The sequence below is a fragment of the Pseudomonas sp. FG35 genome (genome assembly GCF_057809295.1).
Genome location: NZ_JBMDJR010000006.1, coordinates 226159 through 283829, shown reverse-complemented (window position 1 = coordinate 283829; position 57671 = coordinate 226159). Strand labels below are relative to the sequence as shown.

50 protein-coding genes and 1 pseudogene (2 of these 51 only partly in view) are annotated in these 57671 nt (G+C 61.6%); 19 read left to right on the top strand and 32 right to left on the bottom strand.

What is annotated here, in order from left to right; all coding sequences use genetic code 11:
* From ACODTD_RS14680 to ACODTD_RS14670, 3 genes are all read right to left on the bottom strand, one after another.
* Positions 1-509 carry the 5' portion of a phasin family protein gene (locus tag ACODTD_RS14680; RefSeq protein WP_221615516.1) on the bottom strand. Its footprint begins 370 nt before the window's first position, so only the first 509 of its 879 coding nucleotides appear in the window; the start codon lies at positions 507-509; its stop codon lies off the left edge, out of view.
* 10 nt (positions 510-519) lie between these two features.
* Positions 520-942: a phasin family protein gene (locus ACODTD_RS14675; RefSeq protein WP_007952416.1), complete on the bottom strand. Its 423-nt coding sequence runs from the start codon at positions 940-942 to the stop codon at positions 520-522.
* A 161-nt stretch (positions 943-1103) separates the two neighbouring features.
* Entirely contained in the window at positions 1104-1379 is a 276-nt protein-coding gene (locus ACODTD_RS14670; RefSeq protein WP_011332064.1) for a polyhydroxyalkanoic acid system family protein, read from the bottom strand.
* Between the two features lie 165 nt (positions 1380-1544).
* Between ACODTD_RS14670 and ubiE the strand changes: the two genes are divergently transcribed.
* From ubiE to ACODTD_RS14615, 11 genes and pseudogenes are all read left to right on the top strand, one after another.
* A complete protein-coding gene (ubiE, locus tag ACODTD_RS14665; RefSeq protein WP_007952418.1) occupies positions 1545-2315 on the top strand; it encodes a bifunctional demethylmenaquinone methyltransferase/2-methoxy-6-polyprenyl-1,4-benzoquinol methylase UbiE in 771 nt (256 codons plus the stop codon).
* Complete coding sequence (locus ACODTD_RS14660; protein ID WP_007952419.1) at positions 2315-2938, top strand: ubiquinone biosynthesis accessory factor UbiJ; 624 nt, start codon at positions 2315-2317, stop codon at positions 2936-2938. Before ubiE ends, ACODTD_RS14660 begins: the two co-directional genes overlap by 1 nt.
* A complete protein-coding gene (gene ubiB, locus ACODTD_RS14655; RefSeq protein ID WP_221615517.1) occupies positions 2935-4539 on the top strand; it encodes a ubiquinone biosynthesis regulatory protein kinase UbiB in 1605 nt (534 codons plus the stop codon). Before ACODTD_RS14660 ends, ubiB begins: the two co-directional genes overlap by 4 nt.
* A gap of 80 nt (positions 4540-4619) precedes the next feature.
* The gene (gene hisI, locus ACODTD_RS14650; RefSeq protein WP_007909357.1) at positions 4620-5021 is read left to right on the top strand and encodes a phosphoribosyl-AMP cyclohydrolase; all 402 of its coding nucleotides are present in this window, start codon (positions 4620-4622) and stop codon (positions 5019-5021) included.
* Positions 5014-5346 carry a phosphoribosyl-ATP diphosphatase gene (locus tag ACODTD_RS14645; protein ID WP_007952422.1) on the top strand — a complete coding sequence of 111 codons (333 nt, stop codon included), beginning with the start codon at positions 5014-5016 and terminating at the stop codon, positions 5344-5346. The genes hisI and ACODTD_RS14645 overlap by 8 nt, the downstream gene beginning before the upstream one ends.
* Before the next feature lie 25 nt (positions 5347-5371).
* On the top strand, positions 5372-5650 hold the full coding sequence (locus ACODTD_RS14640; protein WP_007952423.1) for a twin-arginine translocase TatA/TatE family subunit: 279 nt from the start codon (positions 5372-5374) through the stop codon (positions 5648-5650).
* Positions 5651-5660: 10 nt separating this feature from the next.
* On the top strand, positions 5661-6107 hold the full coding sequence (gene tatB, locus ACODTD_RS14635) for a Sec-independent protein translocase protein TatB (protein ID WP_011332062.1): 447 nt from the start codon (positions 5661-5663) through the stop codon (positions 6105-6107).
* A 256-nt stretch (positions 6108-6363) separates the two neighbouring features.
* A complete protein-coding gene (gene tatC / locus ACODTD_RS14630) occupies positions 6364-7158 on the top strand; it encodes a twin-arginine translocase subunit TatC (protein WP_011332061.1) in 795 nt (264 codons plus the stop codon).
* Positions 7155-7862 carry a 16S rRNA (uracil(1498)-N(3))-methyltransferase gene (locus ACODTD_RS14625; RefSeq protein WP_201817064.1) on the top strand — a complete coding sequence of 236 codons (708 nt, stop codon included), beginning with the start codon at positions 7155-7157 and terminating at the stop codon, positions 7860-7862. Before tatC ends, ACODTD_RS14625 begins: the two co-directional genes overlap by 4 nt.
* A gap of 92 nt (positions 7863-7954) precedes the next feature.
* Positions 7955-9016 (top strand): annotated as a pseudogene (locus tag ACODTD_RS14620) (methyl-accepting chemotaxis protein); the annotation flags it as partial.
* On the top strand, positions 8999-9871 hold the full coding sequence (locus ACODTD_RS14615) for a methyl-accepting chemotaxis protein (protein ID WP_371850981.1): 873 nt from the start codon (positions 8999-9001) through the stop codon (positions 9869-9871). The pseudogene ACODTD_RS14620 and the gene ACODTD_RS14615, both read left to right, overlap by 18 nt.
* A gap of 54 nt (positions 9872-9925) precedes the next feature.
* On the opposite strand, the gene ACODTD_RS14610 is transcribed toward ACODTD_RS14615, so the two are convergent.
* From ACODTD_RS14610 to hutC, 20 genes are all read right to left on the bottom strand, one after another.
* Positions 9926-10660: an amino acid ABC transporter ATP-binding protein gene (locus ACODTD_RS14610; RefSeq protein ID WP_064592877.1), complete on the bottom strand. Its 735-nt coding sequence runs from the start codon at positions 10658-10660 to the stop codon at positions 9926-9928.
* On the bottom strand, positions 10653-11612 hold the full coding sequence (locus ACODTD_RS14605; protein ID WP_489104963.1) for an amino acid ABC transporter permease: 960 nt from the start codon (positions 11610-11612) through the stop codon (positions 10653-10655). The genes ACODTD_RS14610 and ACODTD_RS14605 overlap by 8 nt, the downstream gene beginning before the upstream one ends.
* A 149-nt stretch (positions 11613-11761) precedes the next feature.
* Positions 11762-12559 carry a transporter substrate-binding domain-containing protein gene (locus ACODTD_RS14600; protein WP_011332057.1) on the bottom strand — a complete coding sequence of 266 codons (798 nt, stop codon included), beginning with the start codon at positions 12557-12559 and terminating at the stop codon, positions 11762-11764.
* Positions 12560-12805: 246 nt separating this feature from the next.
* Positions 12806-15376 (bottom strand): glucans biosynthesis glucosyltransferase MdoH, encoded by a 2571-nt coding sequence (gene mdoH / locus ACODTD_RS14595; RefSeq protein WP_011332056.1) that lies wholly within the window; start codon positions 15374-15376, stop codon positions 12806-12808.
* The gene (locus tag ACODTD_RS14590; RefSeq protein WP_011332055.1) at positions 15369-17183 is read right to left on the bottom strand and encodes a glucan biosynthesis protein G; all 1815 of its coding nucleotides are present in this window, start codon (positions 17181-17183) and stop codon (positions 15369-15371) included. Before ACODTD_RS14590 ends, mdoH begins: the two co-directional genes overlap by 8 nt.
* A gap of 321 nt (positions 17184-17504) precedes the next feature.
* Positions 17505-17942, bottom strand: a complete 438-nt coding sequence (gene dtd / locus ACODTD_RS14585; RefSeq protein ID WP_011332054.1) for a D-aminoacyl-tRNA deacylase — start codon at positions 17940-17942, stop codon at positions 17505-17507.
* Positions 17939-18910, bottom strand: coding sequence for a prolyl aminopeptidase (gene pip / locus ACODTD_RS14580; protein WP_007952436.1), 972 nt, complete (start codon positions 18908-18910; stop codon positions 17939-17941). Before pip ends, dtd begins: the two co-directional genes overlap by 4 nt.
* 104 nt (positions 18911-19014) lie before the next feature.
* On the bottom strand, positions 19015-19932 hold the full coding sequence (locus ACODTD_RS14575) for an alpha/beta hydrolase (RefSeq protein WP_221615519.1): 918 nt from the start codon (positions 19930-19932) through the stop codon (positions 19015-19017).
* On the bottom strand, positions 19932-20879 hold the full coding sequence (locus tag ACODTD_RS14570; protein WP_221615520.1) for a choline ABC transporter substrate-binding protein: 948 nt from the start codon (positions 20877-20879) through the stop codon (positions 19932-19934). Before ACODTD_RS14570 ends, ACODTD_RS14575 begins: the two co-directional genes overlap by 1 nt.
* Positions 20880-21069: 190 nt before the next feature.
* On the bottom strand, positions 21070-21870 hold the full coding sequence (hutG, locus tag ACODTD_RS14565) for an N-formylglutamate deformylase (RefSeq protein ID WP_285357276.1): 801 nt from the start codon (positions 21868-21870) through the stop codon (positions 21070-21072).
* 10 nt (positions 21871-21880) lie between these two features.
* Entirely contained in the window at positions 21881-23086 is a 1206-nt protein-coding gene (gene hutI / locus ACODTD_RS14560) for an imidazolonepropionase (RefSeq protein WP_221615522.1), read from the bottom strand.
* 59 nt (positions 23087-23145) lie between these two features.
* Positions 23146-24678: a histidine ammonia-lyase gene (gene hutH, locus ACODTD_RS14555; protein ID WP_221615523.1), complete on the bottom strand. Its 1533-nt coding sequence runs from the start codon at positions 24676-24678 to the stop codon at positions 23146-23148.
* Between the two features lie 117 nt (positions 24679-24795).
* Complete coding sequence (hutH, locus tag ACODTD_RS14550; protein WP_201817056.1) at positions 24796-26319, bottom strand: histidine ammonia-lyase; 1524 nt, start codon at positions 26317-26319, stop codon at positions 24796-24798.
* A 134-nt stretch (positions 26320-26453) separates the two neighbouring features.
* Positions 26454-27284 (bottom strand): quaternary amine ABC transporter ATP-binding protein, encoded by an 831-nt coding sequence (locus ACODTD_RS14545; protein ID WP_011332047.1) that lies wholly within the window; start codon positions 27282-27284, stop codon positions 26454-26456.
* Entirely contained in the window at positions 27281-28132 is an 852-nt protein-coding gene (locus ACODTD_RS14540; protein ID WP_007952475.1) for an ABC transporter permease, read from the bottom strand. The genes ACODTD_RS14545 and ACODTD_RS14540 overlap by 4 nt, the downstream gene beginning before the upstream one ends.
* Positions 28133-28216: 84 nt before the next feature.
* A complete protein-coding gene (locus ACODTD_RS14535; protein ID WP_011332046.1) occupies positions 28217-29185 on the bottom strand; it encodes an ABC transporter substrate-binding protein in 969 nt (322 codons plus the stop codon).
* A gap of 70 nt (positions 29186-29255) precedes the next feature.
* Positions 29256-30728: a purine-cytosine permease family protein gene (locus tag ACODTD_RS14530; RefSeq protein WP_489104962.1), complete on the bottom strand. Its 1473-nt coding sequence runs from the start codon at positions 30726-30728 to the stop codon at positions 29256-29258.
* Between the two features lie 74 nt (positions 30729-30802).
* Positions 30803-32485, bottom strand: coding sequence for a urocanate hydratase (gene hutU / locus ACODTD_RS14525; protein ID WP_011332044.1), 1683 nt, complete (start codon positions 32483-32485; stop codon positions 30803-30805).
* A gap of 421 nt (positions 32486-32906) precedes the next feature.
* A complete protein-coding gene (locus ACODTD_RS14520) occupies positions 32907-33476 on the bottom strand; it encodes a HutD/Ves family protein (RefSeq protein ID WP_011332043.1) in 570 nt (189 codons plus the stop codon).
* Positions 33473-34183: a histidine utilization transcriptional repressor HutC gene (gene hutC, locus ACODTD_RS14515; protein ID WP_170928949.1), complete on the bottom strand. Its 711-nt coding sequence runs from the start codon at positions 34181-34183 to the stop codon at positions 33473-33475. The genes ACODTD_RS14520 and hutC overlap by 4 nt, the downstream gene beginning before the upstream one ends.
* A 146-nt stretch (positions 34184-34329) precedes the next feature.
* Here hutC and ACODTD_RS14510 point away from each other — a divergent pair, with 146 nt between their 5' ends.
* Positions 34330-35694, top strand: a complete 1365-nt coding sequence (locus tag ACODTD_RS14510) for a formimidoylglutamate deiminase (RefSeq protein ID WP_011332041.1) — start codon at positions 34330-34332, stop codon at positions 35692-35694.
* 137 nt (positions 35695-35831) lie between these two features.
* On the opposite strand, the gene ACODTD_RS14505 is transcribed toward ACODTD_RS14510, so the two are convergent.
* Both ACODTD_RS14505 and ACODTD_RS14500 read right to left on the bottom strand, forming a co-directional pair.
* Positions 35832-36401, bottom strand: a complete 570-nt coding sequence (locus ACODTD_RS14505; protein WP_108559160.1) for a lipocalin family protein — start codon at positions 36399-36401, stop codon at positions 35832-35834.
* A 31-nt stretch (positions 36402-36432) separates the two neighbouring features.
* Positions 36433-36687: a hypothetical protein gene (locus ACODTD_RS14500; protein ID WP_007952486.1), complete on the bottom strand. Its 255-nt coding sequence runs from the start codon at positions 36685-36687 to the stop codon at positions 36433-36435.
* Between the two features lie 282 nt (positions 36688-36969).
* Here ACODTD_RS14500 and ACODTD_RS14495 point away from each other — a divergent pair, with 282 nt between their 5' ends.
* The gene (locus ACODTD_RS14495) at positions 36970-38862 is read left to right on the top strand and encodes a methyl-accepting chemotaxis protein (protein WP_201817876.1); all 1893 of its coding nucleotides are present in this window, start codon (positions 36970-36972) and stop codon (positions 38860-38862) included.
* A 203-nt stretch (positions 38863-39065) separates the two neighbouring features.
* Here the strand turns inward: ACODTD_RS14495 and ACODTD_RS14490 are convergent, their stop codons facing one another.
* The 5 genes from ACODTD_RS14490 to ACODTD_RS14470 form a co-directional block, all read right to left on the bottom strand.
* Complete coding sequence (locus ACODTD_RS14490; protein WP_011332038.1) at positions 39066-39668, bottom strand: DUF924 family protein; 603 nt, start codon at positions 39666-39668, stop codon at positions 39066-39068.
* A 3-nt stretch (positions 39669-39671) separates the two neighbouring features.
* Entirely contained in the window at positions 39672-40682 is a 1011-nt protein-coding gene (locus ACODTD_RS14485) for a class 1 fructose-bisphosphatase (protein ID WP_007952492.1), read from the bottom strand.
* Between the two features lie 195 nt (positions 40683-40877).
* A complete protein-coding gene (locus ACODTD_RS14480) occupies positions 40878-42242 on the bottom strand; it encodes a DUF3999 domain-containing protein (protein ID WP_011332037.1) in 1365 nt (454 codons plus the stop codon).
* The gene (locus ACODTD_RS14475) at positions 42239-45835 is read right to left on the bottom strand and encodes a DUF2339 domain-containing protein (RefSeq protein ID WP_489104961.1); all 3597 of its coding nucleotides are present in this window, start codon (positions 45833-45835) and stop codon (positions 42239-42241) included. The genes ACODTD_RS14480 and ACODTD_RS14475 overlap by 4 nt, the downstream gene beginning before the upstream one ends.
* Positions 45836-45937: 102 nt before the next feature.
* Complete coding sequence (locus ACODTD_RS14470; protein ID WP_489104960.1) at positions 45938-48388, bottom strand: glycogen/starch/alpha-glucan phosphorylase; 2451 nt, start codon at positions 48386-48388, stop codon at positions 45938-45940.
* A 258-nt stretch (positions 48389-48646) separates the two neighbouring features.
* On the opposite strand from ACODTD_RS14470, the gene ACODTD_RS14465 reads away from it, so the two are divergent.
* Positions 48647-49084 carry a YkgJ family cysteine cluster protein gene (locus ACODTD_RS14465; protein WP_007952500.1) on the top strand — a complete coding sequence of 146 codons (438 nt, stop codon included), beginning with the start codon at positions 48647-48649 and terminating at the stop codon, positions 49082-49084.
* 300 nt (positions 49085-49384) lie between these two features.
* Here ACODTD_RS14465 and typA read toward each other — a convergent pair whose 3' ends face one another.
* Both typA and thiI read right to left on the bottom strand, forming a co-directional pair.
* Positions 49385-51205: a translational GTPase TypA gene (typA, locus tag ACODTD_RS14460; RefSeq protein WP_007952502.1), complete on the bottom strand. Its 1821-nt coding sequence runs from the start codon at positions 51203-51205 to the stop codon at positions 49385-49387.
* A gap of 139 nt (positions 51206-51344) precedes the next feature.
* Positions 51345-52799 (bottom strand): tRNA uracil 4-sulfurtransferase ThiI, encoded by a 1455-nt coding sequence (thiI, locus tag ACODTD_RS14455; protein WP_011332034.1) that lies wholly within the window; start codon positions 52797-52799, stop codon positions 51345-51347.
* Positions 52800-53126: 327 nt separating this feature from the next.
* Here thiI and glnA point away from each other — a divergent pair, with 327 nt between their 5' ends.
* From glnA to glnL, 5 genes are all read left to right on the top strand, one after another.
* Entirely contained in the window at positions 53127-54533 is a 1407-nt protein-coding gene (gene glnA / locus ACODTD_RS14450; RefSeq protein WP_011332032.1) for a glutamate--ammonia ligase, read from the top strand.
* Between the two features lie 74 nt (positions 54534-54607).
* Positions 54608-55951 carry a toxin-antitoxin system YwqK family antitoxin gene (locus ACODTD_RS14445; RefSeq protein WP_489104959.1) on the top strand — a complete coding sequence of 448 codons (1344 nt, stop codon included), beginning with the start codon at positions 54608-54610 and terminating at the stop codon, positions 55949-55951.
* Between the two features lie 99 nt (positions 55952-56050).
* Positions 56051-56560 (top strand): DUF4124 domain-containing protein, encoded by a 510-nt coding sequence (locus tag ACODTD_RS14440; protein ID WP_011332030.1) that lies wholly within the window; start codon positions 56051-56053, stop codon positions 56558-56560.
* Positions 56557-57180 carry a DUF4124 domain-containing protein gene (locus ACODTD_RS14435; RefSeq protein ID WP_011332029.1) on the top strand — a complete coding sequence of 208 codons (624 nt, stop codon included), beginning with the start codon at positions 56557-56559 and terminating at the stop codon, positions 57178-57180. Before ACODTD_RS14440 ends, ACODTD_RS14435 begins: the two co-directional genes overlap by 4 nt.
* A gap of 230 nt (positions 57181-57410) precedes the next feature.
* Positions 57411-57671 carry the 5' end (the start) of a nitrogen regulation protein NR(II) gene (glnL, locus tag ACODTD_RS14430; RefSeq protein ID WP_007952516.1) on the top strand. 825 nt of this gene lie beyond the right edge of the window, so 261 of the gene's 1086 nt are visible here — the first part of the coding sequence; its start codon is at positions 57411-57413; the stop codon falls past the right edge of the window.

Below are 57671 nucleotides of genomic sequence, written 5' to 3'. Positions count from 1 at the left end.
TTTGCGGCCGGTTTGGCGGCGGCTTTAGCCAGTGGCTTGGCTGCGGTTTTGGCCGCAGGCTTGGCTGCTGCGGTTTTGGCCGCGACAGGCTGAGCTTTCAGGCCGGTGAGTTTTTCGATCTGCCTGGTCAGGGTATCGACCTTTTTGTGCAGATCCTTCACCTCGTTGCGGCTCGGTACGCCCAGGCGCGAAATCGCACTGTTCAGGCGCTTGTCGAAAGCCCCTTCCAGCTGATCCCAGGTGCCCAGCGCGCGATCTTTCACGCCGCTGATGCGCGATTTTGCCGAGCTTGCAGAATCCTTGGCAGCATCGACTTTCTTGCCGACTGCAGCCTTGGTGAGCTTCTCGGCTTTCTCGCCGTCTTTGACCAATGTATCGAAGAGCTTGCTGCCGTCAGTGTCGATCTTCGAGTACACGCCTAAACCAGCCAGCCAGATCTTGCGGGAATAGTCTTCGACTTTTCCGATCCACGAGCTGCCTTCTTTATCGGTGTTCTTTTTACCAGCCATCCCGTTCTCCTTAAGATTTACGCGCGACGCGTTCGAGCAATGCCGTCAGCTCATCGAGCTTAGCAGAGAGTGCCTCAACGTCATGTTTAGACGGAATGCCGATACGATTCAAGGCACTGGCGACACGTGTGTCGAAGGCCTTCTCGACCTTGTCCAGCTGAACTTCGACCCGGCCTTTGAAAGAGCTGACTTCGCTCTTGGCTTCATCGATCTCGGCGTTGGCTGCTTCGAGTTTTTCGGTGACGGCTTTTTTGCCTTTCTTTTCAACAGTTTGACCAGCCTTGATCAACTCCTGAAAGTACTCGCTGCCCTCCTGACCGACCTTGGTGTAGGCCCCCAGGCCTGCCAGCCAGATCTTGCGGGCATAGGATTTGACGTCGCTCAGAGCGGAAGTCGAAGCGTCGATTTTTTTCTTCAAAATGACTTTGGCCATGGTGCACCTCACGCGCAGAAGGTTTGAGGAACTGCCCTGACGAGTGTCGGGCTCAGGCACAAAGTAGGGAGAAAAATTAGAAACGGCACCCTAACAACTGACATAAAAGGCAGGTGCACGAGAAAAAAACGGGGAGCCCAAAGCTCCCCGTTTTGTCCTGATCAGACCAGCGCTTTATCCAGCGCCTTTTCGATCTCGGCTTTGATCATGCCGCTCATGGCCGACATCATCAGGCCCAGTTCGACGTCGACCCGGATCGAATCCTCGGCCACATGCACCGCGCCCTTCACGCCCGAACGCTTGAGGTTCAGGACATCGCCCGACCACTGCGGCTCCAGGCCATATTGATCGGAGAGTTTCTGCGCCAGTTTTTCGGCTTTCTCGCGGGCCGCTTCCTTGCCCAGGCTGTGGGCACGCTCAACACTGATATGGGCCATTGAATGACTCCTGCTTTTTGAATGGGGCTATGAATGCCTGCAACGAATCTTGACCGCCACTGCGGCAAATCGTCCCGAAGGTTGCCCATCTTACCTTTAGCCATTCCAAGACAAAGCATGGCTTGGGGATTAGAATGTCGCGCATTCTCTTTTGGTGACAGCGATATGACTGATCAGCGCAAAGGCAGCGATGCCGAACCCACCACTCACTTCGGCTTCAAAAACGTTCCGGAAAGCCAGAAAGCGGAAAAAGTCGCTGAGGTGTTCCACTCCGTGGCCGCCAAGTACGACCTGATGAACGACCTTCTGTCGGGCGGCATGCACCGTCTGTGGAAGCGTTTCGCGATCGAACTGTCGGGCGTACGCGCCGGCAACCGCGTGCTGGACATCGCCGGCGGTACGGGTGACCTGACCAAGAAATTCTCGCACCTGGTCGGCCCGACCGGTCAGGTGGTGCTAGCCGATATCAACGAATCCATGCTCAAGGTCGGCCGTGACCGCCTGCTGGATGTCGGCGTGTCGGGCAATGTCGAGTTCGTCCAGGCCGACGCTGAAAAGCTGCCGTTCCCGGACAACCATTTCGACTGCGTGACCATCGCCTTCGGCCTGCGCAACGTGACGCACAAGGAAGACGCCCTGCGCTCGATGCTGCGCGTCCTCAAGCCGGGCGGCCGCCTGCTGGTGCTGGAATTCTCCAAGCCGACCAACGCGCTGATGTCCAAGGCCTACGACGCCTACTCGTTCGCCTTCATGCCGTTGATGGGCAAACTGATCACCAACGACTCGGAAAGCTATCGCTACCTGGCCGAATCGATCCGCATGCACCCGAATCAGGAAACCCTGAAGTCGATGATGGTCGACGCCGGTTTCGATCGCGTGACCTATCACAACATGACCGCAGGCATCGTCGCCCTGCACCGCGGTATCAAACCCTGATGCTGCTGACCGGGCTGCTCGCCAGCGTCGAACTCGGCCTGAACCGCGTGCTGCGTCTCGACAGCACGGCGCTGCCGCGACTGGCGCACCTGACCGGCAAAGTGATTGCCGTGGATTGCCGCAGCCCGGCGCTGCAACTGTTCATTCTGCCGAGCGACGAAGGCCTGATGCTGGCGTCCCACTGGGAAACCGGCGTCGACTGCACCCTGCGCGCCCCGGCCTCGAGTCTGGTGAAACTGGCCCTGAGCAAGGACAAGACGGCGGTGCTGCACGCGCCGGAAGTCGAACTCGACGGCGACAGCGGCGTGCTGCTGGAGCTGGCGGGCGTGCTGCAGGACCTGGAGCTGGACTGGGAGTACGAACTCTCGCGCTGGCTGGGACCTGTCGCCACGCAACTGGTCGGCGGCCACCTGCGCAGCCGCGCCCGCTGGTATCAACAAGGATTTGCCAGCCTCAACCAGAACCTCGCCGAATACCTGGCCGAAGAATCGCGCACCCTCGTCGGGCAGCGCGAAGCCGAAGCCCGCTTCAGCGAACTGGACCGGATCAAACTCGATCTGGAACGTCTCGAGGCGCGCTTCGAGCGCCTTTCCCGATCCCTCGACCCAAGCGATAACGCATGAAGCTGCTCGCCGTCCGCCGTCTGTTGCGCATCCAGCGCGTCGTGATCCGCTACCGCCTCGATGACCTGCTGTTCGATCTGCCGTTGCCGTGGTTCCTGCTGGCGCTGCGCTACGTCCTGCCGTGGCGCTGGTTCCCGCGCAAGCCGCTGGACCTGAGCCGTGGCGCACGCCTGCGCCTGGCCTTGCAGGACCTGGGGCCGATCTTCATCAAGTTCGGGCAGATCCTTTCGACCCGCCGCGACCTGCTGCCGGAAGACATCGCCGATGAGCTGATGCGGTTGCAGGACCGCGTGCCGCCGTTCGATTCGCAGCTGTCGGTCAAACTGATCGAAGAGCAACTGGGCAAGAAGATCAGCGAAGTGTTCAGCCGCTTCGACGTCGAACCGCTGGCCTCGGCCTCGGTGGCGCAGGTGCACGCCGCGCAACTGAAGACCGGCGAAGAAGTGGTGGTCAAGGTGATCCGCCCGGGTCTGAAACCGATCATCGCCCAGGATCTGGCGTGGCTGTTCATCCTCGCCCGCGCCGCCGAAAAAGTCTCCGCCGACGCCCGTCTGCTGCACCCGGTGGACGTGGTCAGCGACTACGAAAAAACCATCTACGACGAACTCGACCTGTTGCGCGAGGCGGCCAACGCCAGCCAGTTGAAGCGCAACTTCGAAGGCTCGCCGCTGTTGTATGTGCCGCAAGTCTATTGGGACTGGTGCCGGCCGAAAGTGCTGGTGATGGAGCGCATCTACGGGATTCAGGTGACCGATCTGGCGACCCTCGCCGACCAGCGCACCGACATGAAGATGCTCGCCGAGCGCGGCGTGGAGATCTTCTTCACCCAGGTGTTCCGCGACAGTTTCTTCCACGCCGACATGCACCCGGGCAACATCTTCGTCAGCACCGTCAACCCGTGGAGCCCGCAGTACATCGCGATCGACTGCGGCATCGTCGGCAGCCTGACCCCGGAAGACCAGGACTATCTGGCGCGCAACCTGTTCGCCTTCTTCAAGCGCGACTACCGCCGCGTGGCGCAATTGCACATCGATTCGGGCTGGGTGCCGGCGGAAACCAAGCTCAACGAATTCGAAGCGGCGATCCGTACCGTGTGCGAGCCGATCTTCGAAAAACCATTAAAAGATATTTCATTTGGCCAGGTGCTGATGCGCCTGTTCCAGACCGCGCGCCGCTTCAACATGGAAGTGCAGCCGCAACTCGTATTGCTGCAAAAGACGTTGCTGAACATCGAAGGCCTGGGCCGTCAGCTGTACCCGGACCTCGATCTGTGGAATACCGCACAGCCGTTCCTCGAGCGCTGGATGCGCGAGCGCGTCAGCCCGAAAGCCTTGATCGGCAACGTCCAGAGCCAGTTCGAACAACTGCCGCACCTGGCCAACATGGCCCGCGACCTGCTCGAACGCATGTCCCAGCCCCACGCCAACGACCCGCCACCGCCGTGGAAAAAACGCAAGGACGACTGGTTCCTGCGCCTGCTCGGCAGCGCCCATCTGGCGGGCGGTACGATCCTCGCCGCCGGGGGCCCGTTGCACGAACTGGGGCATTGGCCCGCCGGGATCATGGTGGCAGTCGGCTTGTATCTGGTCGTTCGCCGATAGCCAGTTCCGTGATCGGCTGGCACACTGTTTCAACGCCTGAACCCGACTATTTAAGTGTGGGTTCGCTGTCGGAGTCGAAGATGAAAAACTGGCTGGACGAGATCAAGTGGGACGCCGATGGCCTGGTGCCGGCGATTGCCCAGGATCACAAGACCGGACGCGTATTGATGATGGCCTGGATGAACCGCGAAGCCCTGGAGCTGACCGCGGCGGAAAACCGTGCCATCTATTGGTCACGTTCCCGTGGCAAGCTGTGGCGCAAGGGCGAAGAGTCCGGCCACGTACAGACGCTGCATGAAATGCGTCTGGACTGCGACGCCGACGTCATCATCCTGATGGTCGAGCAGATCGGCGACATTGCTTGCCATACCGGCCGTCAAAGCTGCTTCTACCGCGTCTTCGAAAACGGCGACTGGAAAACGGTCGACCCGGTCCTGAAAGACCCGCACGCTATTTACTCCGCAGGACACAAACATGAGTGACACCCTGACCCGCCTCGCTCAGGTGCTGGAAGAGCGCAAGGGCGCTGCTGCCGACAGTTCGTATGTGGCTAGTCTGTATCACAAGGGCTTGAACAAGATTCTGGAAAAGGTCGGCGAAGAATCGGTCGAAACGATCATCGCCGCCAAGGACGCCGCCGTCAGCGGCGACTGCAGCGACGTGATCTACGAGACCGCCGACCTGTGGTTCCACAGCATGGTCATGCTTGCCCAGTTGGGGCAGCATCCGCAGGCGGTGCTGGATGAACTGGATCGCCGTTTCGGCCTGTCCGGACACGTCGAGAAAGCCTCGCGCCCGTCCGCCTGAACAACTTCAAAAGAGGAACAGCAACATGGGCATTTTTGACTGGAAACACTGGATCGTCATCCTGGTGGTCGTGGTACTGGTGTTCGGTACCAAGAAACTGAAGAACCTCGGCACCGACGTTGGCGAGTCGATCAAGGGCTTCCGTAAAGCCATGAACGACGACGAAAAACCGGCCGATCCGACCGTCACGCCTGCGCAACCGGTACCGCCGGTACAGCCGCAAGCCACCGCTCAGGCCAACCCGCCGCACACCATCGATGTGCAGGCGCAGAAAGTCGAAGAGCCGATCCGCAAAGACGTGTGAGCACTGACTAATGTTTGGTATCAGCTTCTCTGAACTGCTGCTCGTCGGCCTCGTCGCCCTGCTGGTGCTGGGCCCCGAGCGTCTGCCGGGCGCTGCACGCACCGCCGGCCTGTGGGTCGGACGGCTGAAGCGCAGCTTCAACGCGATCAAACAGGAAGTTGAGCGTGAAATCGGTGCCGACGAAATCCGTCGGCAACTGCACAACGAGCACATCCTGTCACTGGAACAGGAGGCGCGGAAGATTTTCACGCCGGTTCAGCAGGAGCCGACGCCGGTCGAGCACGTGGGTGAGCAGACGATTCACAGCCCTGCCGCTCCAACGCCAGCGGCACCTGCTGTAGCGCCAACCGAATCAGCGCCTGTCGTCGCGCCAGCCTCGGTTGAACACGTAGCCCAAACCGCCGCGCCGACCACACCAGCGCCAAACGACACCACTCAGCCGCCGCGAGCCCCATGACAAGGGCCTGTCATCGGTCATTTCCTGTGTCGCGTTGTCGCCTGAAAGCGGGCCAGGCAAGGCGTAGTCCGCAGGGAATGTGTTTTACCTTTCCAAGGACTACAACGCAGCCTGGCCCGCTTTCAGGCACAACCCGAAGGGCCGGCCTGTATTTGCGCAGGGCTGCGTTACTCGTTGCTTATTTGAAACGCCAAACTACGCGCCTCGCGCCTTGCCCTGCGCAAATACGGGCTCGGCGCGACACAGGAAATGACCGATGACAGGCCCTAGCCTCCCCGAAAACGACCAGCACATGCCGCTGGTTTCGCACCTCACCGAGTTGCGCACCCGCCTGCTGCGTTGCGTGGCGGCGATCTTCATCATCTTCGCCGGGCTGTTTGCCTTCACCCAGCAGATCTACACCTTCGTCTCGACGCCGCTGCGCGAATACCTGCCGGCCGGCGCGACGATGATCGCCACCGACGTGTCGTCGCCGTTCCTGACGCCGCTGAAACTGACGATGATGGTCTCACTGTTCCTGGCGATTCCGGTGATCCTGCATCAGATCTGGGGCTTCATCGCACCGGGTCTGTACAAGCACGAGAAGCGTGTCGCAGTGCCGTTGCTGATCTCCAGCATCCTGCTGTTCTACACCGGCATGGCGTTCGCCTACTTCTTCGTGTTCCCGCTGATCTTCAAGTTCTTCGCCTCGGCCACCCCGGCCGGCGTGGAAATGATGACCGACATCACCAGTTACCTCGATTTCGTCATGACGCTGTTCTTCGCCTTCGGCGTGGCGTTCGAAATCCCGGTGGCCGTGGTGCTGCTGGTGTGGATCGGCGTGGTCGACGTCAAATACCTGAAGAAGATCCGTCCGTACGTGATCATCGGCTGCTTCGTGGTCGGCATGATCCTGACCCCGCCGGACATCTTCTCCCAGACCCTGCTGGCCGTGCCGATGTGGATGCTGTTCGAAGTCGGCATCCTCTTCGGCAGTCTGGTCAGCAAGCGCGAGCGCCCGGAAGAAACCGCCGACGATCACAACGACCAGCCGCCAGCGACTCAGCCATGAACCTGCTGCTGCTCGAAGAGGCCGACTTCATTGCGGCCGACCGCGTCGTGCTGCGTGATCGGCGCCTGACCCACATGCAGGAAGTCCACCGTTCGGAAGTCGGCGACAGCCTGCGGGTCGGGCGCATTGGCGGGCTGATGGGCTCGGCCGAGCTTTTGCGCCTTGACGCGGGCGAAGCCGAGCTGCGAGTCAACCTCGATCAACCGCCACCGGCCAAACTGCCGCTGACCCTGGTGCTCGCCCTGCCCCGCCCGAAGATGCTGCGCCGGGTGTTCCAGACCGTGGCGACCATGGGCGTGTCGAAGGTGATTCTGGTCAACAGCTACCGGGTCGAGAAAAGCTTCTGGCAGACGCCGTTCCTCGAACCGGACGCCATCCGCGAACAACTGATCCTCGGCCTCGAACAGGCTCGGGATACGGTGCTGCCGGAGATCATCATCGAGAAGCGCTTCAAGCCGTTCGTCGAAGATCGCCTGCCGGCCATCACCGACGGCACCCTCGGTCTGGTCGGCCATCCGGGCAATTTCCCGCCCTGCCCCCGCGCCCTGAACGAACCGGTGACCCTGGCGATCGGCCCCGAGGGTGGCTGGATTCCCTACGAAATCGATCTGCTGGCCAAGGCCGGGCTGCAACCGGTGCAGCTTGGCGAGCGAATCCTGCGGGTCGAAACCGCCGTCACCGCGCTGCTGGCCCGGCTGTTCTGAAGTCTTCGCCAGACAAAAGGCGTTACAGATTGCCATCATCTGGCCGATACCCTCTCCATAAGTCCAATTAGTGGTCCGAGGGGAGTCGTCGCATGTACCGTTGGTTAGCCGAGAGTCTTGGAAACGTCAGCGTCAAACGTAAGCTTGGAATCGGTTTCGGCCTGGTGCTGCTGCTGACCCTGTTGATCACCTTCACCGGCTGGACCGGCATGAGCGGGATCATCAGCCGGGGTGACAAGCTCGGGTTCATCTCCAGCCTCAACGAGCTGACCAAAGACCTGCGCCTGGCACGCCTGGACTATGAAGCCCGCCGTGGCGAACAGGGCCCTGGCGCGGTCAACGACCTGCTCGGCAAGCTCGACAGCGGCCTGCAAAGCGCGCGCGGCATGATCGAGCAACCGTCCGACGTGGCCATGATCGACCAGCAACTCGCGGCGGTCGCCGAGTACAAACGCGCCTTTGCCGACATGACCCAGGCCACCGTGCAGCGTGAAGACGCCCGCAGCAAACTCGGCGCCAGCGCCGATAACGCCGTGGCCAAGGTCAGCGAAGTCGAGAAATCCCTGCTGCAAGGCGACAGCGTTGCGCAATTCAACAGCGTGATCGAGCTGAGCAAACTGCTGCAGCAGGCGCGCTATCAGGTGCGCGGCTACACCTACAGCGGCAAGGCCGAAGCCGAACAACCGGCGCTGGATGCCATCGCCGCCGCCCTGAACAATCTGGAAAGCCTGCCGAGCAAACTGCCCGAGCAACACATCGCCAACCTGCAACAGGCCACCGAATCGCTGAAGGCTTATCGCGCCGCCGTCAGCCAGTTCCGCGACTCCCAGGTGAACAACGCGAAGGCCATGGCGCGAATGACCGCTCAGGGCGACATCCTGCTCGACGTCAGCAAGAAACTTACCGAATCTCAGACCATCGTCCGCGACACCGATGCCGCGCACGCCAAAAACATGCTGATGATCGCCACCCTGCTGGCCCTGGCCTTCGGTCTGCTGGCGGCCTGGGCGATCACCCGGCAGATCATCATTCCGCTGGAGCAAACCCTGAAAGTCGCCGAGCGCGTGGCCGCCGGTGACCTGACCCACAATCTGGTATCCCTGCGCCGCGATGAACTTGGTCAACTGCAACGCTCGATGCAGAGCATGACTCAGGGCCTGCGCGAATTGATCGGCGGCATCAGCGACGGCGTGACCCAGATCGCCAGCGCCGCCGAAGAATTGTCCGCCGTGACCGAGCAGACCAGCGCCGGGGTCAACAATCAGAAAATCGAGACCGACCAGGTCGCCACCGCCATGAACGAAATGGCCGCCACCGTGCAGGAAGTCGCGCGCAACGCCGAGGAAGCTTCGGAAGCCGCGGTCGCTGCTGATCAGCAGGCCCGTGAAGGCGACAAGGTGGTTGGCGAGGCGATCGCCCAGATCGAACGTCTGGCTGCCGAAGTCGGCCACTCCACCGAGGCCATGGGCGAGCTCAAGCGCGAGAGCGACAAGATCGGCAGCGTGCTCGACGTGATCAAGTCCGTGGCTCAGCAAACCAACCTGCTGGCCCTCAACGCCGCCATCGAGGCCGCCCGTGCCGGTGAAGCCGGACGTGGTTTTGCGGTGGTCGCCGACGAAGTTCGCAGCCTCGCCCAGCGCACCCAGAAGTCCACCGAAGAGATCGAAGAGCTGATCGTCGGACTGCAGAACGGCACCCAGCAAGTGGCAACGATCATGGACAACAGCCGCACCCTGACCGACAGCAGCGTCGAGCTGACCCGGCGTGCCGGTGGTTCGCTGGAAAGCATCACCCGCACCGTTTCGGCGATTCAGGCGATGAACCAGCAGATCGCTGCGGCGGCCGAGCAGCAGAGCGCTGTGGCTGAAGAGATCAACCGCAGCGTGCTGAACGTGCGGGATGTCTCGGACCAGACCTCGGCGGCCAGTGAAGAGACAGCGGCCTCCAGCGTCGAGCTGGCGCGTTTGGGCACTCACCTGCAAACACTGGTGGGCCGGTTCAAGGTGTAAACCGCGCACACAAAAAAATCGCAGCCATTGGCTGCGATTTTTTTTGTCCTGCGTTTAGAGGACTTGCCGCAGGAACGCCTGGGCTCGCGGATCCTTCGGTGCGTCGAAGAACTCGGCCGGCGAGGCGTCTTCCAGCAGTTTGCCGTGATCGAAGAACAGCACCCGATCCGCCACTTCCCGGGCAAAACCCATTTCGTGGGTCACGCAGACCATGGTCATGCCTTCCACGGCCAGGTTCTTCATGACGTCCAGCACTTCGCCGACCATTTCCGGATCGAGGGCCGAGGTCGGCTCGTCGAACAGCATGACCTTGGGGTCCATCGCCAGCGCCCGGGCAATTGCCACGCGCTGCTGCTGACCGCCGGACAGGCGCGACGGATATTCGCGGGCCTTCTGGGCGATGCCGACCTTCTCCAGCAATGCCAGAGCCTTGGCCTCGCTTTCCTTCTGGCCGCGCTTGCGCACGACTTTCTGCGCCAGGCACAGGTTCTCCAGCACGGTCATGTGCGGGAACAGATTGAAATGCTGGAACACCATGCCGACTTCGCGGCGGTAGGCGTTGACGTCGGTTTTCGGGTCGGCCAGTTGCAGGCCGTCGATGCTCACCGAGCCGGAATCGAATTCTTCCAGACCATTGAGGCAACGCAGGAACGTCGACTTGCCGGAACCGGACGGGCCGATCACCACCAGCACTTCGCCCTTGGCCACGGAGGTGCTGACGTTATCCACCGCGCGCACCACTTGCCCACGGGTGTCGAAGACTTTTACCAGATCGCGGACTTCAATCACTTTGCGCGAGCCTCCGCTCAAGCCGGCTGGCGATTTTCGACAGCGGCAGGTTGATCAACAGGTACAGGCCGGCGACGCAGAACAGGATCTCGAACGGCGAGAACGACGTGGTGATGACTTCACGACCGCTTTTCAGCAGCTCGGTGATGGCGATCACCGACACCAGCGAAGTGTCTTTGACCAGACTGATGAACTGCCCGGCCAGCGGCGGCAGCACGCGCTTGAACGCCTGCGGCAGCACCACGTGGCGCATCGACTGGCCGGCACTCAGCCCCAGCGAACGGGCCGCTTCGTTCTGGCCGCGGGCAATCGACTGCACACCGGAACGGATGATTTCCGCCACGTAGGCACCGGTGAACAGCGACAGCGCGGCGATCCCGGCGAACTCCCGGGACAGGTTCATCACCGTGCCGATGAAGAAATAGAAAATGAAGATCTGCACCAGCAGCGGCGTGCCGCGCACCAGTTCGACATAGATGGTCGACAGGTCGCGCAGGGTCGGGTTGCTCGACAGCCGGCACAGCCCGGTGGCCAGACCGATCAGCAAGCCCAGCACGCCGGACACCACCGACAGCCAAAGCGTGGTCCACAGGCCCCACAACAGCGGGCCCGCCGCCCAATGCCGGGTCACGCCCACGACGTCGCCTTCGGCCACATCGTCGCCCTGAGCGAATTGCAGGCTGTTTTCGTCGACGGTCAGGTGCTGCTCGTCACCGGCATCGTTGCGCAGGGTGACCTGCGCGCTGCCACCTTTGCGCACCAGTTCGCTGACGGTGGAAATGTCGGTCGCGCGCCGGGTTTCCTCGGCCTGATAGGCGAAGTACTGCGGCACGCGGTTCCAGCGCCATTCGTAGGACATCAGCGACGTGGCGTAATACAGCGCGCCGGCCAGGCCGACCAGCACCAGCACGGTCAGGACGTGCCAGGGCCATTGGGCTTTTTTCTGTTTCATGGGTTTAGCGAAATCCGAAAGTTATGTCGCCGGGGAGGCCGCCTTCGCGGGCAAGTCGAATCGTCGCACCGCCGCTCCCACAGGGAACGCATTCCAATGTGGGAGCGGGCTTGCTCGCGAATGGGGCGACTCGGTCTATCTGACCGGGCTTATTCCATGTCCTTGAGCCACTCGGTGCTCTTGAACCACTTGTCATGGATGCGATCGTAGGTGCCGTCTTCGTGGATCTGGTGCAGGAAGTTGTTGATGAAGTTGAGGCTGTCGTAGTCACCCTTCTTCAGACCGAAGGCCAGTGGCTCGTAGGTGAACGGCTTGTCGAGGAACACCAGTTTGCCGGCGCCGACCTTGTTCACGGCAACGACGTTGTACGGCGCGTCGTAGATGAAGGCGTCAGCCTTGCCGTTGACCACGTCGAGCACGGCTTCCTGCTCGTTGTCGTAGCCGTGGTACTTGGCTTTGGAGATCAGCTTCTTGGCGACCATCTCGCCGGTGGTGCCGAGCTTGGAGGTGATGCGGTAGTCGGCGGTGTTCAGGTCTTTATAGGACTTGATGGTGCCTTCCAGCTCTTTACGGATCAGCAGAGTCTGGCCGACCACGATGAACGGTTCGCTGAAATTCAGGCGCAGGTTGCGTTCCTGGGTCAGGGTCATGCCGCTGCCGATCATGTCGAACTTGTCGGTCATCAGCGCCGGGATGATCCCGTCGTAACCGGTGGAGACCAGCTCCAGCTTGACGCCCATGGCCTTGGTCATGGCTTTGAGGATGTCGACTTCGAAACCGATGATTTCGCCGCGCTTGTTGGTCATTTCGAACGGCATGTAGGTCGGATCCATACCGACTTTCAACGAGCCGCGCTTGACCGCGTCGTCGATTGCGCCGGCCTGCGCCGCATTGACTGCAACCAGTGCCGTGACGCCGACCAGCAGCATCGACAGATACTTCTTCATCTTCAAGTCCCCAAAACCATTGCGTTTGCGGCGCGAAAACCGACAGAAATGGACAAGATTGTCCGGGTGCGCCAATTCGGGGACGGATGCTAACGCACTCGTCCGTTTGCACAAGGTTTTTTGATCGGTTGGTGCCGGATGGGACGCAGAGCGTCGCGGGCTGCATTCCCCCGCAGAGCGTGGGAACGAGTGATCCGTGACGCTAATCGGCAGGCAAAAAAAACCCCGCTTTCGCGGGGTTCTTCATCAGGCCGGTTGCGCCTGCAAGCTCACCGGCTTGAGCGGCAGCAGCGGCGCGTGGGGATCGGCTTTCACCGAGGCCCGCCAGGCGTCCAGCCACTCGGCGTGACCTTCGGCCCACACCTGCTCGTGCAGACGGGCCAGGGCCACCGGATCGCTCAGCAGTTGCAGGCGATCATGGTTGTTCAGCCCGGCCGGGCCGACCTTGATCGCGTGACGCACGCGTTCCTGACGCAGCCATTCGATCGGCTCGGCCTGACCGTGACGCGAGGTCGCCAGCGAGCACGCCAGGGCGTTCTGCTGCGGATCGACCACGGCGCGGACAAAGCCGTCGTTCAGCGCGTGCCAGCGGTTTTCGTGGGTGTACTGATCGGTGGCCAGCAACGCCTGTGGCGGATTGTATTCCTCGGGAATGAGGAACAGGCTCTCGTCACGGGACTTCAGGCCCAGGCCCACACGGCTGGAAATCACCGACACCGGAATCGACAGCATCAGCGAACCGACGATCGGCACCAGCCACCACAGGAAGCTCGGGTTCAACCAGATCACCAGCAGCGCCCAGAAGAAGCCCAGCAGGGTCTGCGGACCGTGACGCTTGACCGCTTCGCTCCACGGCGTGGAGTCGTCGTCACGCTGCGGCGAGTTCCACGTCGCGGCCCAGCCGAGGAACGCGGCCAGAACGAAACGGGTGTGGAAAATCATCCGCACCGGCGCCAGCAGCATGGAGAACAGCATCTCCAGCAGCATCGACAGGGTCACCTTGAACTTGCCGCCGAACTCTTTCGCGCCCTTGGCCCAGATCAGGATGATGCTCAACAGCTTCGGCAGGAACAGCAGCACGATGGTCGTCGAGAACAGCGCGATCGCCTTGTCCGGGTGCCATTGCGGCCACAGCGGATAGAGTTGACGCGGTTCGAGGAAGTACTGCGGCTCCATCAGCGTGTTCACCGCCAGCAGCGCGGTCGACAACACCAGGAAGAAGAACCACAACGGCGCCGACAGGTAAGACATCACGCCGGTCAGGAACACCGCACGGTGCACCGGGTGCATGCCTTTTACCAGGAACAGACGGAAGTTCATCAGGTTACCGTGGCACCAGCGACGGTCACGCTTGAGCTCGTCGAGCAGGTTCGGCGGCAGTTCTTCGTAGCTGCCCGGCAGATCGTAGGCAATCCACACGCCCCAGCCGGCACGGCGCATCAGCGCCGCTTCAACGAAGTCGTGAGAGAGGATCGCACCGGAGAACGCACCCTTGCCCGGCAACGGCGCCAGGGCGCAGTGGTCGATGAACGGCTTCATGCGGATGATCGCGTTGTGACCCCAGTAGTGGGATTCACCCAACTGCCAGAAGTGCAGACCGGCCGTGAACAGCGGACCGTACACGCGAGTGGCGAACTGCTGCATGCGTGCATACAGCGTGTCCATGCCCGAAGCGCGCGGCGCGGTCTGAATGATGCCGGCGTCTGGAGTGGCCTCCATCAGGCGTACCAGACTGGTCAGGCATTCGCCGCTCATGACCGAGTCGGCGTCGAGTACGACCATGTACTTGTAGTCGCCGCCCCAGCGACGGCAGAAGTCGTCGAGGTTGCCGCTCTTGCGTTTGACGCGACGGCGACGGCGGCGATAGAAGATCTTGCCGAAGCCCTTGGCTTCGCGGCAGACGTCCAGCCAGGCCTGCTGCTCGGCCACGCAGATGTCGGTGTCGTTACTGTCGCTGAGGACGAAGAAGTCGAAACGGTCCAGGTCACCGGTAGCAGCGACCGACTCGAACGTCGCGCGCAGACCGGCGAACACCCGAGGCACGTCTTCGTTGCAGATCGGCATCACCAGTGCGGTGCGCGCGTCTTTCGGAATCGGCTCGTTGCCGGCACTTTTACCGGAGATCCGGTATTTATCGTGGCCGGTAAGCAATTCGAGGAAGCCCATCAGCGCGGTCCAGAAACCGGCCGACACCCAGCAGAACAGAATCCCGAACATGATCAGGATGCTGGTCTGCAGCGCATACGGCAGCACTTGCGTGGCGGTTTGCAGCAGCGGTTGATGCAGGACTTCTTCCAGATCGACGAACGACCAGCCCTGGTACGGCATGATGCCTTTCATGTACCAGCCGGCGACGATGGTCTGACCCAGCATCAGCACCAGCAGAATGTAGCGACGGATCGAACCGACCGTGCGCCAGCGCGCCGCCGGCAGCACGTTGGCGTCCTTCGGCGGTTGCGGCGGGTTGGTCCGGCCGGTCAGGCGGCGCCAGCCACGCACCAGAATATTGGTGCGCCACGGCTCCGGCACGACCTTGGTCCGACGGATCGGCGGCGTGGCCTTCATGCTCACCCGCCCGCTGGCGTCGAGCACCAGCATTTCCGCGTCCTGCAGCTCTTCGGCGGTGCTCAGGATCAGGCGCTTGCCCACCGAAGCCTGGGCGGCTTCGGTCGGTGCGTCAAAGGTCTTGGACGACAGGCGTTCATGCAATTCGCTGAAGGACTGGCAGCCCGCGAGTTCCGCGCGCTGCTCGTCGGTCATCGGCAGATGCGCCAGGTACTCGGACAGAGTCTCTGGCTGTACTTGAGAGTTACTCATCGGCAGGCAACTGATAGCTCCAGGTCTCGGTCAGGACTTCTTCAGTCGGTGCCGATTCCGGTGTGGCTGGGGCCGCGTCCGCAGCGGCTGGCTGCTTGGCGTCTTTGTTGGCCTTGTCCTTGGCATCTGCAACCGGCTTGGCGTCGGCCTGTTTGGCCTCGGCGGCCTTGGCTTCCTTGTCGGCTTTCTCTTGTTGCTTGGCGGCAACCTTGTCGGCTTTGGCCACCGACGAGTTGGACGTCGGCACCGAAGACTTGGCCAGATCAGCGGTGACCACTGGCTGCACCAGTGCCGCGCGCATCTCGGTGGACTTGCTCGGGTCCTTGATCTTCATCCGCAGGGTCAGGCGCCAGCCTTTGGTTTCCGGGTTGTAGCGCACGCTGTTTTCGACCAGTTCGGCGTTGTCGCCGACGCTGACCTGGCTGCGAACGTCTGCATCCGGGGCCAAAGCGGCCAGGGACGGGCCTTCGAAGTCGACCAGGTACGCCACGCTGCCATCCGGCTGACGGATCAGGTTCGATTGCTTGACGTCACCGGTCGAACGCAGGGTCTGGTTGACCCAGGCGCTGTCCGGCGCGTGCAGCGCGGCTTCGTCGATGGTCCAGTGCATGCGGTAGGCGAAGTCCAGCGGCTGGCCTGGCTCCGGCAGTTTTTCCGGGTTCCAGAACGCAACGATGTTGTCGTTGGTTTCGTCCGCAGTCGGGATTTCGACCAGATCAACGGTGCCCTTGCCCCAGTCGCCCTTCGGCTCGATCCAGGCGCTTGGGCGCTTGTCGTAGCGGTCGTCGAGGTCTTCGTAGTGGCTGAAATCACGGCCACGTTGCAGCAGACCGAAACCACGCGGGTTCTCGACGCTGAACTGGCTCACAGCCAGATGTTTAGGGTTGTTCAGAGGGCGCCAGATCCACTCGCCGTTGCCGGCATGGATCGACAGACCGCTGGAGTCGTGCAGTTCGCGACGGTAGTTGAGCACTTTCGACGGCTGGTTGGCGCCGAACAGGAACATGCTGGTCAGCGGCGCGATGCCGAGCTTGCCAACCTTGTCACGCAGGTACATCTGGCCCTTGACGTCGACAATGGTGTCGCTGCCCGGACGCAGGATCAGACGGTAGGCGCCGGTCGCACGTGGCGAATCCAGCAGGGCGAAGATCACCAGGTGCTTGTCGCCCGGCTTCGGCTGCTGAATCCAGAACTCGCGAAAACGCGGGAATTCTTCGCCGGACGGCAAGGCGGTGTCGATTGCCAGACCACGGGCCGACAGACCGTAGGTATGCCCCTTGCCGACAACGCGGAAGTAGCTCGCGCCCAGCATGGTCATGATTTCGTCTTGCTTGTCAGCCTTGTTGATCGGGTACAGCACACGGAAACCGGCGTAGCCCAGTTGTTCGGTGGCCTTCGGATCGAACTGCAGGTCGCCGAAATCGAAACGGCTTGGATCGTATTTGATCTCTTCGACGGTGTTCGCGGTGATTTCGTTGATTTTCACCGGCGTATCGAAGTGCATGCCCTGGTGATAAAAGGACAGCTTGAACGGGGTCTTCTGGTCGGCCCATTCGGCTTTTTCGGTGCGGAAACGAATCTTCTGATAGTCCGCGAATTTCATTTCACGGAATTCGTTCGGCAGGTTGCTGCGCGGGGCTTCGAACTTCTGCCCGGCCAGCTCTTTGGCCTTGGCCGACACATCGTCAAGATTGAATGCCCAAAGCTGGCCGGCGCTGAGCAGGCAGAGTACTGCCGAGCCCGCTACCAGAGCGCTGCGCAAGCGTTTGGCAGACAATTTTGCTGCATTACAGGGACTAACAATCACGAGCAACCCTCGCCGAAAACAGATCAATAAACCAACGGCCAGATGAAGTGCCTGTGAGGGATTCGGTACAAAAAAACCGATCTTTCAGGGCACCCTTGCCAAGTTGGCGAGCATTGTTCCGACTCCGCTGGGTCAAAATGATTCCCCAATCGGATCCGGACAAGTCTCTACCTAAGTCAAAATGGACCAACGAACGCTGATCCCCGTAGCGCGCGATTATCTAGTAGCCCGCGTGACAACGCATCAGGGGTAACAAAGTATTTATCGCGAAAATTTCCTGTTTTCAGTCGAAAAGCCCTTAAAAAGATGTTTCAAGCGCTTTCATGTCTGTAACAGGAAGGTTACCGGGCCATCGTTGACCAGGTGCACCTGCATATCCGCGCCGAATCTACCTGATGCCACTGTGCCATGCATCTGTTTCGCTCTGCTTAATAGATAGTCGAATAATTTTTCGCCCAGCGCCGGAGGGGCGGCGGTCGAGAAACTCGGGCGCAACCCGCTTTTGGTGTCGGCGGCGAGGGTGAACTGAGAGACCAGCAGCAACCCGCCGCCCACATCCGCCAAGGACAGATTCATCTTGCCCTCGGCGTCGCTGAACACTCGATAGTTAAGCAGCTTATGCAGAAGTTTGTCGGCGCTGGCCGGCGTGTCGTCGGGTTCTACCGCCACCAGCACCAGCAAACCCTGATCGACACTGCCAACCACCTCGCCCGCCACTTCGACCCGCGCGCCTTTCACGCGCTGCAACAGACCCTTCATGCTTCTTCGGGCGGCAGGTCGAGCAGACGACGGGCCATTTTGCTGGCGGCGCGCACCAGTGCATCGGTGATGCCCGGTTCGGACGCGGCGTGGCCGGCATCGCGGATCACCTGCAGCTCGCTGTTCGGCCAGGCCTGATGCAGTTCCCAGGCGTTGTCGAGCGGGCAGATCACGTCGTAGCGGCCGTGGATGATCACGCCCGGCAGATGGGCGATCTTGCCCATGTCGCGGATCAGCTGGTTCGGCTCAAGGAACGCATTGTTGGTGAAGTAGTGGCATTCGATCCGCGCGATCGACAAGGCGCGCTGCGGCTCGGAGAAACGGTCGACCACCAGCGGATTCGGCCGCAGGGTCGCGGTGCGCCCTTCCCAGGTCGACCAGGCCTTGGCCGCGTGCATCTGGGCGATCTGGTCGTTGCCGGTCAGGCGTTTGTGGAACGCGCTGAGCAGGTCGTCGCGCTCGTCCAGCGGAATCGGCGCGAGGTAGTCCTGCCAGTAATCGGGGAACAGACGGCTGGCGCCGGCCTGGTAGAACCATTCGATTTCCTGCGGACGGCAGAGAAAGATCCCGCGCAGGATCAGGCCATGTACGCGCTCCGGATGGGTCTGCGCGTAGGCCAGCGCCAGGGTCGAACCCCAGGAACCGCCGAACAGCACCCATTTGTCGATGCCCAGATGTTTACGGATGCGCTCGAGGTCTTCGACCAGATCCCAGGTGGTGTTGTTTTCCAGACTGGCGTGGGGCGTGGAGCGACCGCAGCCGCGCTGGTCGAAGGTGACAATGCGATACAGATTCGGATCGAAGTAACGGCGACTCTGGGCGTCGCACCCGGCGCCGGGACCTCCGTGGATGAACACCACCGGCAAACCCTCCGGTGAACCGCTTTCGTCGACGTACAGCGTATGGGTGTCATCGACGGCCAGATCGTGCCGTGCGTGAGGTTTGATCTGCGGAAACAAAGTCTGCATTGCGCGCTCCGTAAGGGGTCGAGGTCATCCCTGGGGGGACTTCTATTATTCTGCCGTTCGGCATCATAAACCCGATTTACGTCAATGAGCATGCCCGTGCGCTGTCACATTTTGTCAGCCATGAACCCCAGCAGGTTCTCAAAGAGACGATCGACCTCGGCGACCTGATGTCGCGCCCGCAGGCAGCCGTGAACCAGCCCTTCGCCGTAATACAGCGCCGCGTCGACGCCCGCTGCGTTAAGCCGTTCGGCATAGCACACGCCGTCGTCACGCAGCGGATCGAACTGCGCCACGGCGATCCAGGCCGGTGGCAAACCGCTGAAGTCCCCGGCCAGCAATGGCATCGCATAGGCGTTCGGCTTCGCGGTGCCGCGCAGGTACAAGGCGTGATAACAATCGACATCGCTGCTGGCGAGCAACGGCGCATCGGCGCATTCGCTGCGCGACGGTAACTGTGCGTCGCCACCCAGCCCCGGATAGATCAAGACCTGCGCGCCCGGCAGCGGCTCGCCGGCATCGCGTAGCGCCAGGCACAGCGCCGCCGCCAGATTGCCGCCGGCGCTGTCGCCCGCCACCAGCATCCGTCCGGGATCGAACCAGAACGGTCCGCTGCGCAACGCGCGCCAGACGCTCAGGCAATCCTCGAAACCGGCCGGGAACGGGTGCTCCGGCGCCAGCCGGTAATCCACCACCACCACCATCGCCCCGAGCGCCATGGCCAGCTCGCAGCAGATGAAGTCATGGGAATCCAGCCCGCCGACCACCCAACCGCCGCCATGCAGATACAACACGCACGGCCAGCCACTGGCCGATGGCCGGACAGGCGGGCGATACGAGCGCACCGCCACCCCGCTCAACTGGAAATCCACCACCTCCAGACCCGCCGGCCGCTCGGGCGTGAAGGCGCGGCACATGGCGTCGTAGGATTTGCGCAATCCGCCCAGGCTGCTGTCATCGCTGGCAAAGCTTTCGGTACTGGCAACGAACGCCGCCATCGACGGCGAGAGTGGATAAGTGCCCATCAGTTTTTCAGGCTGGCCTGAACCGTGGCCGCGCCGTCCTTGCCGTCAAAACTGCTGACACCCGCCAGCCAGCGTTGCAGGTCTTCGGGATGCTCGCGCAGCCAGGTTTTCGCCACTTCCTGCGGTGTCTTGCGCTCCATGATCGGCACCATCAACTGGCTTTCCTGGGCGGCGGTGAAGGTCAGGTTTTCCAGCAGTCGATGGACGTTCGGGCAGCGCTCGGCGTAGTCCGGCGCGGTGACGGTGGACACGGTGGCGGCGCCTTCGTTGGGGCCGTAGACGTCTTCGCTGCCGGTCAGGTAGGTGATTTTCATGTTGATGTTCATCGGGTGCGGGGTCCAGCCGACGAATACCACGAATTCCTTGCGGTTCACCGCTCGCTGCACGGCGGCGAGCATGCCGGCCTCACCGGATTCGATGATCTTGAAATCCTTCAGGCCGAAGTGGTTGGTTTCGATCATGGTCTTGATCGTGGTGTTGGCGCCGCTGCCGGGCTCGATGCCGTAGATCTTGCCACCGAGCTGATCCTTGAATTTCGCGATATCGCCGAAGGTTTTCAGCCCTGCCGCCGCCACATAATCCGGAACCGCCAGCGTTGCCTGGGCGTCGGCCAGGCTGGGTTTGTCCATGACCTTGACCTGATTGGCGGCGAGGAACGGCGCGATGTTCTTGTCCATCGCCGGTTTCCAGTAGCCGAGGAAGATATCGAGGCGCTTGTCGCGGATGCCGGCGAAGATGATTTGCTGCACGGCGCTGGTCTGTTTGCTTTCGTAGCCGAGGCCGTTGAGCAGCACGTCGGCCATGCCACTGGTGGCGATCACGTCGGTCCAGTTGACCACGCCCATGCGCACGGTTTTGCAGGAGGCATCGTCGGAGGCCATGGCGCCGGCGCTGAGCAGCGCACTGCCGGTCAGGATTAACGCACAACGAGTGAACAGTTTTTTCATGAGGGATCGTCTCGTGCGGCAGCGGATTATTGTTCGGATCGGTGTCTTCTTGCACCGTGGTCGAAACATTACGCAGCAGACGAGCGGGAAAAGCGAACTGAGGCGACCGGGATTTGCACGGTGGCGACTTCTCCCGATCGTTCCCACGCCGAGGCGTCGAACCGTCTGCGTGGGAACGATCAGAGCAGACTCAGTTGTAGTGGTTTTTGCCCCAGGCGAGCAGCCCTTCCAGCAGTTCCTTCAACACAACCCGCGTCGGCTCCGCCAGATCGGCGCGGTAGCGGAACGGTTCGAACTCTTCCATGTAGGTGCACTGGCCCAGCTCCAGTTGCACGGCGTGGATGTTCTCGGCCGGGTTGCCGTAGTGACGGGTGATGTGGCCGCCCTTGAAGCGTCCGTTCAGCACATGGCTGTAATCGCCATGGCGTGCGCAGATGGCTTCCAGTTGCGTGGCCAGCTGTGGATCGCAACTGGCGCCATTGAAGGTGCCGAGGTTGAAGTCCGGCAGCTTGCCATCGAACAGGTGCGGGATCACCGAACGGATCGAATGCGCATCGAACAGCAGCGCATAACCGAACTCGGCCTTCAGCCGCGCCAGTTCTTCCTGCAAGGTGCGGTGGTACGGCGTCCAGATCTGCTCCAGATAGGTTGCACGTTCTTCTTTCGACGGCTCCTGGCCTTCCTTGAACAGCGGAATGCCATCGAACAGCGTCGCCGGGTACAGACCGGTGGTGGCGCCGGCGTACAGCGGCTTGTCGTCGGACGGCCGGTTCAGGTCGATGACGAAACGCGAGTATTCGGCCGCCAGAGTACTGGCGCCCAGTTCGGCGGCGAAATCGTAGAGCTGCGGAATGTGCCAGTCGGTGTCCGGCAGGCTTTTCGCGTCCGCGATCAACCCGGCCTCGACCGCCGGGGTCAGGCGCACACCGGCGTGGGGCATGCTGATCAGCAGCGGCACGCGACCTTGTTTGAAGTTCAGAACCTTATCCACAACCGCTCTCCTACAGACTTGATTCAACGCCGTGACGCACGACGCGTTTGTCCAGTTCACCACCCAGCCAGTACGCCAGATCCGCCGGGCGGTCGATCTGCCAGGCGACAAAATCCGCGACCTTGCCGACTTCCAGCGAACCGTGGGTCTCGGCCATGCCCAGGGCTTGTGCCGCATGAATGGTCGCGCCGGCCAGGGCTTCTTCCGGGGTCATGCGGAAACAGGTGCAGGCCATGTTCAGCATCAGGCGCAACGACAACGCTGGCGAGGTGCCGGGGTTGAGGTCGCTGGCGATGGCGATTTTCACTTTGTGTTTGCGCAGGGCTTCCATCGGCGGCAACTGGGTTTCACGCAGGAAGTAGAACGCGCCCGGCAGCAACACCGCGACGGTGTCGGACTCAGCCATGGCGATGGCGTCGGCTTCGTCCATGAACTCCAGGTGATCGGCGGACAATGCGTGATAACGCGCGGCCAGGCTGGAGCCGTGCAGCGACGACAATTGCTCGGCGTGCAGCTTCACCGGCAGACCGAGTTTTTGCGCGGCGATGAACACCCGCTCGACCTGCTCCGGCGAAAACGCCAGGTATTCGCAGAAGGCATCCACCGCATCCACCAGGCCTTCGGCAGCCAGCGCGGGGAGCATTTCGGCGCAGATGTGATCGATGTAATCATCGGCGCGATCCTGGTACTCCGGCGGCAAGGCGTGGGCGGCCAGGCAGGTGCTGCGCACGCTGATCGGCAGCTCGGCGGCGAGGCGACGGATGACCCGCAGGATCTTGCGCTCGCTGGCCAGATCGAGGCCGTAGCCGGATTTCATTTCGACCGTGGTCACGCCGTCGCGCATCAGGCTTTTCAGACGTTTGGCGGCGCTGGCGAACAGCTCGTCTTCCGAGGCCTCACGCGTGGCACGCACGGTGCTGGCGATGCCGCCGCCGGCCGCTGCGATTTCGGCATAGCTGACGCCTTGCAGGCGCTTCTCGAACTCGCCGCTGCGGTTGCCGCCGAACACGGTGTGGGTGTGGCAGTCGATCAGGCCGGGAGTGACCCACGCGCCTTGCAGGTCATTGACCGCCGGGTATTCGCCTGACGGCAATTGGCTGCGCGGGCCGATCCACTCGATGAGTGCACCGGACGTCACGATGGCCGCATCCTCGATGATCGAGTAGACGCCTTGCGCCATGGTTGCGACGTGGCAGTGTTGCCAGAGGGTTTTCATCCCAAGTCCTCGTCTTGTGATCGTTCCCACGCTCTGCGTGGGAACGATCAGTGGTGGGGTTAAAGGCTCGGCAGCAACTTCGTCGGAACCAGTTCAGTCAGAACCCGCGAAGCCAACAGTTCGGTCGCCGCATTGATGTCCGGCGCGAAGAAGCGGTCCTTCTCGTAGAACGGCACTTCGCGACGCAGAATCCCACGGGCCTGTTCCAGTTTGGCCGAGGTCTTCAGGCCGTTGCGCAGGTCCAGGCCCTGCACCGCCGCCAACCATTCCACCGCGAGGATCCCGCGGGTGTTCTCGGCCATTTCCCACAGGCGCTTGCCGGCAGCCGGGGCCATGGAGACGTGGTCTTCCTGGTTGGCAGAAGTCGGCAGGCTGTCCACCGAATGCGGATGGGACAGCGCCTTGTTTTCGCTGGCCAGGGCCGCAGCGGTCACTTGGGCGATCATGAAACCGGAGTTCACGCCACCGTTGGCCACCAGGAACGGCGGCAGTTGCGACATGTGCTTGTCCATCATCAGCGAGATACGGCGCTCACTCAGGGAACCGATTTCGGCAATGGCCAGCGCCATGTTGTCAGCGGCCATGGCCACTGGTTCGGCGTGGAAGTTGCCGCCGGAAATCACGTCGCCTTCGGCCGCGAACACCAGCGGGTTGTCGGATACGGCGTTGGCTTCGATGGCCAGCACTTCGGCGGCCTGGCGGAACTGAGTCAGACACGCACCCATGACTTGCGGCTGGCAACGCAGCGAATACGGGTCCTGAACCTTCTCGCAGTTCTGGTGCGAGTCGGAGACTTCGCTGCGCTCGCCCAGCAGATCGCGGTAAGCGGCAGCGGCGTCGATCTGGCCTTTCTGGCCACGGGCGGCGTGGATGCGCGCATCGAACGGCGAACGCGAGCCCAGCACCGCTTCCACCGTCAGACCGCCCAGCGCCAGCGCGCCGGCGAACAGGTCTTCACCTTCGAACAGACCACGCAACGCGAATGCAGTGGAAACCTGAGTACCGTTGAGCAGCGCCAGACCTTCTTTCGCCGCCAGCGTCAGCGGCGTCAGACCGGCGACTTTCAGCGCTTCGGTCGCATCCATCCACTCGCCCTTGTGGCGCGCCTTGCCCTCGCCCAGCAGCACCAGCGACATGTGCGCCAATGGCGCCAAGTCACCGGAGGCACCGACCGAGCCTTTCAACGGAATGTGCGGATATACCTCGGCGTTGATCAGGGCGATCAGCGCATCGATCACCACCCGACGGATGCCGGAGAAACCACGGCTGAGGCTGTTGACCTTGAGCACCATGATCAGGCGCACCAGCTCATCGCTGATCGGCTGGCCGACGCCGGCGGCGTGGGACAGCACCAGCGAGCGCTGGAGGTTTTCCAGGTCTTCGCTGGCGATGCGGGTCGAGGCCAGCAGGCCGAAACCGGTGTTGATGCCGTAGGCGGTGCGGTTTTCCGCGAGGATCTGCTCGACGCAGGCCACGCTGGCTTCGATCTGCGCGCTGGCGCTGTTGTCGAGGGTCAGCTTGACCGGGTTCTGATAAACGTCACGCAGTTGGGCCAGGCTCAGTTGGCCGGGGATCAGGTTCAGCGCAGTCATTTAAATGCTCCTTTTGAGGCATTGTTATTAACTACCAGTCGCTCCGGAGCATTCCGTTATCCGTCGCCTCTCGTCTTTTGGACGATCCGCGCCTTGGCACGCTGGTATGGGTAGTTGTCAGTGCAGATTGGGTAATGCGTTGTGCAGCAGATCCGGGTCTTTCAGAACGCTTGCAGCAGCGGCGATGTCCGGCGCCAGCCAGCGGTCCTGATCGTAGGCCGGGACTTTTTCGCGCAGCAGTCGCCAGGCGGTATCGGTGCCTGCGCCGAAGCGCTGTTCCTTGAGAAATTCAAACGCCTGGGCCGCCAGCAGGTACTCGATGGCGAGGATCTGCGTGCAGTTTTCCAGCGCGCGATGCAGCTTCAGCGCGGCGTTGGTGCCCATGCTCAGATGGTCTTCCTGCAGGCCCGAGGTGACGTAGTTGTCTAGCACCGCCGGTTGCGCCAACTGGCGGTTTTCCGCGCACAGCGACGCGGCGACGTATTGCACGATCATCATCCCGGAGTTCACCCCCGGATTGGCCACCAGAAACGCCGGCAGACCGCTGACGTGCGGGTTGATCAGGCGATCCAGACGCCGCTCGGCAATCGAGCCGATTTCGGCCATCGCAATCGCCAGCAGATCCGCCGCCAGCGCCACCGATTGTCCGTGCGGGTTGGCCTGGGACATGACACGGAAGTCATCCGGCGTGCCCAGCAGCAACGGGTTGTCGGTGCAGCCGTTGAGCTCGGTTTCGATCTGTTTGATCGCGTGTTCCAGTTGATCGCGGGCAGCACCGTGCACCTGCGGGATCGAGCGGATGCTCAAGGCATCCTGAGTGCGAATGCCCTTGCTCGACGCAATCACTTCACTGCCATCGAGCAAGGCGCGCAGATTGACGCCGACTTGCTGCATGCCCGGATGCGGTTTGAGCGCGATGATTTCGGCATCGAAGGCGGCGATCTGGCCACGCTGGGCCTCGAAGCTCATGGCACCGATCACGTCCGCCCATTGCACCAGACGCGTGGCGTCGGCGATCGCCAGGCAACCGAGTCCGGTCATGCACGGCGTGCCGTTGACCAGACACAGACCGTCCTTCGCCCCGAGCTGCACCGGTTGCAGGCCCTCTTCGGCCAGCGCCTGCTGCGCGCAAACCACTTGCCCGCGATAGCTGACATTACCCACGCCCAGCAGCGCGATGCCGATGTGCGCCATGTGGGTCAGGTAACCCACCGAACCCTGGGACGGCACTTGCGGGGTGATGCCGCGATTGAGCAGCGCCAGCAGCGCTTCAACCACCCGGCGATGAATGCCGGATTTGCCGTGGCTGTAGTTGCGGATCGCGGCGCACATGATTGCCCGGGTCTGCTCGTCGGCCAGGACCGGACCGACGCCGCAGGCATGGCTGAGCAAGGTGTTGCGCGACAGCTGACTGAGCTGCTCGTCTTTCAGCGAGACGTTGCACAGCGCACCGAGCCCGGTGTTCACGCCATAGGCGCGTTCGCCGCTGGCGACGATGCGTTGGACGATGCCCTGCGCGTTTTCAATGCGCGCCCAGGTCTGCGCCGACAGCTCGAGCTGCGCGCCGTGACGGGCGACTGCGACCACATCCTGCCAACGCATCGGAGCGTCGGCGATAACGATTTTTTCAGCCTGGGACATCTAAAACCTCATCCGAACATTGATGCAGCTTTGCCGACGCTATCGCGAGCAGGCTCGCTCCCACAGGAGACCGCATTCCAACTGTGGGAGCGAGCCTGCTCGCGATGGGGCCGGCCCAGCCAACACAAATCTGTTTAAACCACCGCCGCCCGCCGCTGCACGAAACGGTCGACATACTCGTCCGCCGGCGAATGCAGGATCTCTTTCGGCGTGCCGACCTGGATCAGGCGGCCGTCCTTGAGGATCGCGATGCGGTTGCCGATGCGCACGGCCTCGTCGAGGTCGTGGGTGATGAAGACGATGGTCTTGTGCAGGGTCTTTTGCAGCTCCAGCAACTGGTCCTGCATCTCGGCGCGGATCAGCGGATCCAGCGCACTGAACGCTTCGTCCATCAGGATGATGTCGGTGTCCGCTGCCAATGCCCGGGCCAGACCTACACGCTGACGCATGCCGCCGGAGAGCTGGTGCGGGTATTTGTTTTCGTAGCCCTTGAGGCCCACGGTGTTGATCCAGTGCAGCGCGCGCTCGGCGCACAGTTGCTTGCTCTCGCCGCGCACTTTCAGGCCATAGGCGACGTTGTCGAGCACGGTCTTGTGCGGCAGCAGACCGAAGCTCTGGAACACCATGCTGATCTTGTGCCGGCGAAATTCGCGCAAGGCGTCCATGTCGTATTGCAGGATGTCCACACCGTCCACCAGGATCGCGCCGCTGGTCGGGTCGATCAGGCGGTTGAAGTGGCGCACCAGGGTCGATTTGCCGGAGCCGGACAGGCCCATGATCACGAAGATCTCGCCGGTGCCGATGCTCAGGGACAAATCATTGACCCCGACCACGCAACCAGTTTCGTTCAGCACCTGATCCTTGGTCTTGCCCTGGCCGACCATCGCCAGAGCGTCCTTGGCGCGGTTGCCGAAAATCTTGAAGACGTTTTTGACTTCGATCTTGCTCACGGTTGCGTTGCTCATTTGCTCACCTCATGCCGTGGCCGACCATACGCCTGGGTAATGCGGTCGATGACCACTGCGAGAATCACGATCGCCAGACCGGCCTCGAGACCGCGTCCGACGTTGAGGGTCTGAATGCCCACCAGCACATCTTCACCCAGGCCACGGGCGCCGATCATCGAGGCGATCACCACCATCGACAGGGCCATCATGGTGGTCTGGTTGATCCCGGCCATGATGCTCGGCAGGGCCAGCGGCAGTTGCACGCCGAACAGTTGCTGCCAGCGGTTGGCGCCGAAGGCGTTGATCGCTTCCATCACTTCGCCGTCGACCTGGCGGATGCCCAGATCGGTCAGACGGATCAGCGGCGGCGCGGCGTAGATCACGGTGGCGAAAATCGCCGGCACCTTGCCCAGGCCGAACAGCATCAGCACCGGAATCAGGTACACGAAGCTCGGCATGGTCTGCATGATGTCAAGCAGCGGCATCAGCACCGAACGCAGGCGATTGCTGCGCGCCGAGAGAATCCCCAGCGGTACGCCGATCAGCACCGAAATGACCGTCGCCACCATCATCAGCGCGAGGGTCTGCATCAACTTGTCCCACAGGCCGACGGCACCGACCAGGAACAACAGACCGACGATCACGGCGGTGGTCACGACTTTGCGCGTTGCGTGCCAGGCCACGACACCGACGATGGCCAGCATCAACCACCACGGCGCGGCGCGCAGCAGGCCTTCAAGATTGACGATGGCCCACAGCAGGGTGTCGGAGATATGGCGGAACACATCGCCGTAGTTGGTGACCAGCGCATCGACCCAACCGTTGACCCAGTCGGCGATGGAAAAGGTAAAGCTTTCGGGAAACATAAGCGGCTCTCAATCAGGAAACTCAATCAAGCGATTGCGGCGAACACCCCGGCCAGCCTCTCGGTTGGCCGGGAGGAATTCGACCTACAGCGCCGCGTCGATTTTCTTGGCAGCGTCTTCACTCACCCACGCGTGCCAGACTTCAGGATGTTCCTTGAGGAAGATTTTCGCCAGTTTTGGCGACTCGATACGTTCCTTCGCCATGCGGCCCAGGTTCTGGTTCAGCAGGTCGATCGGCAGGTTGACCTTTTCCAGCACGGCCACCAGTTCCGGCGCTTGCTCGTGGAAGGTCTTGGACAGGCCGACCTTGATGGTCACGGTCTTGTCGACGCCCGGTTTCTCTTCCAGTTTCACCGCGTCGATCTGGCCCATCAGCGGGGTTGGCGACCAGTAGTAGAACAGGATCGGCTCGCCACGCTTGTAGCTCGACAGCACAGCCGCATCCAGCGCTGGACCTGTGCCCGGACGGAAGTTGGTGTAGCTGTTTTCCAGACCGTAGCTTTTCAGCATTTCGCTATTGTCCAGCTCGCAGGTCCAGCCGGCCGGGCAGTTGTAGAAGCGGCCCTTGGAAGGTTCTTCGGCGTCCTTGAAGATGGCCGAGTATTTGCCCAGGTCGGCAATGTTTTTCAGGTCCGGCGCCTTGGCTTCGAGTTTGCGCTTGGCGTCGCCTTCGATCACGTAGCGCGGCACGTACCAGCCTTCGATCGCACCCACCACCGGGGCGCCGACACCGACGACCTTGCCGGCCTTCTCGGCCTTGTTCCAGACCTCGCTGCGGCCGACCCATTCTTCGGCGAAGATCTGGATGTCGTTGCTGCTCAGGGCGTTCTCCATGGTGATGGAGTTGCCCGGCAGGCTGTCGGTCTTGCAGTCGTAACCTTTTTCCAGCACCACTTGCAGAACGTCGGTCAGCAGCATGCCGCTTTCCCAGTTCAGGCCGGCGAATTTCACCGGTTTGCCGGACTCGCACCAGCCGGCGGCCTGGGTCGCGCCGGCGCTGGCCAGCAGGCCCATGGAAAGCAAGGTGGTCAGCAGGGTCTTGTTCGATTTCATTGTTGTGACGCTCCTAATCATGAATTGGCTTACGGCAGTCAAGAGGCATCCAGCCCTGTCCACGTCCAAATCAGGTCTGCGCCGCAGCGCGACCGGCCCCGCTTGTTTTAGGTTGTACAACGCTGTCCTGCTCGACGGGCAGAATCAGTCGATCGGGTACGGTGCCGTGCCATTTTTTCGCGCAGACGTAGTACAGCGCTGCGGGCAGCACGAGACCGATGATCCAGGAAATATCCACATCCCCCAGGGCCGCTACCAATGGACCGGTATAGAACTTGGTGGAGATGAACGGCAGTTGCACCAGCACCCCGAACACATAAACGCTGATACCGAGGAGGTTCCAGCGGCCGTAGCGACCGTTCGGATCCGCCAGCGCTGGTACGTCATAGCGCTCGCGAGTGATGCAGTAGTAGTCCACCAGGTTGATCGCGCTCCACGGCGTGAAGAACGCCAGCAGGAACAGGATGAAGGACTTGAACGCACCGAGGAACGAGTGCTGGCCGAGCAGCGCGATCAGGGTCGCCGCGCCGACGATCCCCAGCACGAACACCAGACGCTGCATGCGGGTGACCGTCAGGTGGCCACGGAAGCCGCTGATGATGGTCGCGATGCACATGAAGCTGCCGTAGGAGTTCAGGGTGGAGATGGTGACCTTGCCGAACGCGATGCTGAAATACAGCAGCGCGGCGGTGGCACCGGTTCCGCCCAGACCGACGATGTAAGCGACTTCATGACCGGCGAATTGCCCGTTGGCCGAAGCGGCCGCGAACACACCGAGGATCATCGCCACCTGCGCACCGATCACCGAACCGGCACCGGCGGCGAAGAAGGTTTTCACCGAAGACACCTTGCTCGGCAGGTAACGCGAGTAGTCCGCCACGTACGGGCCGAAAGCGATCTGCCAAGAGGCCGCAAGCGACACCGCCAGCAGGAAACTGCTCCAGCTGAAATGGCGGATTTGCAGAAGTGCACCGACGTCCACCTGACTCATCAGACGGCTGAACAGGTACACGAAAGCGATCACACCAATGACACTGGCGATGCGGCCGATCCAGTGGATCACCCGATAGCCGAGCACCGTGACCACCACGATGACGCTGGCGAAAAGCAGGATGCCGACGGTGTCGCTGACCCCGAACAACTGGCCCAGCGCCTGACCGGACAGCACCGTTCCGGTGGCGGTGAAGCCCAGATACATCAGGCACACCAGCACGATCGGAATCGCCGCCCCGTAGACGCCGAACTGCACCCGGCTGGAAATCATCTGCGGCAGGCCAAGCTTCGGCCCTTGCGCCGCATGCAACGCCATCACCCCGCCGCCCAGCAGTTGACCGATCAGCAGACCGATCAACGACCAGAACACATCGCCGCCCAGCACCACGGCCAGGGCCCCGGTGACAATCGCGGTGATTTGCAGGTTGGCACCCATCCACAGGGTGAACTGACTGAACAGACGACCGTGTCTTTCCGCTTCCGGGATGTAGTCGATCGAACGCCTTTCGATCAACGGTTTACTGCCTGCACGATCGGTGTTGCCCGCCATGATTCAACCTCTGTGGATTGTTCTGGTTATTGTTGTGGCCCTGCGGGAGCGAGGGTGCCCGCTCCCGCAGATGTTCACTTGCCGGTGATCATCGGCAGGTTCAGCCCTTGTTCCTTGGCGCAGTCGATGGCGATCTGGTAACCGGCATCGGCGTGACGCATGACACCGGTGCCCGGGTCGTTGTGCAGCACGCGAGCGATACGCTCGGCCGCTTCGTCGGTACCGTCGCAGACAATCACCATGCCCGAGTGCTGGGAGAAGCCCATGCCGACGCCGCCGCCGTGGTGCAGAGACACCCAGGTCGCACCGCTCGCGGTGTTCAGCAGGGCATTCAGCAGCGGCCAGTCGGAGACTGCGTCGGAGCCGTCCTGCATGGATTCGGTTTCACGGTTCGGGCTGGATACGGAGCCGGAGTCGAGGTGGTCGCGACCGATCACGATCGGAGCCGACAGCTCGCCGCTGCGGACCATTTCGTTGAACGCCAGACCGAGCTTGGCGCGCAGACCCAGGCCGACCCAGCAGATACGCGCCGGCAGACCCTGGAAGCTGATGCGCTCGCGGGCCATGTCCAGCCAGTTGTGCAGGTGGGCGTCGTCCGGGATCAGTTCTTTGACTTTGGCGTCGGTCTTGTAGATGTCCTGCGGATCACCCGACAGTGCAGCCCAGCGGAACGGGCCGATGCCACGGCAGAACAGCGGACGGATGTAGGCCGGTACGAAGCCCGGGAAATCGAATGCGTTTTCGACGCCTTCTTCCTGAGCCATCTGACGGATGTTGTTGCCGTAGTCGAAGGTCGGCACGCCCATCTTCTGGAAGTCGAGCATGGCTTTGACGTGCACGGCCATCGATTGCTTGGCGGCCTTGACCACAGCGGCTGGCTCGGTCTTGGCGCGGGCGCGGTATTCGTCCCAGGTCCAGCCGGCCGGCAGATAACCGTTGAGCGGGTCATGGGCGCTGGTCTGGTCGGTGACCATGTCCGGGCGCACGCCGCGCTTGACCAGCTCCGGGAGGATTTCAGCGGCGTTGCCGCACAGGGCGATGGAAACCGCCTTGCCTTCGGAGGTGTATTTGGCGATGCGGGCCAGCGCGTCGTCGAGGTCTTTGGCCTGCTCGTCGACGTAGCGGGTCTTGAGGCGGAAATCGATGCTGATCTGCTGGCATTCGATGTTCAGCGAGCAGGCACCGGCGAGGGTTGCGGCCAGTGGCTGGGCGCCGCCCATGCCGCCGAGACCGGCGGTCAGTACCCACTTGCCGGTGAGGTTGTCGTTGTAGTGCTGGCGACCGGCTTCAACGAAGGTTTCGTAGGTGCCCTGGACGATGCCCTGGCTGCCGATGTAGATCCAGCTGCCGGCGGTCATCTGGCCGTACATGGCCAGGCCTTTGGCGTCGAGTTCGTTGAAGTGTTCCCAGGTCGCCCAGTGCGGCACCAGGTTGGAGTTGGCGATCAGTACGCGCGGGGCGTTGCTGTGGGTCTTGAACACGCCGACCGGCTTGCCCGATTGCACCAGCAGGGTTTCGTCTTCGTTGAGGTTGGTCAGGCTCTCGACGATCTTGTCGTAGCACTCCCAGTTACGCGCCGCGCGGCCGATGCCACCATAGACCACCAGCTCTTTCGGGTTCTCGGCGACTTCCGGGTCGAGGTTGTTCATCAGCATGCGCAGCGGCGCTTCGGTCAGCCAGCTCTTGGCGGTCAGCTTGTTACCGCGGGCGGCACGGATCTCAACATTACGAAACTTAGTAGGCTTATTGTCAGTCACGAAAAAGACTCCTCAGCGATCAATTCAAACCAACCCTGGCAGTGGGCAAGCAGCCTGTGCGCCTCAGTGCGCGACAAGCGAATCAGTGGACGCTGCGGAGAGTCTCGTTCGACTCATACGCATACGTCTTTACTTGTACATACAAGCATATGCAATCAAGCGGCCAACTTGTTGGAGGGCTGTTCAATAAAAATTCCGAACAGGGCTGCAGAGTGCCTGAATCAAGGGCTCTGGCGTTCATGAAATTTTCCGTGGGGTGAATTGAGGGTGGCGAGAGGTTGTTACGGAAGCGCGGTTTTGCGCCACGCTGGGGCGTTCGGTAACAAGTTGGTGCGCATTTCGGGAACGTCGGGACGAAAAAAAACCGCTGCTTTCAAAGCAGCGGTTTTTGATCGTTTCCCACGCAGAGCGTGTGAAGGAATCAGTGCGGGGACAGTTCGATCACGCAGCAGCCGGCATTGACGGCGATCTCGGTCAGCCCGGTGTTACCGTCCAGTTGCAGACAGTCATGGCGGCCGAGTTGCGATGCACTGTCACCGACCGTGACCTCCAGCAGTTCGCTGACGCTGAAGACCAGCACGGTGCTCGCCGAACTGAAAAACCGCTGGTCGCCGTCCAGCCATTGCAGGCGCGCACGGTAACGCTGGGGCGAGTAGATCAGGTTGAAATCGCGGATCGCGCCGCCGAGCAAGGTGCAGGACACCTGGCTTTCGCCGCTGAAGGCAAACGGGTCGAGGGGTAACAGTGGCCGGGTATCGTCGCCGTCGACACACAGGGTCATGCCGTCGCCCTGCAACACCGTGATCACCCGCTGGTAACCGGCGAAGGTCGAAAAACCGCCGGATTCGGCGATGTCGGCAATCGACAGACGCCAGCCAAAACCGTCGAGGCCGGCGCCGGCGTCACGGGTGATTTCCTCGGTGCTGCCGCCGCCGTTTTTCCACGGCATGCGCGGGTAGCCCTCAGCGCGTAAAACCTTCACTTCACTCATTTATGAAACCGACCTTCCAGACGATGACGGGAACCGGGGTGGATCAGGCGCGCCGCCGTCACCGGCTGACGACCCGACCAGGTACGACGACGGATCAAAAGGCAAGGCTCGCCTTTTTCGATCTGCAGCAATTTGCATTCGGACGCTTCGGCAAGGATCGCTTCGACCACGTGCTCGCCTTCGGTCAGCGGCGCGACCTGGTTCAGATAGGCGTAAGGCGTTTGCAGGGTGAAGTCCTGCTTGAGGTATTCCGGGGCGACCAGCGCATTGACGAAACGGTCTTCGATTTGCACCGGAACATCGTTTTCGTAGTGCACGATCAGCGAGTGAAAGACCTTCTGCCCTTCGCGCATGTCCAGCGCCAGCGCGCGCTCGGAACCGGCAGCCTCTTCTTCCAGGGTGATCACCTGGCAAGTGTGGCGATGGCCACGGGAGGCGATTTCGTCGGCGATGTTGTGCACCTCGAACAGCGCGGACTGGCTCTTCGGTTCAGCAACGAAAGTGCCGACGCCTTGCATGCGCACCAGCAGACCGTCGGCGGTCATTTCCCGCAGCGCGCGGTTGATGGTCATGCGGCTGAAACCCAGCTGGCTGACCAGCTCGCTTTCCGACGGCACGCGGTAATGCGGCGGCCAGTTACCGCTGTCGATCTGCTGGGTGATCATCTGTTTGACGCGGGCGTACAAGGGCGCCGGACTGTCGCCCATGTTCGCGGCCAACGGGGAGACTGGAGGCGGAGTCGGCACGGTGGATCCCTGTTCATTGGATGAAAGTTGCTAGCTTGCCGGAGTTTACCGGGCAGGCAAACGTCTGTATATGTATATACAAATAACACACGATGGGGTGCTGAACCATGTCCGCCTTCTTTGCCGAACGCGCGCTGCTGCCTAACGGATGGGCCAACAATGTACGTCTCGAGGTCAGCGCCGATGGCGTGTTGACCCGAATCCAGGCCGATTCCACTGCAGACGGCGCCGAACGGCTGAGCGGTCCGCTGCTGCCGGGGATGCCGAATCTGCACTCCCACGCGTTCCAGCGAGCGATGGCGGGACTGGCGGAAGTGGCCGGCAATCCCAACGACAGTTTCTGGACCTGGCGCGATCTGATGTATCGGCTCGTCGGAAAAATCAGCCCCGATCAGCTCGGTGTGATTGCCCGTCAGCTGTACATCGAAATGCTCAAGGCCGGTTATACCTCGGTCGCCGAATTCCATTACGTCCACCACGATAACAACGGCCAGCCTTACGCCGACCCGGCGGAACTGGCATTGCGCATCAGCCAGGCGGCCAGTTCCGTCGGCATCGGTCTGACCTTGCTGCCCGTGCTCTACAGCCACAGCGGTTTCGGTGGCCAGACGCCGAACGAAGGCCAGCGCCGTTTCATCAACAGCACCGAAAACTACCTGAAGCTGCAATCGCGCCTGCAACCGCTGCTGGCACAGCAAAAGGCGCAGTCGCTGGGCCTGTGCTTTCACTCGTTGCGCGCGGTCACGCCACAGCAGATCAGCGAAGTACTGGCGGCCAGCGACCAGCAATGCCCGGTGCACATCCACATCGCCGAGCAGCAGAAGGAAGTCGACGACTGCCTGAGCTGGAGCGGTCGCCGTCCGCTGCAATGGTTGTACGAAAACACCGAGGTCGATCAGCGCTGGTGCCTGGTGCACGCGACCCACGCCAATCCGGAAGAAGTCACGCTGATGGCCAAGAGTCGCGCCATCGCCGGCCTGTGCCTGACCACAGAGGCCAACCTCGGCGACGGGATTTTCCCGGCGGTGGATTTCCTCGCTCAGGGCGGGCGGATGGGCATCGGCTCCGACAGCCATGTGTCGTTGAGTGTGGTGGAAGAACTGCGCTGGCTGGAATACGGCCAGCGTCTGCGCGATCAGCGGCGCAATCGCTTGTATGGCGCGGATCAGCCGATGGTCGGCCGTACGCTGTATGACGCGGCACTGGACGGTGGCGCTCAGGCACTGGGCCAGCCGATCGGTGCGCTGGAAGTCGGCAAGCGTGCCGACTGGATCGTACTCGATGGCAACGATCCGTATCTGGCCACGGCCAGCGGTGACGGGATTCTCAATCGCTGGCTGTTTGCCGGTGGCGACCGTCAGGTGCGCGATGTGCTGGTCAACGGTCAGTGGGTCGTGCGCGAGGGGCGACATGCCGGGGAGGAGGACAGCAATCGCGCCTTTACCCAGGTCCTGCGAGAGCTTTTGGGCTGACACAAACTTCTGTTACTGATCGTTCCCACGCTCTGCGTGGGAATGCAGCCCGGGACGCTCCGCGTCCCAAAAGCAGACGCAGAGCGTCCATTGAGGCATTCCCACGCGGAGCGTGGGAACGATCAGAACAGGAGAAGTCAGTTGGACGTCTTGGCCATTTGTTGATCCGACGTACGCCAGATCAGGCGCGTGGTGTCATAACCCTGCTGACGCGCCTTGCTCAACAGCTCCTCACGCACCACACCGTTGACGGTCGGCGTGCGGGACAACAGCCACAGGTAGCGACGACTCGGGTCACCGACGAGGGCGGTCTTGTAGTCATCGCTGACGTACAGCACCCAGTATTGACCCTTCGCCACACCCGGAATCAGGCGCGAGAACCAGGTATCGAATTCGACCCACAGCTTGTCGGTCTTGCCCGGCACCTGTGGATAAGCCGTGCCTTTGACTTCTTCCCACGTCCAGTCCGCCGTCAGGCAGCGGTTGTACACCGCCACATTGCCGTCGGGCTTGAGCGAGTAACGGGCTTCGGACTGCGCGCAATTGCGCTGGAAGTACATCGGCAGACGCGCCAGTTCGTACCAGGTGCCCTGGTAACGCTTGAGATTGACACTGTTGACCGTCTTCGGCGCCAGCGGATCTTCACCGGACGTGGCGCAGCCGACCAATACCAGGCCGGCCAAAAGGACAAGCAATAACCGCTTCATTGTTTTTCTCCCGTGGGCGCGAAGCCCCGGTTTACTTCAGGCCTTGGCCGGAAAACATCAGCACTTTGTCACCGGCGTACTGCACGCTGATAAAGCTGTTCTTGTCGCCCCAGGTGCAACTGGACATGCCGAGCGCGCCCGAGCAATCGGTGGGCTTGCCAAGCAGCGTCTCCACTTCGGCCTTGGCCATGCCGGCCGAGAGCTTCGAATAGTTTTCCTGATTGACCTTGCTGCATGCGGCCAACAGCACGCAAAACGACAGAAGGGCGATAGATCGCAGCGACATGGTGTAACTCCTGGAACGGAAGGGGGATGGCATGGCGCCAACCAGAAGCTTAGAAGAGAAAACCCCTGTCTGGTTCCCTGGGAGGCTGGCTATTTGTTAACCCGCTCGTCCGGCTTTTGCCGGTAAATCAGACAGTTTGTAAGGCTATCGAGCATTTCGTCGCTTTTAGCAAAAGGCGCCTAATCTTTGGCGCGTGGCGGTCGAAATAACAGCAGCGCAAAGCCCCAGAGTGTGGCAAATTGCCGCCCTTTCTTGACCAGCCCCTTCGCGGTAGCTCTCTTAATGACCAGAAACATGAAATTCAGCCACAAGATCTTGTTGGCTGCCGCCCTCGTGGTGGCCGTTGCATTCGCCTGTTTCATTTTGTTCAACGACTATCGCCAGCGCGAAGCCCTGCAAAGTAGCACCGAAGCATCGATGCAGGAACTGGGCAGCCTGACCACCAGCAACATCCAGACCTGGCTGGAAAGCCGCATCCAGTTGCTGCAATCGATGGCGCAGCAGGTTGTCGCCGACGGCAACGCCCCGGCCAGCCTGAAACGCATCATCGACCTGCCCGCCTACACCGGCAATTTCCAGCTCAGCTACTTCGGCGGCGCCGACGGCGTGATGTTCTCGGTCCCGGCCGGCAACCGCGCACCGGATTACGACCCGCGCGCCCGTGGCTGGTACAAGGCCGCCAACGCTGCGCAACAGACCATCGTCACCGAACCGTACATCGCCGCCTCGTCGGGCAAACTGGTGATCACCGTCGCCACGCCGGTACAGCGCCAGGGCCAGATGATTGGTGTGGCCGGTGCCGACATTGATCTGTCCAGCGTCAGCGCAATCATCAACTCACTGAACTTCGGCGGCCACGGCCATGCGTTCATCGTCAGCGCCGACGGCAAGATCCTGATCCACCCGGACAGCAAGCTGGTACTCAAGACCCTGGCCGAGGCCTATCCCAACGGCGCGCCGAACGTCAGCCCGGGCCTGAAAGAAGTCGAGTTCGACGGCAAGACCCAACTGATCTCCTTCACCCGCGTCAACGGCGTGCCGTCGGCCGACTGGTACGTGGCGCTGGTGCTGGACAAGGACACCGCGTTCTCGATGCTCAGCGAGTTCCGCACCTCGGCGCTGATCGCGATGGTCATCGCCGTGGTGATCATCATCGCCCTGCTCGGCATGCTGATCCGCGTGCTGATGCAGCCGCTGCTGACCATGGGCCGCGCCATGCACGACATCGCCGAAGGCGAAGGTGACCTGACCAAACGCCTGACCATCCACGGCCACGATGAATTCGGTGCGCTGGGGCTGTCGTTCAACCGTTTCGTCGAGCGCATCCACACCTCGATCCGCGAAGTCTCCTCGGCCACCGGGCAAGTCAACGAAGTCGCGCTGCGCGTGGTCGCGGCGTCGAACTCGTCGATGTTCAACTCCGACCAGCAGGCCTCGCGCACCAATAGCGTGGCCGCCGCGATCAACCAGCTCGGCGCTGCCGCCCAGGAAATCGCCCAGAACGCCGCCCTCGCCTCGCAACACTCAAGCGATGCGCGCAGCCTGGCCGAAGACGGCCAGCAGGTGGTGGACAAGACTATCCACGCGATGCAGCAACTGTCGGCGAAGATCAGCGACTCCTGCGGCAACATCGAAACCCTGAACAGCAACACCGTGAACATCGGGCAGATTCTGGAAGTGATCACCAGCATCTCCCAGCAGACCAACCTGCTGGCGCTCAACGCCGCCATCGAAGCGGCCCGTGCCGGTGAAGCCGGTCGTGGTTTCGCCGTGGTGGCCGACGAAGTCCGCAACCTGGCACACCGCACCCAGGATTCGGCGCAGCAAGTGCAGAAGATGATTGAAGAGCTGCAAGTCGGCGCGCGTCAGGCGGTCGGCATCATGACCGAGAGCCAGCGTGAGAGCGAAAGCAGCGTCGGCATCGCCAACCAGGCCGGCGAACGTCTGGGCAGCGTGACCCAGCGCATCGGCGAGATCGACGGCATGAACCAGTCGGTGGCGACCGCGACGGAAGAGCAGACGGCGGTGGTCGAGTCGATCAACGTGGATATCAACGAGATCAATACGCTGAACCAGGAAGGCGTGGAGAACTTGCAGGCGACGTTGCGGGCTTGTGCGGATCTGGAGCAGCAGGCTGCGCGACTCAAGCAGTTGGTGGGTAGTTTCAGAATCTGAAGATCAAGAGCAACCCCCTCACCCCAACCCTCTCCCCCAAGGGGGCGAGGGGGAAAGGGAGCCGATCTCCATGCCTTTCAAATCCGGCGTTCGACTCTGGACCTTCAGGTCGATGTATCACGACCAAACACCTCGGTCAGTCCCCTCTCCCTCTGGGAGAGGGTTAGGGTGAGGGCCGCTTTTTGAGGTTGCCGAAAATCGCCCTAAAACCGCGAACCCGGCTCTTTCAAAAACTCCAATTCCTCAACCGTAGACTCCCGCCCCAACACCGCATTGCGATGCGGAAACCGTCCAAACCGCGCAATCACCCGCTGATGCCGCTCGGCATAGTCCAGGTTGTCGGCAAACACCCCACGCTCCGCTTCCGGCTGTTCAGCCACCAGTTCGATAAATCGCGAAACAGCCTCATTCTGCACCGCGAGGTTTTCGCAGTGTTCGAAGACGAGGTAGATGAAGAGTCGCTGGATCGGTTTCAACTGCCGATCGAAATCTGCGGCAATCCCCTGAGCCACCAGTTTTTGGGCCCGTAGATCACCCGAGAAAGCCTTGGACGTATCGCGAAAGATCATTCGCGGGAGTTGGTCGAGCAGCAGCACCAGCGCCAGCCAACCTTCGGGACGTTGCGTCCATTCGCTCAATTCGCCAGCAAGGGCCTGATCGACAAAGACCCCGAAACGCTCACGCGCTTCGAGATCCTGGCTGTCTTTCTTGCCGAACCACAACCCGCCCTGTTGCGCCGTCACTTCAGTAGCCGATTCGGCATGACCGAACCACCAATCGAGCAACGGCTGCCAGGGCGCGGTCATGGTTTATTCCTTGTGGTACGCCGTGGCGCGGGCGACTTCTTCTTTCGAGCCGAGGAACACCGCTACGCGCTGGTGCAGGCCTTCAGGCTTGATATCGAGAATGCGCTGGTGACCGTCGGTGGAAGCGCCGCCTGCCTGTTCCACCAGGAACGACATCGGGTTGGCTTCGTACATCAGGCGCAGTTTGCCCGGTTTGGACGGCTCGCGGCTGTCGCGCGGGTACATGAACAGACCGCCACGGGTCAGGATGCGGTGCACATCGGCAACCATCGCCGCGACCCAACGCATGTTGTAGTTCTTTTTCAGCGGGCCTTCTTCACCGGCCAGCAGTTCCGAAACGTAGCGCTGTACCGGAGCTTCCCAATGACGCTGGTTGGACATGTTGATGGCGAATTCCTGGGTGCTTTCAGGAATAGTGATGTCTTCGTGGGTCAGGACGAAGCTGCCCATTTCGCGGTCCAGGGTGAAGCCTTTGACGCCGTGGCCCAGGGTCAGCACCAGCATGGTCTGCGGGCCATAGATGGCATAACCGGCGGCAACTTGCTGAGTGCCCGGCTGCAGGAAGGCCTTTTCATCCAGGGCTTCGTTCTGGCTCAGGTATTCGTTCGGGCAACGCAGCACGGAGAAGATGGTGCCGACCGGCGCGTTGATGTCGATGTTCGACGAACCGTCCAGCGGGTCGAATACCAGCAGGTAGGCGCCTTTCGGGTATTTGCCCGGGATCTGGTAGGCGTTGTCCATTTCTTCGGACGCCATGCCGGCCAGGTGACCGCCCCATTCGTTGGCTTCGAGCAGGATTTCGTTCGACAGCACGTCGAGCTTCTTCTGCACTTCGCCTTGCACGTTTTCCGTGCCCATGCTGCCCAGAACACCGCCCAGGGCGCCTTTGGACACGGCGTGGCTGATTTCTTTACAGGCGCGCGCCACCACTTCGATCAGGAAACGCAGATCGGCAGGAGTGTTGTTGCTGCGGGTCTGCTCAATCAAATAGCGACTCAGGGTAACGCGGGACATGGACGGCTCCGGTGGAATGGGGGGCTAAAAACCCGCGCAGTTTACAGGGAGTCTGAAACCGTAGCGAGCAATGACGCCCGGTAACGTGCGTCGGGTGCAATTCCTGCTATCAGACGTGATCGAACCCAGAGAGTTCAGGCACCGGATTCAGCGTAGTTGGAAACCCGACGGGTGTAGAGGCCACACCCTTCATATTCAGGATTTGGCCGGCGGCTTGCGCAGCAGACTGAAGGCCATCGCCGCCAGAAACAGCACACTGAGCAGCAACACAGCCCACAGGCCGAACCTCTTCCAGTGGGTGTCGGTGGTCGCAGCCGTGGTGGCCGTCGAGGTCTGAGTCGCCAGCGCTTCACCCTGCACCGTGGCCTTGCCCAGCGTGGCCAGTTTCTCCGGTTTGAAATCGGGGATCAGCGTGGTCAGCGGCAGGTTCGCCGTCTTCACCGTCGGACTGCCCAGCGCCAGGCTGTAAGGCCCGTCGCCGCGCGCGAGGAAGATCACCTGAGTGGCGCGCACCGCGTATTTCACGCTCGGTGCCTGCTCGCCGAGACCGCCGCCGCGTTCGTCGACCGTGAGTTTCAACTGCTGCACGGTCTGCCCGTACAGCTGCAATTCGTTCTGCACCACGTCCTGGCCATTCTGGGTCAAGCGATAGAGCAAGCCGCTGCTAATCGCTTGCCACGGCAGACTGCTTTCGCGACGCCCCGAAAGTGTCACCGGCGCGAGGCTGTTGGCTTGCTTCAGCTCGACCTGCACCCGCTCGATGTTCAGCCCCATCGGCAACTGCCAGGTGTATTCGCCGGGCTTGCCGCTGCTGCCGGCCAACGCTGGCGACCAGACCAATGGCAGCGGCAAGTTGCGCGGGTCGCTGCTTTTCAGTTGCGCTGACGTCAGGACCGGCGCCGAGGCCGGTGAATCCCAAAGCAGACGCAGATACCGCGCCGATTGCCCTGGCAGCGCGACTTCATGCTGCTCGACCCGTTCGTCGGCAAAGGTCAGGCGCGCGACCTGGCCTTCGCCCCAGGCTTGCCAGTGCTGCAGGTCGTCGCTGGCCTCGATGCTGAAACGCTGGAAGCCGTCGCGCTCGCTGGTCCAGTCGAGGAAAAGTTGCTGCAACGGCGCCTTGATCGCACTGGCGTCGAGCAGCCAGCCGCGCAGTACTTCTTCACCGGCTTCAAGTTGACTGGACGGCTGCACTTCCACCAGCGTGCCGGTGGTGGTGGATTGCACGCGAACGCTCGGCGCACGTTCGGTGGCATCCGCCGAGTTGTACAGCGGGAACCACTTCACCTCATGCAATTGGCCATCGTCGCGGGTCTGCGCCGATTCCCGGGCCAGCGCATAGGCCTGCGGTTCTCCGGCGGCGTTGAACACCCGCAGATCGCTGAGATCAGTCTGACGCGCCTGCAACTGCACGTTCAGCGGCAGTTCGAGGCGATACCACGGGCCTGCGCCACTGACCGACAACGGCACCTGCGCGGCGAAGTCCGCCGGTTTTTCCTGGGCGCCGGCCGTCATGGCCACGCCCAGCAACAGCCACCCGAAATTAAGCTTGCGACTCAAGACGACACTCCTTCGGTTTCCGGGGCCGGTTTGTCCGCCGCCGGTGCAGCGTCAACGCGTTTGGGCGGCAGCGGCGCAAAGTAGCCCACCACCAGCAACAAAACGCCGACGCCGATGAACGAGACGATCCGGGCCAGTCCGCCACGGTTGCTCAATTCGACAAAAATCAGTTTGGCCACCACCAGCGCAATCAGCGCCGCGCCGATCAGCCACACTTCGCGGCGATGACGCAGGTGCCCGCCGATCATCAGACCCAGCGCCATCAGCGTCCAGACGATGGACAGACCGGCCTGCACCAGCATCGATTCGAGCAGCAGATCGAGTTCGAACGGAATCCCCGCCCAATGGTGCGCGGCGCGGGTCACCAGCGCAGTGCAGAACGCGAACAGCGAAACGCCGGCAATCAGTTGCGTAGCGTATGCCGCGTAATCCTGGCGGATCGACAGCTCGGCTACGGCGCTGCGCGACCAGACGTAAACACCGAACAGCGCAAACAGCAGACCCAACTCCAGCGGGTTGAGCAGCGGCACATAAGGCAACGGTTCGGCATTGCCATCGCTGACGCCATTGGCCAGCCAGAACCAGACCAGCATCAACACCGCCAGCGGCGCCGCCGCGTACAGGCGATATTCACGAGGGAACGCTGCCACCGGCCATGGCCACTGACGCGGTGCGGCCATCAGCAACAGATACAAACTCGGCAGAATCGCCCAGCCCAGCCAGCGCCAGGCGTTGTATTGCTCGGACAACAGCAGCAGGCCGTAGCGCAATTCCAGCGCCAGCACGCCGATCAGCAGCCAGCAACCGAGCACATGCGCCGTGCTCAAGGCCCGCGCCGGCAGCATCGGTGCCAGACGTCGCAGGCTGATGAAATGCACAACGAACACCGCCGCCCACACCAGCCAGCCGAAATCCGCCGCCGGGTGATAACGCGAGTGCCACGCGCCGAGCAACACAAGTCCGGCCGCCGGAATCAGCACGGTGCAGAGCAACCCGAGCGAAGGCCATTTCAGACGCAAGGCCAACAACGTCCACAACGCGACGCTCAGCGCGGCCACCAGCAGCAACAGCGTCGCCTGGAGATTCTGCGGCGCAAACCGCAGCACTTCGCTGACCCACGCCAGCGCCCACCAACCGGCGCCCCACACCAGCAACACTTCCGAAAGTCGCTGCAGACTCAGCACATCGAACGCCGAGGCATGATTGCCAAGTTGCAGGCGCCACGCTCCGATCATCGCCGCCAGGCCCAGCACCAGTGGCGTCCAGAATCCGCCATGGGCCAGCGGTCGCAGCCCCTCGCTGGACAGCAGCCCGAGCAGCTCGGGACCGGCGAGCAGAAACGCCGCGCCGCCGATCAGTTGCAACAGCAGACCGAACACAAAACTCACGCGCTGCTTGAGGTACAGACTGAGCCAGATGATCAGCAAGCCACTGGCCGCCCAAACGGCACTCGCGGTTTGCCACGGCAGCACGAACAACACCGCCAGATTGATCAGTACCAGCCCCGCCAGCAGCACCACCGACAAACCGCGCAGCAGCCGCACATCGCTGCGCACCATCTCGTCACGCGCCGCCAGCAGCATGCCGGCGATCAGCGCCAGACCGATCAGCGAGGCGCTGAGCAGACCGCTCCAGCCGGCGCTGAAAACGGCCGCCGAATCCTCGCCCGCCCCTTGCAGGCGCAACAGGAATAACGCCCCGCCAAGCAACTGCACGGCAAACGCGGTGAACAGGAACGTGCGCGATTGCAGGCGCAAGCCGACGAACAAGGTCGCCAGCCCGGCCAATGCCCAACTGATCGCCGTGCCCTGAATGAAGAAGAACAGCGACGCCAGCAGATACAGGAAGGTCAGCCCCAGGCACGCCAGCACCGGCAAACCCTGACGCTCCCAAGGTGAAGTTTGCTCCGGCGACGCCTTGCGCAATTGATAGAAGCTGAACAGCAACGCCGCGCCGAGCATTAATGCGCCCAACGGCGCACCGTCGAGCAGGCTGCTTTCGCCGACGCGCAACTGGCTGAGAAACGCCAGCGCCGAACCCAGTTGCAACAGCAATGCGAAAGCCCGGGCCAACGGCCGTTGCTGGCGCAAGCCCAGCCAGAAAATCCCCGCACCCTCCACCGCCCACGCGGCAGATGTCCAGCGTGCATCCAGCCCCAGCGGAATCGCCAGGCTGGCGAAAATCACCCCAAGCGCCAGGCAAGTCTCACCCAGCAACAACGCCCGGCCGCCCATCAGCACTTTGGCCAGGGCCATGTAGATCATGCCCAGCGCCAGCGCACTGAACGCGGCAGCGAATTCCAGATGCTGCACCAGCGCGAATTGCAGGCCGAAACCCACCAGCGGCGGGCCGAACAGCATCGTCCCGTCGACGTAATCGCCCTTGCGCGCCGACCAGTGCAGCAGCGCCTCGCGATCGTCGTCCGCCGGGGCGTCCGGCATGTCCAGCAACTTGCGTCGGGCGAACAGCAGGCCGATGGCCAGGTACATCAGGAAGAACAGAATCAGGAACGGTTCGGTGCTCCACAGCAGTTCCGGCGTGTACGAACGCAGGCCCCAGGCGAAACCGATGCCGAAGGTCCCAACGAAGCCGATCAGGTTGAGCAGGCGCCAGGCCTTGAACCAGGCGATGGCCAGAATGCCGGCGTTGAGCAGCGCGAAATAACTGAATAGCGCGACGTGGTTGCCGGCGCCGGTGGAGGTCAGAATCGGCGCGGCGAAACCGCCCAGTGCGGCGACGCAGGCTAGAGCGAGGGAATCCTGGGTGATGGCCAGAATGGCCGAAAACACCGTCACTGCCACCAGCAATCCCAGCGCGGCAGACGGATCGAGCAGCGGATGCAGACGCATCGCCGCAAACACCGTCAGGTACAGCACCGCGATCCCGGTGCCTTGCAGCATCAAGGCGTAGCTGTTGTTGCGATGGCGCAACCACCAGCCCAGCGCCAGCAAGCCCAGTGCTGCCGCCGCAACTCCGGCGTAACGCAATTCGATCGGCACCACCATGCCTTCGGTGGCGTAGCGCAGCAGGAACGCCAGACCGAAGAACAACAGCACCACACCGACCCGCAGCACGGTGTTGCCACCGAACAGCCAGTTGCGCGCAGCGCTGATGCCGCGTTCGATAAGGTTCGGGCCACGAGGTTCGGCGGGTTGTCGGGGTTCAGGTTCAGGCGTAACGGCGTCCAGACGCCAGACATCGACCGGCAGCGGCTGGCTGGATTCGCTGGCGGCGACAGCAACAGGTTCGAGTTCGGGTGGCAGTTCCCAGACCAGCTCGGGTTCTGCGGCAGAGGGTTGTTCAAATACCGTGACGGGTTCAACGATCGTTTCGCTGGCCGGCGCGACACTCGGCGGCGCTGGCGAATGCGCCGGAGCGCCCTCCAGCAGAAACAGTCGCTGTTCGACGCCCTGCAACGCAATCTTCGCGTGATCCAGCTGACGCTGTTGCTCGGCAGCCTGCGAACCGAGCCGGGCAATGCGCATCGCCTGCCCGATGGCGAGCCCCAGCAGCGCGCCCAACAGCGCATCGCTGAACGACTCGTCGAGCAGCCAGCCGAGCAGCAGCCCGATCAACATGAACATCCATTGCATGGTCGATATCCCTGAGCAGCCCCGTGGCGGGGCGGAACCAAGGCTCAGTATATCGGCCCGGCCCAACAATCGTGGGGCCGGGCGCACATTTGTCGCTAAAAGTTACTCCAGTGCCTTCCAGATATCCGTGGCGTACTCGCGGATCGTCCGGTCGGACGAGAACCAGCCCATACGCGAGGTGTTCAGCACCGCCGAACGCCACCAGTTGTTGGCGTCGTGCCAATGCGCATCGACACGCATCTGCGCCTCCCAGTAGGAGTCGAAATCGGCGCAGACGAAGAACCGGTCGTAATCCACCAGCGAATCGATCAGCCCGGTGTAGCGCGACGTGTCGTCCGGCGAGAACACCCCGCTGCGGATCGCCTGCAACACATCGTTGAGGCGATGGGACGCGGCAATGTCCGGCACCGCGCTGAACTCGTGGTTCTGCTTGCGCGCCTCGACCTGCTGGGCACTGAGACCGAAGATGAACATGTGCTCGGCGCCGATGTTTTCGCACATTTCCACGTTGGCGCCGTCGAGGGTGCCGATGGTCAGCGCACCGTTCAGGCCGAACTTCATGTTGCTGGTGCCCGAGGCCTCGAAACCGGCGGTGGAGATCTGCTCCGACAGGTCCGCCGCCGGAATGATGCTTTCCGCCAGGCTGACGTTGTAGTTGGGCAGGAACACCACTTTGAGCAGGCCACGTACGGTCGGGTCGTTGTTCACCACCCGGGCGATGTCGTTGGTCAGTTTGATGATCAGCTTGGCCTGGTGATAACTCGCCGCAGCCTTGCCGGCGAAGATTTTCACCCGTGGCACCCAGTCGATTTCCGGCTCGGCACGGATCGCCTGATACAGCGCGACGGTGTGCATCAGGTTGAGCAGCTGGCGTTTGTATTCGTGGATCCGTTTGACCTGCACGTCGAACATCGCCGCCGGGTTGACCGCGATCCCCAGCCGTTCATGGATCAGATAGGCGAGGGCTTTTTTGCTGTGCAGCCGTTGCTCGGCGAAGGCTTTACGGAAGGCGGGTTTCTCGGCGAACGGTTCAAGATCGAGCAGACGCTGTTCGGGGTTATCCAGAACATCCGGGCCAAGGGCATCGACCAGCATCGAGGTCAACTCCGGGTTGGCCTGGTACAGCCAGCGGCGGAAGGTGATGCCGTTGGTCTTGTTGTTGATCCGCTCCGGATACAGCTTGTGCAGTTCAGCGAACACGGTTTTGCGCATCAGTTGCGTGTGCAGCCCGGACACGCCGTTGACGCTGTGGGAACCGAGGAACGCGAGGTTGCCCATGCGCACCCGGCGCCCGTTGTCTTCCTCGATCAGCGACACCGCGCGCAGCACGTCGAAATCGTGGATGCCCTTGGCCCGCAGCGAATCGATATGCTGGGCGTTGATCAGGTAAATGATCTGCATGTGCCGCGGCAGCATGCGTTCCATCAGCCCCACCGGCCAGGTTTCCAGCGCTTCGGGCAACAGCGTGTGGTTGGTGTACGACAGCGTGTCGACGGTGACTTGCCACGCAGCGTCCCAGGCCACGTCGTAGACGTCGACCAGTTGGCGCATCAGTTCGGCGACGGCAATCGAGGGGTGCGTGTCGTTAAGCTGGATCGCCGCGTGGTCGCCGAGGGTCAGCACCGAGGTGTGCATGTTGCGATGACGGCGCAGCAAATCCTGCAGCGACGCGGCGACGAAGAAATACTCCTGACGCAGGCGCAGTTCCTGGCCCGCTTCGGTGCTGTCCGCCGGGTAGAGCACGCGGGAAATACTTTCGGCCCGGGCCACTTCGGCGACGGCGCCCAGGTGGTCGCCGGCGTTGAAGCGCTCCAGGTGCAAGTCTTCCATCGCTCGGGCCCGCCACAGGCGCAAGGTATTGACGCTCGCCCCGCGCCAGCCGACCACCGGGGTGTCGTAGGCAATCGCCCGGACAGTTTCCGCCGGGTGCCAGACTTGCCGGGACTTGCCGCTGGCATCGGTGACAGTCTCGACGCTGCCGCCAAAGCCGATCGGATAGACCACCTCCGGCCGCTCGAACTCCCAGGGGTTGCCGAAATCCAGCCAGTGCTCGGTCTGCTCCTGTTGCCAACCGTCGACGATGGCCTGACGGAACAGCCCGTGTTCATAACGAATACCGTAGCCGTGGCCGGCGATGCCGAGGGTCGACATGCTTTCCATGAAGCACGCCGCCAGCCGTCCGAGGCCACCGTTGCCCAGCGCCGCATCCGGCTCGAGGATGCGGATGCGCTCCAGATCGACGCCCAGTTCGGTCAGCGCTTCACGGGCGACGTCCAGCAGGCCGAGGTTGCTCAGGCTGTCGTACAGCAGACGGCCGATGAGGAATTCCAGCGAGAGGTAATACACCCGCTTCTGGCCTTTGCGGTAGATCTGCCGGGTGTGGTCCATCCAGTGCTCGACCATGTGATCGCGCGCCGCCAGGGCGATGGCTTCGAACCAGTCATGGTCGAAGGCGTGATCCGGGTCTTTGCCCACCGCGTAGGTGAGTTTGGTCAGGACGGCGTCGCGGAATGCGGCCACCTCTGCTTCGCGAACTAGTGGTTCTTGAGTCATCGATAGGACCTCGAGCGAGCGGGGAGTTGTCAGAGCCTAGACGGTCTGACCGACGGTAAGGGCTCTGGTTCGGCAGTTTTTACCGAGAGTGTGAGATCGACCGGCAATACTCTGGCGAATGCCTCAATGAATGCAGGGGCCGTGCCGAATTGTCGGACGATGCGGGTGCATAAAGAAAAAATCTGGCGAAAGGTTGTTCAAAAATCCACCAGTCCCGGTATGATCGCGCGCCCTGACGCACACGCCTGGTAAACACCGATGATGAAGCCCAACCTGATCGCCGCCGCCGAGATCGACCGTCTCGATACCTGGGCCAAATATTCGGCCCCGATGTGCGGCTCGTGCGTTTCCAGCTGCTGCACGCTGCCGGTCGAGGTCAAGATCAAGGACCTGGTACGCATCGGCGTGGTCGACGAGTTCGAACTGGGCGACCCGCCGAAGAACATCGCCAAGCGTCTGCAAAAGGAAGGGCTGGTCGAGCGCTTCAACCAGAAGTCCGGGATCTTCACCCTGCAGCGCATGAGCAACAACGATTGCTACTACCTGGATCGCAAGAGCCGCCTGTGCACCATTTATGACAAGCGCCCGGACACCTGCCGCAACCACCCGAAGATCGGCCCGCGCCCTGGCTATTGCGCGTACAAACCGAAGGAAGTGGAGCGGGTGCAGAATTCGCGGTCGATCGAGCGCTTCTAAAAGCCGACCCTCACTCCAACCCTCGAACCTCGCCCCCTCACCCCAGCCCTCTCCCGGAGGGAGAGGGAGCCGACCGAGGTCGTCTTGCGTCATACATCGACCTGAAACAACCAGTCGATTATGGATTCGGTAAATCCCGATCAGGTCGGCGTACTTCTTGAGCATCCCCCAATCGGTCCCCTCTCCCTCCGGGAGAGGGTTAGGGTGAGGGGGCTTTTGAGGTTCAGCACTTTTCCCCGGACAAACAAAAACGCCCCCGGTCTCTCGACCGGGGGCGTTTTTTTCAGCCTTGGCTAAATCTTATGCCTTGGCTTTCTTGGCAGCGCGGGTACGCTCGCTTTCGTCCAGGATCTTCTTGCGAAGACGGATGGACTTAGGAGTGACTTCGCACAGCTCGTCTTCCTGGATGTATTCCAGAGCCTGTTCCAGGGTGAAGCGAACAGGTGGGACCAGAGCGATGGTTTCGTCTTTACCCGAAGCACGCATGTTGTCGAGCTTCTTGCCTTTGGTCGGGTTCACACCCAGGTCGTTGTCGCGGGAGTTCTGACCAACGATCTGACCGTTGTAGATCTCCTGGCCGTGTTCTACGAACAGCTTGCCACGAGCCTGCAGGGTTTCCAGGGAGTAGGTCAGTGCCTTGCCGGTTTCAACCGAAACCAGAACGCCGTTCTGACGGCCGGACATGTGGCCCGACTTCACTGGAGCGTAACGGTCGAAGATCGAGGTCAGGATGCCAGCACCGTTGGTCAGGGTCAGGAACTGGTTACGGAAACCGATCAGACCGCGAGCAGGGATGTTGTATTCCAGACGAACACGGCCCTTGCCATCCGGCACCATGTTGCTCAGGTCGCCTTTACGCAGACCCATTTCTTCCATGACCTTGCCCTGGGATTCTTCAGGGATGTCGATGGTCACGTTTTCGAACGGTTCCTGCTTCACGCCGTCAACTTCACGGATGATCACTTCAGGACGGCCCAGGGCCAGCTCGAAGCCTTCGCGACGCATGGTTTCGATCAGTACCGAGAGGTGCAGCTCACCACGGCCGGAAACCTTGAACTTGTCAGCCGAGTCGCCTTCTTCAACGCGCAGTGCAACGTTGTACAGCAGCTCTTTGTCCAGACGATCCTTGATGTTACGGGAGGTCACGAACTTGCCTTCTTTACCGCAGAATGGCGAGTCGTTTACCTGGAAGGTCATGGAAACGGTTGGCTCGTCAACGGTCAGCGGCTTCATCGCCTCGACGTTGTTGATGTCGCACAGGGTGTCGGAGATGAACAGCTCGTCGAAACCGCTGATGCAGACGATGTCGCCGGCTGCTGCTTCTTCAACGTCAACGCGGTGCAGACCGTGGTGACCCATCAGCTTCAGGATACGACCGTTGCGGCGCTTGCCGTCGGCGCTGATAGCGACAACCGGAGTGTTCGGCTTGACGCGACCACGAGCGATACGGCCAACACCGATAACACCCAGGAAGCTGTTGTAGTCCAGAGCGGAGATCTGCATCTGGAACGGACCGTCACGGTCAACAGCCGGAGGCGGAACGTGGTCGACTACCGCCTGGTACAGCGCGGTCATGTCTTCGCCCATGGCGGTGTGGTCCAGACCGGCGATGCCGTTCAGGGCCGAAGCGTAAACAACCTGGAAGTCCAGTTGTTCTTCGGTAGCGCCCAGGTTGTCGAACAGATCGAAGATCTGGTCCAGAACCCAGTCAGGACGCGCGCCCGGACGGTCAACCTTGTTGATGACCACGATTGGACGCAGGCCGGCTTCGAAAGCCTTCTTGGTCACGAAACGGGTTTGCGGCATAGGGCCGTCTTGAGCGTCGACCAGCAGCAGCACGGAGTCAACCATGGACATTACGCGCTCGACTTCGCCGCCGAAGTCGGCGTGGCCCGGGGTGTCCACGATGTTGATGTGGTAGCCGTTCCAGTTGATGGCGGTGTTTTTCGCCAGAATGGTAATGCCGCGCTCTTTTTCCTGGTCGTTGGAGTCCATCACGCGCTCGTCGTTGAGCTCGTTGCGCTCCAGGGTGCCGGATTGACGCAGGAGTTTGTCTACCAGGGTGGTCTTACCATGGTCAACGTGGGCAATGATGGCGATGTTGCGTAGATTTTCGATCACTTGTGTATCTCGATCAGAGGATTCGGTTTGCTGACAAGTCTTGGCAGCGATTGACAGTAGTGTCCGGCATGGCCGTTACAGCTTGACGGCGGTGTCGGGGGGCCGGTGACGCAGGCCACAGGCAAACAGCCCCGGGCACTTAGCTCGGTCGATAAACGCGCACATTGGCATGCCCCTCACTGAGCAAATGGTGAGCATGCAGGCGACTCATCACGCCTTTGTCGCAATACAGCAGGTACTGGCGAGTAGGGTCCAGTTCCTTGAAACGAGCGTTCACTGCGTAGAACGGCATCGTCTGTACCTCTATGCCGGCGAGTTCCAGCGGGTCATCCTCGGCGGCATCCGGGTGGCGGATGTCGATGACGATCTGACCGGCCAGTGCTTCGCTGACTTCTTCGATCTGCAAATCCTGGCCCAATTCGTCGATCACCCGATCGATCGGCACCAGTCTGGCGTTTGCGAGCGCACGCTCGAGCACCGCCATGTCGAATTCCTGCTCTTCGTGCTCGACCCGGCCACGCTTGGCGGCGGTCTTCGGGTTGACCGAGATGACGCCGCAGTATTCCGGCATGTGCCGGGCGAAGTCACCGGTACCGATCTGGTCGGCCGTGTCGATGATGTCCTGCTTGTGGGCGACGATCAGCGGTCGCAGCACCAGTTTGTCGGTGACGCAATCGATGACCGACAGGTTCGGCAACGTCTGGCTCGACACCTGGGAAATCGCTTCGCCGGTGACCAGCGCATCGATGTGCAGGCGTTCGGCAATGCTCGACGCTGCGCGCAACATCATACGCTTCAACACGACGCCCATATGACTGTCGTCGACCTTGCCGAGAATTTCGCCCAGCACTTCTTCGAACGGAACACTGACAAATAGCACGCGTTGCGAGCTGCCGTACTTCTTCCAGATGAAATGCGCGACTTCCATCACGCCCAATTCGTGGGCACGACCGCCCAGATTGAAGAAGCAGAAATGCGTCATCAGGCCGCGGCGCAGGATCTGGTACGCGGCCACCGTCGAGTCAAACCCGCCGGACATCAGTACCAGCGTCTGTTCCAGCGCACCGAGCGGATAGCCGCCGATGCCATTGTGCTGGCTGTGGATCACGAACAACCGTTTGTCGCGAACTTCGATGCGGACTTCGATCTCCGGCTGCTTCAGGTCGATTCCGGCAGCGCCGCACTCACGGCGCAGCTTGCTGCCGACGTATTTTTCGACGTCCATCGAGCTGAACGCATGCTTGCCCGCACGCTTGCAGCGCACCGAGAAGATCTTCCCGGCCAGCGCATCGCCATAGTGCTGCTTGCACTTCTCGGTGATGTCGTCGAAGTCGCCCAGCGGGTACTCGTCGATCTGCAGAAAGTGCGCGATGCCCGGCATGCAGGTCAGGCGTTCGCCCATCTCTTTCAGGGCCTTGGGGTCGGTGACGCGGGTTTCCAGCTCGAGGTTGTCCCACACACCGTTCACCACCACGGCCGGGTCCAGGTCGCGGAGCACGGTGCGGATGTTCTTGGCCAGCTGGCGGATGAATTTCGTCCGGACAGGTCGGCTTTTGATGGTGATCTCGGGGAAGACTTTTACGATTAGTTTCATGAAAACAGCGCGCGCAGGGCCAGCCGAAAAAGGGGGGCGCGGATTATAGCGGAAATTGCTCAAGGTTTAACCAGTTAATGTGCAGAAGGTTTTGCGCGCACCAAAACGGGTCATTTTTCGATTTGAGCGCTACATTAAAGGGCGAGATTTTCGCCTTTAAGGCGCTTTAGACCTTCAGAAGCGTGAATTTGGGGCAAAAAACCCATGCTGGGGCACTGGCATGCAATTTGCTCCCTTGTGAGGCAGGTTGCCTTGGCAGAGTATTCGCGCCGGCATCACCACTATTAAGGGCATCCACTACCCGCCCTAATTCACCCGGAGGACACTATGTCGAAGTCGGTTCAACTCATCAAAGATCATGACGTCAAGTGGATTGATCTGCGCTTCACGGACACCAAAGGCACTCAGCACCACGTGACCATGCCGGCTCGCGATGCGCTGGAAGACGACTTCTTCGAAGTTGGCAAGATGTTCGACGGTTCCTCCATCGCTGGCTGGAAAGGCATCGAAGCCTCCGACATGATCCTGCTGCCGGACGACGAAACCGCCGTTCTGGACCCGTTCACCGAAGAGCCGACCCTGATCCTGGTCTGCGACATCATCGAACCTTCGACCATGCAAGGTTACGATCGCGACCCGCGCGCCATCGCCCGCCGCGCCGAGGAATACCTGAAGACCACCGGTATCGGTGACACCGTATTCGCCGGTCCAGAGCCTGAGTTCTTCATCTTCGACGAAGTGAAGTTCAAGTCCGACATCTCCGGTTCGATGTTCAAGATCTACTCCGAGCAAGGCTCGTGGATGTCCGACCAGGACGTGGAAGGCGGCAACAAAGGCCACCGTCCAGGCGTGAAAGGTGGCTACTTCCCGGTTCCGCCGTTCGACCACGACCACGAAATCCGTACCTCCATGTGCAACGCACTGGAAGAAATGGGCCTGACCGTTGAAGTTCACCACCACGAAGTGGCAACTGCCGGCCAGAACGAAATCGGCGTCAAGTTCAACACCCTGGTGAAGAAAGCCGACGAAACCCAGACCCTGAAATACGTTGTCCACAACGTTGCCGACGCCTACGGCCGTACCGCGACCTTCATGCCGAAGCCTCTGTACGGCGACAACGGTTCGGGCATGCACGTTCACATGTCCATCTCCAAAGATGGCAAGAACACCTTCGCGGGTGAAGGCTATGCCGGCCTGTCCGACACCGCCCTGTACTTCATCGGCGGCATCATCAAGCACGGTAAGGCCCTGAACGGCTTCACCAACCCGGCCACCAACTCCTACAAGCGTCTGGTGCCAGGCTTCGAAGCTCCAGTGATGCTGGCCTACTCGGCTCGCAACCGTTCCGCCTCGATCCGTATTCCTTACGTCAACAGCCCTAAAGGCCGTCGTATCGAAGCCCGCTTCCCGGATCCGGCTGCCAACCCGTACCTGGCTTTCGCAGCGCTGCTGATGGCTGGTCTGGACGGTATCCAGAACAAGATCCACCCAGGCGATGCTGCCGACAAGAACCTGTACGACCTGCCGCCTGAAGAGGCGAAAGAGATCCCGCAAGTTTGCGGCAGCCTGAAAGAAGCCCTGGAAGAGCTGGACAAGGGCCGTGCGTTCCTGACCAAGGGCGGCGTGTTCTCCGACGACTTCATCGACGCTTACATCGCGCTGAAATCCGAAGAAGAAATCAAGGTCCGCACCTTCGTACACCCACTGGAATATGAGCTGTACTACAGCTGCTGATCCGGTAGCGCCGCGCTACGCGGCGTGACAAAGAAAGGCCTCCTTCGGGAGGCTTTTTTTGTGCCCGCTCATCCATGGATAATCCGCCGCTTTCGCGCCACGACCGGCGCCTTGACGAAGGGATTCGCATGAAGTGGTTACGGGCTATCGCCCTGATGGCCGGCCTCGCCTGCTCAACAACTGGCGCAGCCGAGTTCTATGAAGACAAGCCGCTGGCTCACCCGCTGATCCAGGGCTTGCAGGAAAGCTCGATGACTCTGGCGTTCATCAAGGAAACGAACGGCGTCAAAGGCTATTACTGCCGTTGCGACACGCCGGGCGAACGCCCGCAACTGCTTGATGAGTTCGGTCAGGTGAACATCGAATCGGTTTTTCTCATGTCGCTCGACAGTGAGGATCCGACCCGCTTCGTGCTTTTTCGGCAAAACGACCGCTACAAAATCTACGCCTACAAATACAACGCCAACGACCACCTCTACAGCCGCGTCACGCGATTGCAGCCGGCGCTGGACCGCATCGCCGAAGGTCGCAAACACCTCGACGCCCTGACCATCAAGAAGGCTCTGAGCCAAATCACCCCGCTCAACTACAGCCTCTTCCTTGAAGAGTCCGGCATACCGGAATTCGACCAGCTCGATTTCAGCCAAGGGAAACTGGTGAGCTTTTACGGCCAGTACTACGACCCACTGAGCGACCCGACGCCAGATGACGAACCTTACTTCTTCAAGAAGACCTATCAGGAAAAAAACGGCCGGTTCCTTACCGTTACTTTCTGGCGATGGCTCGACCAGACGCTCGTCGAGGGCAAGCGCACGCTCTACAACTATCGGGTGAGGCGTATTGCCTGGGAAACCGAACCGACTAAATTCACCGGCAGCGAAGACGGCCAATCGGTGTCTTATGATTCCGGCTCGCTCTCGGCCCAAGGTGCCTACAAGCAGGGCGTTCGGGTCGGTCCGTGGTCTTCTTCCAAAGACGAGAAATATTCGGAGTCCGGCAATTTCGTAGAGGGCAAACGAGAGGGCCAGTGGACGCTGTACCAGGATGGGCAAACACTGGAGGGCGAATTCCACAATGATTTGCGCGAGGGTCGTTGGCAGCTTCTCAACCACGACGACATGGAATGGGTCGCCACCGGATTCCAGACCTATGTCCACGGCCAACTCAACGGCCTGAGTGAATTGACTGTTCGTGGCACTACCGAGCGCGGCGAATATCGCGATGACAAACGCCAAGGCCTCTGGGTGACCAGACTCGACAATGGCCACACCCTCAACGTCAACTTCGTTGACGACGTAAAGGAAGGCGAATGGCGCGAAGTCGACGCCAAGGGTGTGCCGGTCCTGATCGAGCACTACAAGGCAGGTGTCCTGTCCGGCGCCCGCGAAAATACGGGTGCGCCTGGCGCCGCGCAATAAATCCTGAGCGGTTTGTGTGAGCAGATATTGTCCCGATTGGGCTTACCGCCGCCCCTGGCCTATGCTGCAAGCCAATCTCATTGTTGATCGGTCGAATCCATGGGTCGTGGTTTTTTTCTCCTGTTGCTGCTGATCGTCCTGCCCGCTGCCGCACAGATTTACAAGTACACCGACGCCGACGGCAACACGGTCTACAGCGATCACGCGCCGGACGGCGTGCAGGTGCAGCCGGTGGCGTTGCCGCCGCTCAACAGCGTCCAGCCTCAGGCACCGAATGCGCCCTCTGCCGATACGGCCACTCGTGAGCCGGCGCGTAACGTCTATGAAGTGCTGGAGCTGACCGGCCTGCCCACCGAGGAAGCCCTGCGCGCCAACAACGGCACCTTCACGGTCAGCGTGCTGATCAAGCCGCGCCTGCAACCGCCGCATCAATTGCGCCTGCTGCTGGACGACGCGCCTTATGGCCAACCGAGCAACGTGCCGATCCTGCAACTGGTTAACGTCGACCGGGGCGAGCATCGGCTGGCGGTGCAGGTGATCAATGGCGAGACGATCATTCAGCAGAGTCCGGCGGTGGTGTTCACCGTGCAGCGGGTGCACAAGCCATGAGGCGAGGATTGATTGCCTTGTGCCTGTCGCTGATCGCGTTTGGCGCATCGGCCGAGGTGTTCACTTACATCGATGCACAGGGCAATCGCGTCTACACCGATCAACCGCGCGGCAACGCCAAGCGTGTGCCGCTGGCCACCAGCAATCGCATGGCCTCGAATCCAACCGCCACTGCACCGGTCAAGCCGTCGATGAAATCAGCAGAGCCGCCGCTGTTCCACTACGACATGCTGCGGGTGCTGATCCCCGAGCCGGACGCGACCATTCGCAGCAGCGCCGGAGAGCTGATCGTCAGCGTCACCAGCGAGCCGGGCCTGCAAAAAGGTCATTTGTATCGCCTGCTGCTGGATGGCCAGGCCGTCGGCGAACCCGGCCTGAGCCCGGTGTTCCCGCTGAGCAACATCGATCGTGGCAGCCACAACCTGTCGGTGGAAATCCTCGACGCCCAAGGCCGGACCGTGGAGAAAACCGCCAACCAGCCGTTCCACATGCAGCGCATTTCCCTGGCACAGAAGCGTCAGGTCAAACCGTGTGTCAGCGCCGACTACGGCGTTCGCCCGGAATGCCCGCTGAAAGACAAACCCGCCGAACCGAAAAATCCTTTCCTGCGTTTCTTCTGACGTCGTTCAGCTTTGCGCACTATATTGGTGCAATACGCTGCACCGTACTCACATTCCAACCCATTTTGGTTCGAAAGTACCCGCCAGAGCGGTTTGACTGCCACGCAAACGAGCGTCAAACGCCCGTTTCAGGGGTTGAACGCTTCTTTTCGGAGCCTTGGTTTGGTTTTTGCATTTTCCTCGCATCAGCGCTGTATCCCTGCGCGCGCCATGCTCCAAAAGAGGTCCTCATGACCATCAGTGACGCACTGCATCGCTTGCTACTCGACAACCTGACCACCGCCACCATCCTGCTCGACAGCGAATTGCGCCTCGAGTACATGAACCCGGCGGCGGAGATGCTGCTGGCCATCAGCGGTCAGCGCAGCCATGGGCAGTTCATCAGCGAGCTGTTCACCGAGTCCACCGAGGCGCTCAACTCGCTGCGCCAGGCGGTGGAGCAGGCGCACCCGTTCACCAAGCGCGAAGCGATGCTCACCGCCCTCACCGGC

Bases quoted from the DNA above. Each gene is read 5' to 3' on its own strand.
- ACODTD_RS14675 (WP_007952416.1), bottom strand. From the start codon at position 942: ATGGCCAAAGTCATTTTGAAGAAAAAAATCGACGCTTCGACTTCCGCT.
- ACODTD_RS14670 (WP_011332064.1), bottom strand. From the start codon at position 1,379: ATGGCCCATATCAGTGTTGAGCGTGCCCACAGCCTGGGCAAGGAAGCG.
- ubiE (WP_007952418.1), top strand. From the start codon at position 1,545: ATGACTGATCAGCGCAAAGGCAGCGATGCCGAACCCACCACTCACTTC.
- ACODTD_RS14660 (WP_007952419.1), top strand. From the start codon at position 2,315: ATGCTGCTGACCGGGCTGCTCGCCAGCGTCGAACTCGGCCTGAACCGC.
- ubiB (WP_221615517.1), top strand. From the start codon at position 2,935: ATGAAGCTGCTCGCCGTCCGCCGTCTGTTGCGCATCCAGCGCGTCGTG.
- hisI (WP_007909357.1), top strand. From the start codon at position 4,620: ATGAAAAACTGGCTGGACGAGATCAAGTGGGACGCCGATGGCCTGGTG.
- ACODTD_RS14645 (WP_007952422.1), top strand. From the start codon at position 5,014: ATGAGTGACACCCTGACCCGCCTCGCTCAGGTGCTGGAAGAGCGCAAG.
- ACODTD_RS14640 (WP_007952423.1), top strand. From the start codon at position 5,372: ATGGGCATTTTTGACTGGAAACACTGGATCGTCATCCTGGTGGTCGTG.
- tatB (WP_011332062.1), top strand. From the start codon at position 5,661: ATGTTTGGTATCAGCTTCTCTGAACTGCTGCTCGTCGGCCTCGTCGCC.
- tatC (WP_011332061.1), top strand. From the start codon at position 6,364: ATGACAGGCCCTAGCCTCCCCGAAAACGACCAGCACATGCCGCTGGTT.
- ACODTD_RS14625 (WP_201817064.1), top strand. From the start codon at position 7,155: ATGAACCTGCTGCTGCTCGAAGAGGCCGACTTCATTGCGGCCGACCGC.
- ACODTD_RS14615 (WP_371850981.1), top strand. From the start codon at position 8,999: ATGCAGAGCATGACTCAGGGCCTGCGCGAATTGATCGGCGGCATCAGC.
- ACODTD_RS14605 (WP_489104963.1), bottom strand. From the start codon at position 11,612: ATGAAACAGAAAAAAGCCCAATGGCCCTGGCACGTCCTGACCGTGCTG.
- ACODTD_RS14600 (WP_011332057.1), bottom strand. From the start codon at position 12,559: ATGAAGAAGTATCTGTCGATGCTGCTGGTCGGCGTCACGGCACTGGTT.
- mdoH (WP_011332056.1), bottom strand. From the start codon at position 15,376: ATGAGTAACTCTCAAGTACAGCCAGAGACTCTGTCCGAGTACCTGGCG.
- dtd (WP_011332054.1), bottom strand. From the start codon at position 17,942: ATGAAGGGTCTGTTGCAGCGCGTGAAAGGCGCGCGGGTCGAAGTGGCG.
- pip (WP_007952436.1), bottom strand. From the start codon at position 18,910: ATGCAGACTTTGTTTCCGCAGATCAAACCTCACGCACGGCACGATCTG.
- ACODTD_RS14575 (WP_221615519.1), bottom strand. From the start codon at position 19,932: ATGGGCACTTATCCACTCTCGCCGTCGATGGCGGCGTTCGTTGCCAGT.
- ACODTD_RS14570 (WP_221615520.1), bottom strand. From the start codon at position 20,879: ATGAAAAAACTGTTCACTCGTTGTGCGTTAATCCTGACCGGCAGTGCG.
- hutI (WP_221615522.1), bottom strand. From the start codon at position 23,086: ATGAAAACCCTCTGGCAACACTGCCACGTCGCAACCATGGCGCAAGGC.
- hutH (WP_221615523.1), bottom strand. From the start codon at position 24,678: ATGACTGCGCTGAACCTGATCCCCGGCCAACTGAGCCTGGCCCAACTG.
- hutH (WP_201817056.1), bottom strand. From the start codon at position 26,319: ATGTCCCAGGCTGAAAAAATCGTTATCGCCGACGCTCCGATGCGTTGG.
- ACODTD_RS14545 (WP_011332047.1), bottom strand. From the start codon at position 27,284: ATGAGCAACGCAACCGTGAGCAAGATCGAAGTCAAAAACGTCTTCAAG.
- ACODTD_RS14540 (WP_007952475.1), bottom strand. From the start codon at position 28,132: ATGTTTCCCGAAAGCTTTACCTTTTCCATCGCCGACTGGGTCAACGGT.
- ACODTD_RS14535 (WP_011332046.1), bottom strand. From the start codon at position 29,185: ATGAAATCGAACAAGACCCTGCTGACCACCTTGCTTTCCATGGGCCTG.
- ACODTD_RS14530 (WP_489104962.1), bottom strand. From the start codon at position 30,728: ATGGCGGGCAACACCGATCGTGCAGGCAGTAAACCGTTGATCGAAAGG.
- ACODTD_RS14520 (WP_011332043.1), bottom strand. From the start codon at position 33,476: ATGAGTGAAGTGAAGGTTTTACGCGCTGAGGGCTACCCGCGCATGCCG.
- hutC (WP_170928949.1), bottom strand. From the start codon at position 34,183: ATGGGCGACAGTCCGGCGCCCTTGTACGCCCGCGTCAAACAGATGATC.
- ACODTD_RS14510 (WP_011332041.1), top strand. From the start codon at position 34,330: ATGTCCGCCTTCTTTGCCGAACGCGCGCTGCTGCCTAACGGATGGGCC.
- ACODTD_RS14505 (WP_108559160.1), bottom strand. From the start codon at position 36,401: ATGAAGCGGTTATTGCTTGTCCTTTTGGCCGGCCTGGTATTGGTCGGC.
- ACODTD_RS14500 (WP_007952486.1), bottom strand. From the start codon at position 36,687: ATGTCGCTGCGATCTATCGCCCTTCTGTCGTTTTGCGTGCTGTTGGCC.
- ACODTD_RS14495 (WP_201817876.1), top strand. From the start codon at position 36,970: ATGACCAGAAACATGAAATTCAGCCACAAGATCTTGTTGGCTGCCGCC.
- ACODTD_RS14490 (WP_011332038.1), bottom strand. From the start codon at position 39,668: ATGACCGCGCCCTGGCAGCCGTTGCTCGATTGGTGGTTCGGTCATGCC.
- ACODTD_RS14485 (WP_007952492.1), bottom strand. From the start codon at position 40,682: ATGTCCCGCGTTACCCTGAGTCGCTATTTGATTGAGCAGACCCGCAGC.
- ACODTD_RS14475 (WP_489104961.1), bottom strand. From the start codon at position 45,835: ATGCAATGGATGTTCATGTTGATCGGGCTGCTGCTCGGCTGGCTGCTC.
- ACODTD_RS14470 (WP_489104960.1), bottom strand. From the start codon at position 48,388: ATGACTCAAGAACCACTAGTTCGCGAAGCAGAGGTGGCCGCATTCCGC.
- ACODTD_RS14465 (WP_007952500.1), top strand. From the start codon at position 48,647: ATGATGAAGCCCAACCTGATCGCCGCCGCCGAGATCGACCGTCTCGAT.
- thiI (WP_011332034.1), bottom strand. From the start codon at position 52,799: ATGAAACTAATCGTAAAAGTCTTCCCCGAGATCACCATCAAAAGCCGA.
- glnA (WP_011332032.1), top strand. From the start codon at position 53,127: ATGTCGAAGTCGGTTCAACTCATCAAAGATCATGACGTCAAGTGGATT.
- ACODTD_RS14445 (WP_489104959.1), top strand. From the start codon at position 54,608: ATGGATAATCCGCCGCTTTCGCGCCACGACCGGCGCCTTGACGAAGGG.
- ACODTD_RS14440 (WP_011332030.1), top strand. From the start codon at position 56,051: ATGGGTCGTGGTTTTTTTCTCCTGTTGCTGCTGATCGTCCTGCCCGCT.
- ACODTD_RS14435 (WP_011332029.1), top strand. From the start codon at position 56,557: ATGAGGCGAGGATTGATTGCCTTGTGCCTGTCGCTGATCGCGTTTGGC.